This is a genomic window from Neisseria meningitidis, from assembly GCF_022869645.1.
Taxonomy (GTDB): domain Bacteria; phylum Pseudomonadota; class Gammaproteobacteria; order Burkholderiales; family Neisseriaceae; genus Neisseria; species Neisseria meningitidis.
Genome location: NZ_CP064367.1, coordinates 1485126 through 1542242 on the forward strand (window position 1 = coordinate 1485126; position 57117 = coordinate 1542242).

Below are 57117 nucleotides of genomic sequence, written 5' to 3' on the forward strand. Positions count from 1 at the left end.
TGCATCATGACTGGTCTCTGATGTTTGCCCTGCTTGCCGCCGCCTCGCTGCTGGTCGGCAACCTTGCCGCCATCATGCAGACCAATATCAAACGTATGCTCGCCTATTCCACCGTATCGCATATGGGTTTCATCCTGTTGGCGTTTATGGCGGGCGCGGTCGGCTTTGCGGCGGGCCTCTATTACGCCATTACCTACGCGCTGATGGCGGCGGCAGGGTTCGGCGTGTTGATGGTGTTGTCGGACGGGGACAACGAGTGCGAAAACATCAGCGATTTGGCAGGGTTGAACCAACACCGCGTATGGCTTGCCTTTTTGATGCTGCTGGTTATGTTCTCTATGGCGGGTATTCCGCCGCTGATGGGCTTTTACGCCAAATTCGGCGTGATTATGGCACTCTTAAAACAAGGCTATGTTTGGTTGTCCGTATTTGCCGTCGTGATGTCGCTGATTGGCGCGTTCTACTACCTGCGCGTGGTCAAAGTCATGTATTTTGACGAATCCGGCCGCGCCCGTCCCACCGTCGGCGGCAACAATGCCGCAAAATTCCTTTTGAGCGTCAACGCGCTGCTGTTGGTGCTGTGGGGCATTATGCCGCAAACCGTTATCGACTGGTGCGCCAAGGCGTTGGAAAACACGCTGTAAGCCGCCGCAACGGCAGCGGCGTCAGAGGCTGCCGTTTTTGTTAAGATATGCCGTTCCGCAATGCAGTTCAGACGGCATCGCCGCCGACAATGCCCAAACAGAAAGCCCGCCATGACCGCATCCATGTACATCCTTTTGCTGCTTGCCTTGATTTTTGCCAACGCCCCCTTCCTCACGACCAAGCTGTTCGGCATCGTACCGCTCAAGCGCAAACATTTCGGACACCACCTGATCGAGCTGGCGGCAGGTTTCGCGCTGACCGCCGTTCTTGCCTACATCCTCGAATCCCGTGCGGGAGCGGTACACGATCAGGGTTGGGAGTTTTACGCCACCGTCGTCTGCCTGTACCTGATTTTTGCGTTTCCCTGTTTCGTGTGGCGGTATTTTTGGCACACGCGCAACAGGGAATAGGCAGGCATAGGAATGCCGTCTGAAACCCTTTCAGACGGCATTTGTTTCATTCAAGTGCAGGCCGGCATCGCTGTGCCGGCACGTTTCAGCCGGCGATATACGCCGGTTTTAATATTTGCGGGCGACTGCAAATTCTGCCAACTGCCGCAGGCGCAGGGCTTTGTCGCCGAAGGGTTCGAGCAGCGCGACCGCTTCGGCAACCAGTTTGTGTGCGTATGAGCGCGCCGCTTCCAAGCCCATCAGTTTCACATAAGTCGGCTTGTCGTTGTCGGCATCTTTGCCCGCCGTCTTGCCCAAAGTCGCCGTGTCCGCTTCACAATCCAACACATCGTCAATGACTTGGAACGCCAGCCCCAGTTTTGCCGCATAATCGTCCAATACCGCCAGACTGTCTTCAGACAGATTCGGGCAAGACATTGCCCCCAATAAAACCGCGGCACGGATTAGCGCACCCGTTTTCAGGCTGTGCATCTGTTCCAAATCGGTTTGGGCCATCTGCTTGCCGACATTCGCCAAATCGATTGCCTGACCGCCCGCCATACCCATGCTTCCGCCCGCTTTTGCCAACACCGACAACATTGCCAACTGGCGTGCGGCGGGCAGTTCTGTCGGACGGCTCAATACGTCAAACGCCTGCGTCTGCAAAGCATCGCCGGTCAGTAGCGCGGTGGCTTCGCCATATTTCACATGGCAGGTCGGTTTGCCCCGGCGCAGGCTGTCGTTGTCCATCGCCGGCATATCGTCGTGAACCAGCGAATAGGCGTGAATCATCTCGATTGCCGCCATTGCCTGTCCTACTGCTTCATGCACGGCTTCGCCCAATTCCGAAGCCGCCAGAACCAGCATCGGCCGCAGGCGTTTGCCGCCGTCCAAAGCCGCATAACGCATCGCTTCGTGCAGCGTGTGCGGGATTTCGTTTTCAGACGGCAAAAAGCGTTCCAGCAGCAGCTCTGTCTGTGCCTGCGCCCTCTGTTGCCACGCTTTCAAATCATTCGTCGGATTCAAGGTTCAACTCCTTCAGCCCGTCCGCATCCAAAACCTGTAATTTCTGTTCGACTTGCGCCAGCTTGGTTTGGCAGTATCTGACCAGCTCGTTGCCTTCCTGATAGGCGGCAAGCGCGTCTTCCAAGGGCATTTCGCCCTGCATAGCTTGTGTCAGCGATTCAAGGCGCGACAAGGCTTCTTCAAACGATTTCGGGGCGTTTTTCTTCATCGTGTTTCCTTTTCGGTTGAAACCCCGCCACTTGGACATCTGTCCTTCGGGGCGGTAGAATCAGACTTTATTTGGGAGGGGTGTAAGCCCTTCCAAATCAGGACGACACATAGGGCGGTGCTTTAAGTGTCGTCCTGCGTGTTGGAACATAGTTTCGGATGTTCCGGTAAAAAGCGGATTGTAGCATTTTTGAAAAACGGATGCCGTCTGAAACCCGAATCCGGTTTCAGACGGCATTGTTTTGTCCTGCAAACGGCAAGGCGTTACCCGGGCAGTTCGTCGGTGATGCCCTGCAAAAAGGCGAGGCGTTCGGGGCTTGCCGCCCTGGTTTCGGCGGCGGCTTTGAAGGCGCAGCCGGGTTCGGCGCGGTGGGTGCAGTTGTGGAAGCGGCATTGCCCGACAAGGTGGCGGAAATCGGGGAAATAGCGCGGCAAATCGGCGGCTTGGAGGTGGTGTAAACCAAATTCTTGCAAACCCGGGGAGTCGATGAGTTGGGTTTCGCCGTTCAAATCATAAAGCCGGGCGTGGGTGGTGGTGTGTTTTCCCGAGTCGAGTGCGGCGGAAATGTCGCCGGTGCGGGCGGTTTGGCTGCCCAAAAGGGCGTTGGTCAGGGTGGATTTGCCCATACCGCTCTGCCCGAGCAGGATGTTGCTGTGCCCTTGCAGGGCGGGGCGCAGGCTGCCGGCGTTTTCCAGTGCGCGGGTTTCGATGACGGGATAACCCAGCGTTTCGTAGAATTTGAGTTTTTCGCGCCAAAGGGCGGTTTCGGGCAGGTCGGCTTTGTTCAGGACGATGACGGCGCGGATGCCGGCGGCTTCGGCGGCAAGCAGGGCGCGCTGTAGCAGCCGCACGCTCGGACTCGGGACGGCGGCGGTTACGATGAGGAGTTGGGTAACGTTGGCGGCAATGAGTTTGGTTTTCCACGCGTCTTGGCGGTAGAGCAGGCTTTGGCGCGGTAAAAAATCTTCAATCACAACTTGTTCGGCGTTGACGGGGCTGATGCGGACGCGGTCACCGCAGGCGAAATCGACGCGTTTTTTGCGGGTGCTGGCTTCGTAGGTTGTGCCGTCGGGCGTGCGGACGATGTAGCGGCGGCCGTAGCTGGCGGTAATTTGGGCGGTGTCGTTCATGGTTTCTTTGGGGTTGGGTGTGGAAATGCCGTCTGAAAACGGGTGTTCGGACGGCATCGGTTCAGTCGTGCTGCCACTCGACATGCTCACTTAAGAAGCCGCCGCTCTGGTGCGCCCAGAGTTTGGCGTAAAGCCCGCGTTTTTCGAGAAGTTCGGCGTGCGTGCCTTCTTCGATGATGCGGCCTTTGTCGAGGACGACGAGCCTGTCCATTGCGGCGATGGTGGAGAGGCGGTGGGCGATGGCGATGACGGTTTTGCCGTCCATCATTTTGTCGAGGCTTTCTTGGATGGCGGCTTCGACTTCGGAATCGAGCGCGCTGGTGGCTTCGTCCAAAAGAAGAATCGGTGCGTCTTTGAGCATCACGCGGGCGATGGCGATGCGCTGGCGTTGCCCGCCGGAGAGTTTCACGCCGCGTTCGCCGACGTGCGCGTCGTAGCCGCGCCGCCCTTTGGCATCGGAAAGGTCGGGGATGAAGCCGGCGGCTTCGGCGCGTTCGGCGGCAGAAACCATTTCGGCATCGGTCGCGTCGGGGCGGCCGTAAATAATGTTGTCGCGCACGGAACGGTGCAGCAGCGAGGTATCTTGCGTGACCAAACCGATTTGGGCGCGTAAAGATTCTTGGGTGACGCTGCTTATGTCCTGCCCGTCAATCAAAACCGTGCCGCTTTGCGGTTCGTAGAAGCGCAAAAGCAGGTTGACGATGGTGGATTTGCCCGCGCCGCTGCGTCCGATCAAGCCGACTTTTTCGCCGGGTTTGATATTCAGGTTAAAGCCGTTGAGCAGCGGTTTGCCGGCTTCGTAGGAGAAATCGACGTGTTCGAATTTGATTGCGCCTTGCGGCACATTCAGCGGCAGGGCTTGGGGCTTGTCGAGGATGGTGTGCGGTTTGGACAGGGTTGCCATGCCGTCGCCGACGGTGCCGATGTTTTCAAACAGCCGCGCGGATTCCCACATAATGTATTGCGACAGCCCGTTGACGCGCAACGCCATGGCGGTGGCTGTAGCAACCGCGCCCACGCCGACCTGCCCGTTGTGCCAGAGCCAGATGCCCAGTGCGGCGGTGGAGAGGGTCAGGGAGGTGTTGACGATGAAGCTGCACGAATGCAGCAGCGTCGCCAGCCGCATTTGGGCGCGCACCGTAACCATAAATTCTTCCATCGACTGCTTGGCATAGGCGGCTTCACGCGCGCCGTGGGAGAAGAGTTTGACGGTGGCGATATTGGAATAGGCATCGGTAATGCGGCCGGTCATCAGCGAGCGGGCATCCGCCTGCCATGCGGCGGTTTGCCCCAATTTGGGAATCAGCAGGCGCATCACCGAAGCGAAACCGACAATCCAGCCGATAAAGGGCAGCAGCAGCCATGAGTCGAGCGAGGCGAGAATCACGCCGGAGGTAATGAAATACACCGACACATAAACGACCATATCGGCAACCGTCATCACCGCGTCGCGCAACGCCAGCGCGGTCTGCATGACTTTGGCGGACACGCGTCCGGCAAATTCGTCCTGATAAAAACCGAGGCTTTGGTTCAGCATCAGGCGGTGGAAGTTCCAGCGCAGGCGCATGGGGAACACGCCCTGAAGGGTTTGCAGGCGCACGTTGGACGCGGCAAACGCCCACGCAACCGAAAATACCATCATCGCCGCCATTGCCGCCAGTTCCCAACCTTTTTCGGCAAACAGTTCGGCGGGCGCGTATTTGCCGAGCCACTCCACGATTTTGCCCATAAATTGAAAAACCAGGGCTTCCATAATGCCGATGCCGGCGGTCAGCGCAGCCAGGGCGGCTATCCATTTCCGCACGCCGGCCATGCTGCTCCAGACAAACCGCCACAAGCCTTTTTCTGGCGTTTTCGGGGCGGCTTCGGGATAAGGGTCGATTCGGGACTCGAACCAGGAAAATATTTTGTTCAACATTGTTTTCGATTTCGGTAAAACAGTTTCAGACGGCATCAAACACAATGCCGTCTGAAAGGAAGGACAATAACGCCATTTTACGGGAAAAGCCGTCGGGAAGACAGCGCGAGGCGGAAACGCAGGGTTTCGTCAGGGCAAACGCCGCGCCGCCTTCAGGCGGCATTATTTCAGCAGGTTTTTCAAAGCAAGGCGCACGCCTTCGCCCACGTCCGTCCCCTCCGGAACGCCTTTGACCGCCGCTTTTGCTTCGCGTTCGCTGTAACCCAGCGCAAGCAGCGTGCCGACGATGTCTTCCGTTTCGTCGGCGGCGGGTGCGGCGGCAAACAGCCCGTCCGTTACCGCATGCGTGACCAGCTTGCCGCGCAGTTCCAAAACCATGCGTTCGGCGGTTTTTTTGCCGATTCCCGGGGCGGAGGAGAGGCGTTTGACATCTTCTTCTGCAACCGCCTGCGCCAGCTCGTCTGCCGTCATCGCCGACAAAATGCCCAAAGCCGTTTTCGCGCCGATGCCGCCGACCTTGATCAGTTGGCGGAATGTTTTGCGTTCTTCCGCAGTGGCAAAACCAAATAAAAGATGTGCGTCTTCCCGAATGATAAGCTGGGTAAACAGTTGTACGCTTTCACCCACGGGCGGCAGGTTGTAGAAGGTCTGCATCGATACGTCGGCCTCATAGCCGACACCGTTGACATCGATGACGATTTGCGGAGGGTTTTTTTCAACCAGTTTGCCGGTCAGTCTGCTGATCATGTATGCCGAATCCTGAAGTGTCGGGTGCAAAATGCCGTCTGAAACCGGTTCGGGCTTCAGACGGCACGGATTGTATCAAATTCAGTCGTCGCGGCGGGAGGAAATCACGCGGCCGGTACGGGCATCGACAACGACTTTGTATTCCTGTCCGTTTTTGACGATTTCGACATCATAGTGCGGACGGCCGTTGTCGTGTTCGAGATCGATGTCGGTGATTTTGCCGCCGACACGCGCCAACGCTGCTTTTTCGGCTTGGGCGCGGCTGATGATTTTGTCTTGTTTGCTGTGTTGGTGTGCGGCGTGTCCGTGGTCGTCATCGCCGTGTCCGTCGTGGTGGGCGAGTGCGGGGGCGGAAATGCCCATCAGTGCGGTTGCGGCGGCGGTCAAGAGAAGGCGTTTGAAGTTCATGTTTTGCTCCTGCGAAGTATCTGGTGGTGTTTGAAGGACGTAAAGGCGGGACATCAACCGGCGGTTAATACCGCCCGAACCATACCGCGCGCCTGAGCTTCGGCCTCGGCGGCGCGTTCCTGCGAGGCAAACGGTCCCATTTTGACGACGTATTCGTAACGGCGTTTTTCAACCGAGAGGTTCGGGTTTGATGCCGATGAAGCCAGGTTTTGGGCGGCTTGGTTCAGATAGGCTTGTGCTTCGTGTTCCGTACCGAAAGATTTCAAGTCGATGAAGATGTCTTTGTTTTCGGCAACCGGTGCGGATTGGCCCGGGACGATTTGTTCGATTTTGACGTGCGCCGTCCCTTGGTTGACAAAGCCCAATTTTTGCGCGGCGGCTTTGGATACGTCGATGATGCGGTTGCCGTGGAAGGGGCCGCGGTCGTTGACGCGGACGATGACGCTTTTGCCGTTTTTGGTATTGGTTACGCGCACATAGCTGGGGATGGGCAGGGTTTTGTGGGCGGCGGTAAAGGCGTTCATATCGTATCGTTCTCCGCCGGAAGTTTTGCGCCCGTGAAACCTGCCGCCGTACCACGAGGCGTTGCCGGTTTGCGTGAATTCGGCGACTTGGTTTTTCGGCGTGTAGCGTTTTCCGGCGACTTTGTAGCTGCGGTTGGCGGAGGCGTGCAGTTTTTCTGCCCTGACCACTGCGTCGGCGGATGCCGTCTGAAAGGAATGTATGCCGAATGCGGCGGTGAGGAGGAAAAGGGTTTTTCGGGTTAAAGTCAAAACGTGTTCCGTTCTTGAGTTGAAGACGAATGGGCATCATGCCCTACGGACACGTTCCGAACCGCTGCACGCTGCGGCAGCGGTTCGGAATGTATCCGAACGGTTTTCAGAAGGCATGAACTTGCGTTCAAACGCCGCCTGCGTAACCGTGTTGCCGCCACGCTTCAAAGAGAATCACGGCAACGGTATTGGAAAGGTTCATACTCCGGCTGCCGGGCTGCATGGGCAGGCGGATTTTTTGCGCGGCGGGCAGGCTGTCGAGGATGTCGGCAGGCAGTCCGCGCGTTTCCGGCCCGAACAGTAAAACGTCGCCTTTTTGAAACGCGGTTTCATCGGGGCGCGCCGTGCCTTTGGTGGTCAGGGCGAAAATGCGCCTGCCTGCGAGTGCCTTGAGGCAGTCGTCGAAGTTTTCGTACACCGTCAGGCTGGCGAATTCGTGGTAGTCGAGCCCGGCGCGTTTCATTTTGGCGGAATCCAATGGGAAGCCGAGCGGTTTGACAAGGTGCAAATCCGCGCCGGTATTGGCGCACAGGCGGATGATGTTGCCCGTGTTCGGCGGGATTTCCGGCTGGTATAAAACGATGGTAAACATAAATATCAATCACTTATAGGCGCGTAACCTTGCCACAAGGCGGATGGGGTGTCAAAAAATTTAGTTATTTTTTCATTGGCGTGCGTGCCAGCGTCCAGCAGCAGATTCGGTTTGCGCCCGATTTTTTCAGCGTCTTTGCCAATTCGTCCAGCGTCGCGCCGGTGGTAAAGACATCGTCGATTAACAGAATATTACAGTTTTCCGGTATCGGTGTGCGGATTTCAAAGGCGTTTTTGATGTTTCGCCGCCGTTCGCCGCCTTTGAGCGTGCTTTGCGGCGGACGGTGGTGTCGGAATACGGTGTGTCGGGGCAGTATCTGCCAGCCGTAGCGTTGTGCCAACAACCCGACGATGCTTTCACTTTGGTTGAAGCCGCGTTGCAGCAGCCGCTCCCTGCTTAGCGGTACGGGCAGGACGAAATCGAAACATTCGTCTGCAAGCCGGTCGGGCGGATTCTGCATCATCAGGTCTGCCAGCGGCTGCACCATGCTCAAATCAGCCAAGTGCTTCAGCGCGTGTATCATATTGCTGACGGGCGGTTCGTAATGCAGCGAAGCCCACATCCGGTCGAATGCGGGCGGTTTTTTCTGACAGCCGCCGCACACCGCGCCGCCTTGAACGTGCATGAAACACAGGGGGCAGCTGTTTGCCGCGTCGGTGCGGTATGCCGCCAAATCGTCGCGGCAGCCGGCGCAGATGCCGTCTGAAACGCCGGACGAACCGTGGCATAATACGCAACGCCTGATAGTGGGCGCGTCTGCGATGCGCCGCCAACAAGAGAGAAAATCCATGCCTGATGCCGTCAAAAAAGTTTACCTGATACACGGTTGGGGGGCGAACCGCCACGTGTTCGACGATTTGATGCCGCGCCTGCCTGCAACGTGGCCGGTGTCCGCCGTCGATTTGCCCGGACACGGCGACGCGCCCTTCGCGCAACCCTTCGATATTGAGGCAGCCGCCGACGCTGTTGCCGCACAAATCGATACGCCCGCCGACATTCTCGGCTGGTCGCTCGGCGGATTGGTCGCGCTGTATCTGGCGGCGCGCCATCCCGACAAAGTCCGTTCGCTCTGCCTGACGGCGAGTTTCGCACGGCTGACGGCTGACGAAGACTATCCCGAAGGGCTTGCCGCGCCTGCATTGGGCAAAATGGTCGGCGCGTTCCGAACGGATTATGCCAAACATATCAAACAGTTTCTACAACTCCAGCTTTTGCACACGCCTGATGCGGACGGAATCATAGGCAGAATCCTGCCCGATTTGGCGCGCTGCGGCACGCCCTCCGCCTTACAGGAAGCTTTGGACGCGGCGGAAAGGGCGGATGCGCGGCATTTGTTGGACAAGATAGATGTTCCGGTACTGCTGGTGTTCGGCGGCAAAGACGCGATTACGCCGCCGCGCATGGGCGAGTATCTGCACCGCCGTTTGAAGGGCAGCAGGCTGGTTGTGATGGAAAAGGCGGCACACGCGCCGTTTTTGAGCCACGCGGAAGCGTTTGCCGCGCTGTACCGCGACTTTGTTGAAGGGGTTTTAGATGAACCATCAGGACGCACGCTGGCAGGTTTACCGCCATCTTGCCGAACATGCCGACCAACGCCTGACACTCGTCCGCAACGCGCCCAAACATATCCTGCTTGCCGGGGCGGATGCGGACATCAGCCGCAGCCTGCTGGCGAAACGCTATCCGCAGGCGGTATTTGAAGAATACGATTCCCGTGCGGATTTTTTGGCGGCGGCGGCAGCCGCGCGCAAAGGCGGTTTTTGGCAAAGGTTTGCGGGTAAGGGCGTGGTGCAGCACTGCCAATCCCCGACCGCGCCGCTGCCCGAAGCGTGTGCCGATATGTTGTGGTCGAATCTCGGACTGTTGGCGGCGGAAAGCATCGTCCCCGTGCTGCAAAATTGGGCGCGCGCGCTGAAGACGGACGGGCTGCTGTTTTTCACCTGCTTCGGGCGCGATACCTTGGCGGAACTGAAATGCCGTCTGAAAGAAAACGGCATTGAAAGCCGCAGTGTGATGTTTCCCGATATGCACGACTTGGGCGATATGCTTGCTGAAAACGGGTTTTACGACCCCGTTACCGATACGGCGAAGCTGGTGTTGGATTACAAAAAGGCGGAAACGTTTTGGGCGGATATGGACACGCTGGGCATCTGGCGGGCGATGGCGTGGAACGATGAAAACGCCGCGCGTTCGTGTGTCGGGACAATATTTGAGCGGGAAGGCGGTTTGGGCATTACGCTGGAAACGGTGTACGGACACGCCGTGAAAAAACTGATGCTGCCGCAGGGGGAGAACGTGGTGCAGTTTTTTCCGAAGAGATGATGTGCAGATGCCGTCTGAAGCTGTTTCCAAGTTTCAGACGGCATCTGTCTGTGAAAACCGATAGAAATAAAGGAAATGCCGATGTATGCCGATGCCGGAGACGTATATTGCGTCTATAACTTCAGACTGAAGCAGTACACTGCCTGCCAGGTTACCCGAGTTGAAGAACACGGTGGGAAAAAAGCATATGCAACCCTGCTGGCTTTGGACTGGCAGGGCAACAAACCGCTTGGGGCGGCGGAGCTGGCGGATTTGAAACCGCTTTACAAAGACTTTATGTATTGGGAACGCGGTCTGCACATGTATAAGGCAAGTGCCGTCGTGCCGACGGGATATGTACGGGTTGGGAATACCGCGCCGCTGGTCGGCGAAGACACGCAACGGTATGCCTCTTTTTGGGGCGACGGCTACGACGTGTACCGTCAGTTGAGATGGCAGCAGATACCCGAAAAACAGAGAAAGGCATTCAAAAAAGCCGCCAAAAGCAAAAAGACCGTGATGTTTGCCGGACGGGAATACGGCATATCCAAACAGAATTTGAGCGATGTTTGGGATGATTTTGAAAACGCGATGGAACTGAAGGCGTTTCCCTGCCTGTCTTCGCTGTTTCTGACCAAATGGCATAAAAATCTATATGATAGTGGATTAACAAAAACCAGTACGGCGTTGCCTCGCCTTAGCTCAAAGAGAACGATTCTCTAAGGTGCTGAAGCACCAAGTGAATCGGTTCCGTACTATTTGTACTGTCTGCGGCTTCGCCGCCTTGTCCTGATTTTTGTTAATCCACTATAAAAACAGGAATTTTTAAATAGAGGCAATGCCGTCTGAAACTTGGTAACGGGCTTCAGACGGCATTTCGTTCCAATACCGCCAACACCGCCGCACCGTAACGTGCGGCTTTTTCTTCGCCTACGCCGTATACGGCGGCAAGCTCCGCCAAGCCTTCCGGCTGTTTGGCGGCAATGGCGCGCAGTGCGGCTTTGCTGAGAATGCGGTAGGGTTCGGACTGTTCGTGTTTTGCCGTTTCGCCGCACCATTGGATCAGGGCGCGCATCAGGCGGCGTTTGCGTTTGGCGGTTTCATCGATGCCGTCTGAAAACGGACGGCAGACGGCGAGGATGTCCCGTCCGTATTTGGCGGCGCGTACGCTGCCCAAGCCGTGTACGCCTTCGAGGTCGGTTTCGGTTTCGGGCGTATCGGCAAGCATATCGGCAAGGCTTTCGTCGGAGAGGACGGCATGCAGGGCGCAGTTTTCCGCCCTTGCCTGTTCATACCGCCAGGCCTCGAGTTTTTGACGCAGTTGTTGTTCGCGTTCGGTTTGCGGACGGATGACCGCGTCGCGGCTGAAGCCGGCGGCGTTGCGGCAGACTTCGAGTATGCCGTGTCCGAAACGTTCGGTTTTGGCTTCGCCCAAGCCGTAGATGTCGTGCAGCCCGTTGAGGTTTTGCGGCATTTTTTCGACAAGGTCGCGCAGGGTTTTGTCGCCGAAAATCATATAGGCGGGGATGCCTTCGGCTTCTGCCTGTTTCATACGCCAAACGCGCAATGCCTGCCACAGGCGTTCTTCGCGTTCGGTACGCAGCCAGTTGTCTTTGAGGGTGCGGGCGGCGGGCTTGTCGCGCTTGAGCGGACGCAGCATCACTTCGGTTTCGCCTTTGAGGACTTTTTTGGCGGCTTCGGTCAGTTGCAATGCCTGATATCGGGTAATGTTGACGGTGAGGTAGCCGAGGCTGATACACTGGCGGATGACGCTGCGCCATTCTTTGTCGGACAACTCCGTACCGATGCCGAATGTGGACAGTTGTTCGTGCCGGTTGCCGCGTATCCAATCGTCGCTTTTACCTCGCAAAAGGTTGGTGATGTAACCGGCGGCAAAACGTTGTCCGGCGCGGTACACGCAGCTGAGTAATTTTTGCACCAACACCGTGCCGTCAAACCGTACGGGCGGATGCAGGCAGTTGTCGCAATGGCCGCAGGGTTCGGATGCTTCGCCGAAATGTTTGAGCAGCAGTACGCGGCGGCAGGCGGCGGTTTCGCAGACGGCAAGCATGGCATCGAGTTTTTGCATTTCGATTTGCTTTTGCACCTCGTCGCTGTTGCCTTCGGCAATCCGTTCGCGCAGCAACACCCAATCGTTCAAACCGTAACACAGCCAGCTCGCGGCAGGCAGCCCGTCCCGGCCGGCACGCCCCGATTCCTGATAGAAATGTTCGACACTCTGGGGCATATCGAGATGGGCGACAAAGCGCACGTCGGGTTTGTCTATGCCCATGCCGAACGCCACGGTCGCCACCACGATAATATTGTCTTCATGCGTAAAGCGGCGTTGGTTTTCCTCGCGCACGTCCATACTCAGACCGGCATGATACGGAATCGCGTTTAATCCGTTTTCACGCAAAAACTGTGCCACATCTTCCACCTTTTTGCGGCTTAAACAATACACAATGCCGCTTTGCCCCGTCATTTCTTTGCGGATGAATTCAAGCAGTTGTTTTTTGCCGTTGTTTTTTTCGATAACCTGATAATAAATATTCGGGCGGTCAAAGCTGGAGACAAATTCGTGCGCGTCGTCCAAGTGCAGATAATGCTTGATGTCGGCGCGCGTGGCGGCATCGGCGGTGGCGGTCAGGGCGATGCGCGGGACGTTCGGATAGCGTTCGGCAAGCATGCCGAGCTGTTGGTATTCGGGGCGGAAATCGTGTCCCCACTGGCTGACGCAGTGCGCTTCGTCAATGGCGAACAGGCTGACGGTTTGTTGGTCGAGAAAACGCAAAAAGCGGTCGGTAACCAAGCGTTCCGGTGCGACATAAAGCAGTTTCAGACGGCATTGGGCAAGCTTGTCGGCAATCTCGCGCGCTTCATCTGCCGATGTGCCGCTGTTGACTGCCGCCGCTTCGATGCCGGCGGCGTGCAGGTTTGCCACTTGGTCGTTCATCAACGCAATCAGCGGCGATACGACAACCGCCACGCCTTCGCACATCAGCGCGGGAATCTGGTAACACAAAGACTTGCCGCCGCCCGTCGGCATCAGCACCGTCAAACTCCCGCCGCCTGCCAAAGTATTGATGACAGCCTCCTGCCTGCCGCGAAATTCGGGATAACCGAATACTTCGTGCAAAATCTGTTTGGCGGTCGGTCGGTGCATGATGGTTCCGTGCTCGGTAAGGATGTTGATCGGTCGGCGGCAATATGCCGTCTGAAATCGGGATTTAGAAGAGTTTGCCCACTTCCGCCTCAATATCGCCGGCACGCATGAACGTTTCGCCGATCAGGAAGGTGTGCACACCGCGCGATTGCATAAATTCCACATCCGCCTTGCCTGTAATGCCGCTTTCGGTTACGACGGTTTTGCCTTCCAGCGCGGGCAGCAGCGACAGGGTTTGGTCGAGGGAGACTTCAAAAGTCCTCAGGTTGCGGTTGTTTACGCCCCACAACGGCGTGGTCAGGTTGCGGCATTTTTCCAATTCGGTTTCATCGTGCAGCTCGAGCAGGACGGTCATGCCCAATTCGTGCGCCACCGCTTCAAAGCGTTCCAATTGTTCCTGTTCCAGTGCTGCGGCAATCAGCAGGACGGCATCCGCCCCCCATGCGCGCGCCTGATAAACCTGGTATTCGTCGATGATGAAGTCTTTGCGCAGCACGGGCAGCGATACGGCTTCGCGCGCCTGTTTGAGGTATTCGGGCGAACCTTGGAAATAGGGTTCGTCGGTCAGTACGGACAAACACGCCGCTCCGGCGTTTTCATAGGCGCGTGCAATCTCGGGCGGTCGGAAGTCTGGACGGATCAGGCCTTTGCTCGGGCTTGCCTTTTTGATTTCGGCAATGACAGCGGGCAGGTTTAGACGGTGTTTGCCGCGTATCGAATCGATGAAGCTGCGGACGGGCGGTGCGTTTTCGGCAAGTGCGCGGATGTGTTCGGCGTTGACGGCGGCTTTTTGGGCGGCAACTTCCTGTGCTTTGGTGGCAAGGATTTTATTGAGGATGTCGGTCATGTCGGGCTCCGTATTCGTCTGGGGAAAGGGGGAATATTAGCATCAAACCGTTAACGACTGTTTGTGCGGAAGCTGTCGAAATAGGACAGGACGGTCTGCGGCAGCCATTGCAGGTGCAGCCTGCCGCCGGTGCTGCTGACAAAGCCGACATGACCACCGTGTGCAGGTTGGAACAGGGTAACGGCTTCGGACACTTCGTCCGGTGTCGGCAGCGCTTCGGGCGGCAGGAAGGGGTCGTTGGCGGCATTGAGCAGGAGCAGCGGTTTGGCAACGTGTTTGAGCAGCGGTTTGCAGGAAGTTTGGCGGTAGTAGTCGTGCCGATCGGCAAAGCCGTGCAGCGGTGCGGTGAAGCGGTCGTCAAACTCGCCCAGTGTTTTGCACCCTGCGGCAAATGCCGTCTGAAAACCTTGGAGCGACCGTGCTTTGGGTATCAGTGTGCGGAGGAAGTAGCGCGTGTAGAGCAGCCGTGTGATGCCGCTGTCGAAGCGGTTGCCTGCCGCCTCTGCATCGACGGGTGCGGAGATGACGGCGGCGGCTTGCGGCAGCGCGTTTTCGCCCTGTTCGCCCAAATATTTTGCCAGCGCGTTGCCGCCCAGCGATACGCCGACGGCGTATATTTCACGGTAACGCGCGGCGAGCGTGTCCAAAGTGAAGGCGATTTCGGCGGTATCGCCCAAGTGGTAGAACACCGGGGCGGTGTTCGCTACGCCGCCGCAGCTGCGGAAATGGACGACTGCGCCGTGCCAACCGCGGCTGCGTACCGCGAGCATCAGTTCGACCGCGTAATGGCTGCGGCTGCTTCCTTCCAAACCGTGAAACAGCACGACCAGCGGCGCATCGGGCGAAATGCCGTCTGAAAAATCGTAGGCGACTTTGGTTTTACCCGTGCTGTCGGGAAGCAGCTCGCGGCGGTATGTGGGTGCGGGGCGTTGCAGGAATTTGGCGGCAATCGTGTCGGCATTGCCGTTGCGGAGGAAAAAGGGCGTGTCCGGCGGTGTTAAAATCATAAGGTATCGGTTTTCTTGTTTTCAGACGGCATTGATGATGCGGCAGCCCGTCCGGCTGGTGCGGACGTGGGGGATGCGCGCCCGAATATAGGCGTGGAAAAGCGTTTGCCGAAAAAGGATATCGGCATCGGTCAGTTTTCCACGCGTTTGAAATGGCGCGGACGGAAGCCCAAAGCCGCCAGTGATGCGAAATACAGTCCGCCGCCGACGGCAATCAGGATGAAGAGCCGGGCGGCCTTTTGCATTCCGCCGGCGTGTGCCCAGTCGAACGGCAGCCAGATTTGGGCGGCATACAGGCCGCCTCCCATCACGGCGAGCGAGAGCAGCATTTTTGCCAAGAACGCTGCCCAACCCTTGCCAGGTTGGTAAATACCGTGTCTGCGCAACAGGTAAAACAACAATCCGGCATTGATACACGCGCCCAGACCGATGGCAAGCGAAAGTCCGACGTGTTTCAGTGGGCCGATAAAGGCAAGGTTCATCAACTGCGTGCAAATGAGCGTGAAGATGGCGATTTTGACGGGCGTTTTGATGTTTTGCCGCGCATAAAAGCCGGGCGCCAACACTTTAATCATGATTAAACCGATTAAACCGAAAGAATAGGCAATCAGCGCGTGTTGCGTCATCTGCGCGTCAAACAGCGTGAATTCTCGGTACATAAACAAGGTTGCCACCAGCGGGAACGACAACACCGCCAGTCCGACCGCCGCCGGCAGCGTCAGCAGCATGCACAGGCGCAAACCCCAGTCGAGCAGGGCGGAAAACTGTTCCGTATCTTGGTTTGCCGAGTGTTTGGACAAAGTCGGCAGCAAAATCGTACCGAGTGCCGCCCCCAGCACGCCGCCGGGCAGCTCCATCATGCGGTCGGCGTAATACATCCATGAAACGCTGCCCGATTGCAGATAAGACGCGAAAATCGTGTTGATAACCAAAGAAATCTGCGCCACGCTCACGCCCAAAATCGCAGGTGCCATTTGTTTCATGACGCGGTTGACCGCCGCATCTTTGAAATTCAGTTTGGGCAGTTTCAAAAAACCCAGTTTCGCCAACCAAGGGAGCTGAAAGCCGAGCTGCAAAATACCGCCGACAAAAACCGCCCAAGCCAGCGCGGTAACGGGAGGATCGAAATACGGCACGAAAAACAGCGCGAATACGATAAACGACACGTTCAGAAACGTGGGCGTAAACGCCGGAATGCCGAACTTATGATAAGAATTGAGTACCGAGCCGACAAAAGAGGAAAGTGAAATCAATAAGATATAGGGGAACGTAATCCGCAGCAAATCGATGGAGAGCTGAAATTTGTCGGCATCTTTGGCAAAACCGGGTGCGGAAACATAAATCACCCAAGGCGCAGCAAGTATGCCCAGCGCGGTAACGATGACCAGCACAAACGACAGCATCCCCGCCACATGGCGGATAAAAGCCTCCGTCGCCTCTTTAGAACGCGTTTCCTTATATTCCGCCAAAATCGGCACAAACGCTTGGGCAAACGCCCCCTCCGCAAACACGCGGCGAAGCAGGTTGGGCAGTTTGAACGCGACAAAAAACGCATCCGTCGCCATGCCCGCGCCGAATGCGCGCGCAATGACCGTATCGCGCACAAATCCCAAAACGCGCGACACCATCGTCAGGCTGCCGACTTTTGCCAAAGCTCCCAGCATATTCATCATTGTTCCTCAACAGTCGTACCCGTTTGGGGCAACGGCGCGTATTGTACGACAGAAACCGCTTCAGACGGCATCGGGTTTGATGCCGTCTGAAGCGGTTTCCCGAAACGAAAGCTTCCTTTTCCGGCGGCAAACTGTATCAACACGCGGAAATGCAATAAAATAGCCGGATTCCGATTGATTTCCAACATCTGTTTCCAACATCACGGAGAGCCGTATGAAATCCAGACACCTCGCCCTCGGCGTTGCCGCCCTGTTTGCCCTTGCCGCGTGCGACAGCAAAGTCCAAACCAGCGTCCCCGCCGACAGCGCGCCTGCCGCTTCGGCAGCCGCCGCCCCGGCAGGGCTGGTCGAAGGGCAAAACTATACCGTCCTTGCCAACCCGATTCCCCAACAGCAGGCAGGCAAAGTCGAAGTCCTTGAGTTTTTCGGCTATTTCTGTCCGCACTGCGCCCACCTCGAACCTGTTTTAAGCAAACACGCCAAGTCTTTTAAAGACGATATGTACCTGCGTACCGAACACGTCGTCTGGCAGAAAGAAATGCTGACGCTGGCACGCCTCGCCGCCGCCGTCGATATGGCTGCCGCCGACAGCAAAGATGTGGCGAACAGCCATATTTTCGATGCGATGGTCAACCAAAAAATCAAGCTGCAAAATCCGGAAGTCCTCAAAAAATGGCTGGGCGAACAAACCGCCTTTGACGGCAAAAAAGTCCTTGCCGCCTACGAGTCCCCCGAAAGCCAGGCGCGCGCCGACAAAATGCAGGAGCTGACCGAAACCTTCCAAATCGACGGTACGCCCACGGTTATCGTCGGCGGTAAATATAAAGTTGAATTTGCCGACTGGGAGTCCGGTATGAACACCATCGACCTTTTGGCGGACAAAGTACGCGAAGAACAAAAAGCCGCGCAGTAAGCCCGTTTGAAAAATGCCGTCTGAAACTTGGTTTTCAGACGGCATTTTGATTGGGTTTAAAACGTAAAGCCCGTTTCCAGTTCTTCATCGCCGACCAGTTCGACCAAGAGCGCGTAGAGCGGGGCGAGTTCGGCATAACGGCGCGATACGCGGCGCAGATAGTTTAAGAAACGCGGGATTTCGGGACGGTATTTGTCTTTGCCGTCACGGTAGTACAGGCGTGCGAAGATGCCTGCAACCTTCAAGTGCCGCTGCACGCCCATCCATTCGAACCAGCGGTAAAACTCGTCAAACGCTTCGGGGACGGGCAAGCCGGCAGCCCGCGCCTTTTCCCAGTAGCGGATAACCAAGTCCAAGACAAATTCTTCTTCCCATTCGATAAAGGCATCGCGCAACAGCGACACCAAATCGTAGGAAATCGGGCCGTAAAGCGCGTCTTGGAAGTCTAAAACGCCCGGTCTGCCGCGCGTCAGCATCAGGTTGCGGACGATAAAGTCGCGGTGCACATAGACTTTGGGCTGCGCCAACAGGGGCGGCAGCAGCGTATCGACGGTTTGCTGCCAAAGTTGGCGTTGTTTGAATGTTAATTCGCGCCCCAATTCTTTTGCGACAAACCATTCCGGGAACAGGTTGATTTCGCGCAGCATCGTTTCACGGTCATATTCGGGCAAAACCCCTTCACGGCTTGCCTTCTGCAATTCGACCAGCTCGCCGATTGCCTCCAAAAGCAGGGCTTTGTGCGCCGCTTCGCCCTGCTCCTGAAGCATCGCGGTCAAAAACGTCGTATTGCCCAAGTCGTTCAATACCACAAACCCCAAATCCGTGTCCGCGTGCAATACCTGCGGTACATTGACCATGTCAAACAGTTTCTGCACTTTCAAATAAGGTGCGACACTCATCTTGTCGGGCGGTGCATCCATGCAGACGACACTGCTGCCGTCTGAAAACGTTGCACGGAAATAGCGGCGGAAATCAGCATCCGCCGCCGCGAAGGACAGATCGAAGTCCCGTTCGGGATAGATGGTCTGAAGCCAATTTTTCAGTTCGGTTTGCCGTTGCATAACAGTACTAAAGCATTTCAGGTTACAATAAACGCTATTCTAACTGGCAAACCGACTTGAGGGGCGATTTTGGCTCGTTTATTTTCACTCAAACCACTGGTGCTGGCATTGGGCTTCTGTTTCGGCACGCATTGCGCCGCCGCCGATGCCGTTGCGGCGGAGGAAACGGACAATCCGACCGCCGGAGGAAGCGTTCGGAGCGTGTCCGAACCCATACAGCCTACCAGCCTGAGCCTCGGTTCGACCTGCCTGTTTTGCAGTAACGAAAGCGGCAGCCCCGAGAGAACCGAAGCCGCCGTCCAAGGCAGCGGCGAAGCATCCATCCCCGAAGACTATACGCGCATTGTTGCCGACAGGATGGAAGGACAGTCGCAGGTGCAGGTGCGTGCCGAAGGCAACGTCGTCGTCGAACGCAATCGGACGACCCTCAATGCCGATTGGGCGGATTACGACCAGTCGGGCGACACCGTTACCGCAGGCGACCGGTTCGCCCTCCAACAGGACGGTACGCTGATTCGGGGCGAAACCCTGACCTACAATCTCGAGCAGCAGACCGGGGAAGCGCACAACGTCCGTATGGAAACCGAACACGGCGGACGGCGGCTGCAAAGCGTCAGCCGCACCGCCGAAATGTTGGGCGAAGGGCATTACAAACTGACGGAAACCCAATTCAACACCTGTTCCGCCGGCGATGCCGGCTGGTATGTCAAGGCCGCTTCCGTCGAAGCCGATCGGGAAAAAGGCATAGGCGTTGCCAAACACGCCGCCTTCGTGTTCGGCGGCGTTCCCCTTTTCTATACGCCTTGGGCGGACTTCCCGCTTGACGGCAACCGCAAAAGCGGCCTGCTTGTTCCCTCACTGTCCGCCGGTTCGGACGGCGTTTCCCTTTCCGTTCCCTATTATTTCAACCTTGCCCCCAATCTCGATGCCACGTTCGCGCCCGGCGTGATCGGCGAACGCGGCGCGGTCTTTGACGGGCAGGTACGCTACCTGCGGCCGGATTATGCCGGCCAGTCCGACCTGACCTGGCTGCCGCACGACAAGAAAAGCGGCAGGAATAACCGCTATCAGGCGAAATGGCAGCATCGGCACGACATTTCCGACACGCTTCAGGCGGGTGTCGATTTCAACCAAGTCTCCGACAGCGGCTACTACCGCGACTTTTACGGCAACAAAGAAATCGCCGGCAACGTCAACCTCAACCGCCGTGTATGGCTGGATTATGGCGGCAGGGCGGCGGGCGGCAGCCTGAATGCCGGCCTTTCGGTTCTGAAATACCAGACGCTGGCAAACCAAAGCGGCTACAAAGACAAACCGTATGCCCTGATGCCGCGCCTTTCCGCCGATTGGCGCAAAAACACCGGCAGGGCGCAAATCGGCGTGTCCGCACAATTTACCCGCTTCAGCCACGACAGCCGCCAAGACGGCAGCCGCCTCGTCGTCTATCCCGACATCAAATGGGATTTCAGCAACAGCTGGGGTTACGTCCGTCCCAAGCTCGGACTGCACGCCACCTATTACAGCCTCAACCGCTTCGGCAGCCAAGAAGCCCGACGCGTCAGCCGCACTCTGCCCATCGTCAACATCGACAGCGGCATGACCTTCGAACGCAATACGCGGATGTTTGGCGGAGAAGTCCTGCAAACCCTCGAGCCGCGCCTGTTCTACAACTATATTCCTGCCAAATCCCAAAACGACCTGCCCAATTTCGATTCGTCGGAAAGCAGCTTCGGCTACGGGCAGCTCTTTCGCGAAAACCTCTATTACGGCAACGACAGGATTAACACCGCAAACAGCCTTTCCGCCGCCGTGCAAAGCCGTATTTTGGACGGCGCGACGGGGGAAGAGCGTTTCCGCGCCGGCATCGGTCAGAAATTCTACTTCAAAAACGACGCAGTCATGCTTGACGGCAGTGTCGGCAAAAAACCGCGCAGCCGTTCCGACTGGGTGGCATTCGCCTCCAGCGGCATCGGCAGCCGCTTCATCCTCGACAGCAGCATCCACTACAACCAAAACGACAAACGCGCCGAGAACTACGCCGTCGGTGCAAGCTACCGTCCCGCACAGGGCAAAGTGCTGAACGCCCGCTACAAATACGGGCGCAACGAAAAAATCTACCTGAAGTCCGACGGTTCCTATTTTTACGACAAACTCAGCCAGCTCGACCTGTCCGCACAATGGCCGCTGACGCGCAACCTGTCGGCCGTCGTCCGTTACAACTACGGTTTTGAAGCCAAAAAACCGATAGAGGTGCTGGCGGGTGCGGAATACAAAAGCAGTTGCGGCTGCTGGGGCGCGGGCGTGTACGCCCAACGCTACGTTACCGGCGAAAACACCTACAAAAACGCTGTCTTTTTCTCACTTCAGTTGAAAGACCTCAGCAGTGTCGGCAGAAACCCCGCAGACAGGATGGATGTCGCCGTTCCCGGCTATATCCCCGCCCACTCTCTTTCCGCCGGACGCAACAAACGGCCCTGACCGTCGGAAACCCGGCAGGAGCACCGTTCCCGCACAAGACGGCATTCCACCGACAACCCCAAACCCGCCATCAAAGGCAGGATTCAAACGATAAGGAAAGAATGATGAAAATCAAAGCCCTGATGATTGCCGCCGCATTGCTGGCAGCAGCCGATGTCCACGCCGCACCGCAAAAGGCAAAAACCGCATCCGCCAAAGCTGCCAAAGCTGCCAAAGCTGCCAAAGTTGCCAAAGTTGCCAAAGTTGCCAAAGTTGCCAAAGTTGCCAAAGTTGCCGCCACGGCGCAAAAAGAAGCCGCACCCGCACAACAGCAGGGCGGTATCCGCTTTTCAGACGGCATTGCCGCCGTTGCCGACAACGAAGTCATCACGCGCCGCCGGCTTGCCGAAGCCGTTGCCGAAGCCAAAGCCAACCTGCCCAAAGACGCGCAGATAAGCGAATCCGAGCTGTCCCGACAGGTGCTGATGCAGCTTGTCAACCAATCCCTGATTGTACAGGCGGGCAAACGCCGCAACATTCAAGCAAGCGAAGCGGAAATCGATGCCGTCGTCGCAAAAAATTCCGCCCTCAAAAACCTCAGCCCCGCCCAACGCCGCGATTTTGCCGACAACATCATTGCCGAAAAAGTCCGCCAGCAGGCAGTGATGCAGAACAGCCGCGTGAGCGAAGCTGAAATCGATGCCTTCCTCGAGCAGGCGCAAAAACAAGGCATCACCCTGCCCGAAGGCGCACCGTTGCGCCAATACCGCGCCCAACACATCCTGATTAAAGCCGACAGCGAAAACGCCGCCGTCGGCGCGGAAAGCACCATCCGCAAAATCTACGGAGAGGCCCGCAGCGGCACAGACTTTTCCAGCCTAGCGCGCCAATATTCGCAAGACGCGAGCGCGGGCAACGGCGGAGATTTGGGCTGGTTTGCCGACGGCGTGATGGTTCCCGCCTTTGAAGAAGCCGTCCACGCGCTCAAACCCGGACAGGTCGGCGCGCCCGTCCGCACCCAATTCGGCTGGCATATCATCAAATTGAACGAAGTGCGCGATGCCGGCACACCTCAGGAACGTATCCGCAATTCCGTGCGGCAATACATCTTCCAACAAAAAGCCGAACAGGCAACCGTCAACCTGTTGCGTGACCTGCATTCCGGCGCGTATGTCGACATCCGCTAAGGCGGTTTGAAGCAAAAAGCCATACCGATCGGCAAAAATCCGGGCGGTATGGCTTTTTGGATTTCGAGTTACTTTTACACCGTCATTCATCATTCCCGCGAAAGCGGGAATCTAGAAACGAAAAGTAACAGGAATTTATCGGGAATGGCTGGAGTTTAAAGGACTGGATTCCCGCCGTCGCGGGAATGACGGGATTTTGGGTTGTGGTAATTTATCGGAAAAACAAAAAAACCTATGCCGTCATTCCCGAGCAGGCGGGAATCCGGTTATTTAAAACTGCAGAAATTTATCCGAAGCAACAACAATCTTTCCATCGTCATTCCCGCGTAGGCGGGAATCTAGCAACGAAAAGTAACAGGAATTTATCGGGAAAACAGAAACCTCTATGCCGTCATTCCCGCGAAAGCGGGAATCTAGGACGTAGAATCTAAAGCAACCGTTTTATCCGATAAGTTTCTGTGCCGAAGGGTCTGGATTCCCGCTTTCGCGGGAATGACGGCGCATAAGTTCCCGTGCGGACAGACCTAGATTCCCACCTGTGTGGGAATGACGATTCAGAAGTTGCCCGAAACTCAAAAAAAACGAAACCGAACGAACCGGATTCCCGCTTTCGCGGGAATGACGGCGCATAAGTTCCCGTGCGGACAGACCTAGATTCCCACCTGTGTGGGAATGACGATGCAGAAGTTGCCCGAAACCAAAAAACTGAAGCCGAACGGTCTGGATTCCCGCTTTCGCGGGAATGACGGCGCATAAGTTCCCGTGCGGACAGACCTAGATTCCCACCTGCGTGGGAATGACGATTCAGAAGTTGCCCGAAACTCAAAAAAAACGAAACCGAACGAACCGGATTCCCGCTTTTACGGGAATGACGGGATTTTGGGTTGTGGTAATTTATCGGGAAAACGGAAACCCCTATGCCGTCATTCCCGCGCAGGCGGGAATCTAGGACGTAGAATCTAAAGAAACCGTTTTATCCGATAAGTTTCTGTACCGAAGAATCTGGATTTCCGCTTTCGCGGGAATGACGGCATATCAGTTTCTGTGCGGATAAACCTAGATTCCCATCTGCGTGGGAATGACGGGATTTTAGATTGCGGGTATTTATCGGGAACGGCGGCTTGGAAGTTCATTGAAACGGAAAAACAACGGAAACCCAAAAAACCGGATTCCCGACTGTGGGAATGATGAGATTCAGGTTTCTGTTTTTGCCGGAGTTTGCCGTATCGGGCTTCAGACGGCATTGCCTGCCGTTGTACCCGCGGGTGCGACTGCCTTGATGTAGTTGAGCGAGACAAACTGCTTCTCGGCATCTAATTCGGTGATTTTGAACAATGCCTGCGATTTGGGCAGCGCGTCAAACGGAATACCGGTCGCGCGTGTTACTAGCGGCAGACCTTCGATGCGGACGAGGTCTTCTTTCAGAATCGTCGCCGTCAGCTCGCTCGTGCCTTGCTGTTGCAGGTAAACCAGGCTCCAGTAGGCTTCCATTTGGCGTTGGAAGTCGGCGTAGGCGGTATAGGCGGCATCAAAGTCGCGCAGTGCGGCGAAAAGCTCGGCATCGCTGTTTTGATACAGCGGCTCGGCAGTGTCGTCTATCAGGCTGATCAGCTGCTTTTGGTTGATGTAGTCGGCGGCGCGGCGCAGCGGCGAGGTAAACCAGCCGTAATGCCGCACGCCCATGCCGATATGCGGCTCGGATTTGGTGCTCATGCGTACTTTTCCGGTGGGTTGGACGCGGAAGAGGCCGGGCAGGTCGTTGTCATGGAGCATTTGCGCCCAAGTGCTGTTGGCAAGAATCATCATCTCGCTGACCAGCGTATCGATGGGCGAACCGCGTTCGCGGCGGACGACGGATACGTTGTCTTCTTTATCCAATTCGATGCTGTAATCGTATTGCGGCGCGCGGTCGGGTTCGTATTTGCCGCGCGCTTTTTGCAGGGCGGTGGCGAATTGATAAAACCAAATCAGGTCTTGATGGTGGGCGAACATCATTTCGCCCGCTTCGTCCAAGCCCGCTTCGGCGTTGAAATGCGGTTCGATGGCTTGGATACGCAGGTTTTCAGCGATGTTGACCGCTTCGATTTTGCAGGTCGGCGCGCCGACGTTGAACTCGTTGTCCACATCGAAATAAATGCTGATGGAAGGGCGGTATGTACCTGCATCAAGGCTGAACGCGGCAATCCAGTTTTCGGGCAACATCGTGATTTTGCCGCCGGGAAAATAAACCGTGCTTAAGCGTTCCATGATGTTTTTTTCCATTTTGTCGCCTTGCTTAATGGCAAGCGACGGCGCGGCAATGTGGATGCCGACGCGTTTTATGCCATTGCCCAAATCGGTCAGGCTTAAAGCGTCGTCCACTTCGGTAGTCGATTCGTCGTCAATGGAAAAGGCGGTAACGTCGGCTTTGGGTAAGTCAGGCATTTCAGGAAGCGGAAGGTCGGGGAAGCCTGTTCCTTTGGGGAAATATTTGATTTCAAACCCGTCTTGCAGGTATTGGGGAATGGACGTAATGCCGCCCGTTTTTTTCGCCAATTCGTAGGCAGAGGTTTTCAGCGCGTCGGCGGCTTTGGTAAAGGCTTTGTAGGTCAGCGACTGCTTGTCGGGCGCGTGCAGGATGGTTTTCAAATCCGCCGCGATTTCAGACGGCATCTCGCCGCGTTTCAAGGCTTCCGCCCAAGCGTCGATTTGCGCGTCTTGCTGTTTTTTGCGTTCGATGGCGGCAAGTGCTTGTTTTAAAGTTTCTTCGGGCGCGGCTTTGAACACGCCTTTGGCTTTTTTGTAGAAATACATCGGCGCGGCGTAAAGCGCAATCAAAGTTGCCGCCAGCTCGGTTTTGGTCGGCGCATGGCCGTAATATTCTTCGGCGATGGCTTCGGCGGTAAATTCCTCTTCGCCGCATACTTCCCACAATAAATCGGTGTCGATGTCCGCCGCCTGTGCCTGCGCGTTTTCCAAAAACGCCGCCATATCGCCGTCAAACTCGGCAAAGACGTTGTTCGCCTTCACTTTGGTGCGTTTGCCGTGTGGGGTATCGACTTGGTAGGTGGCATCGTTTTTTTGGATGATGGCGGCGATTTTGAATTGGCCGGACTCTTCGTAAAAAATATTCATTTTTCGGATTTTTCTGTGGAAACTCAAGCGGGCGATTTTAGCAGATTACCGAAAATGCCGTCTGAAAAAAGGTTGGGAGAGGGTTGGCGCGTCTTTGCGGTGCTTGCGTTATAGTGGATTAACAAAAACCAGTACAGCGTTACCTCGCCTTAGCTCAAAGAGAACGATTCTCTAAGGTGCTGAAGCACCAAGTGAATCGGTTCCGTACTATTTGTACTGTCTGCGGCTTCGTCGCCTTGTCCTGATTTTTGTTAATCCACTATACGTTTTTGACGGTGTACAATCGCTGTTTTTGAACGGAGGATGGAATGGAGAATACAAACCGTGTGCCGGAGCAGGCACGTTATGATGCCGAACGCAGGCAGGCAGACGAAGCATTGGCGGGCGTGTTTCCGGCAGTCAGTATCTTCGGCAGCGCGCGCACGCCGCAGAATCATGCGGATTATGCGTTCTCCTGCCGTCTGGCGCGGCGGCTGTCGGATTCGGGCATTGCCGTCATTTCGGGCGGCGGGCCGGGGATTATGGAGGCGGCAAACAAGGGCGCGTTTGCCGGGAAGTCGGTTTCGGTGGGGCTGAACATCGTTTTGCCGCACGAGCAGAAACCGAATCCGTATCAGGACATCGCCTTGCGGTTTTCCCGTTTTGCCGAACGCAAGGCGGTGTTTTTCCGCTATTCCCAAGCATATGTCGTGATGCCGGGCGGCTTCGGGACGCTGGACGAATTGTTTGAAATCCTGACCTTGGTGCAGACGGGCAAAGTGCCGCCGCGTCCGATTGTTTTGGTCGGAAAGGCGTTTTGGTCGGGCTTGGCGGAGTGGATAAACGCGCAGCTTTTGGCGCGCGGTCTGATTTCCGAAGGGGCAGCCTCTTTGTTCGCCATATCGGACGATGAAGACGAAATCGTTGCGTATCTGTCGGAACACGGGCTTCAGACGGCATAGCGTCCTGAGAGTGATGTATAATTGCAAACAATTTAACAATTTTTGATGTCTTTCCCGAACAGGATGCCGAAATGATCAACCCCATCGCCTCGCTTTCCCCTTTAGACGGCCGTTATGCCCAATCCGTTGAAGCATTGCGCCCGATTTTCTCAGAGTACGGCCTGATGAAAGCGCGCGTCAAAGTCGAATTAAACTGGCTCAAAGCCCTCGCCGCCGAGCCGAAGATTGCCGAAGTGCCGCCCTTCAGTGCCGAAACGCTTGCCGAAATCGACACGGTGATTGAAAACTTTTCATTGGAAGACGCGGCCGCCGTCAAAGCCATCGAAGCCACGACCAATCATGATGTCAAAGCCATTGAATATTGGCTGAAAAAACGTTTTGCCGAAGTGCCGGAAGTCGCCGCCGTGAGTGAGTTCATCCACTTCGCCTGCACCAGCGAAGACATCAACAACCTGTCCCACGCTTTAATGCTGCAAGAAGCGCGTGAGGCTGTTTTGCTGCCCAAACTGGCAGAAATCATCGAAAAACTGACCGCTATGGCGCACGACCTTGCCGCCGTCCCGATGATGAGCCGCACCCACGGCCAGCCCGCCACGCCGACCACTTTGGGCAAAGAAACCGCCAATGTCGTGTACCGCCTGCAACGCCAGTTTAAAAGCCTTCAGGCGCAAGAGTTCCTCGGCAAAATCAACGGCGCGGTCGGCAACTACAACGCCCACATGGTCGCCTATCCCGACGTCGATTGGGAAACCCACTGCCGCAACTTCGTCGAAATCAGCCTTGGCCTGACCTTCAACCCCTACACCATCCAAATCGAGCCGCACGACTACATGGCTGAATTCTTCCAAACCCTCAGCCGCATCAACACCATCCTGATCGACTTTAACCGCGACGTTTGGGGCTACATTTCTTTGGGGTACTTCAAACAAAAAGTCAAAGCGGGCGAAGTTGGTTCTTCCACCATGCCGCACAAAGTCAACCCCATCGACTTTGAAAACTCCGAGGGCAACCTTGGTATGGCAAACGCCGTATTGGGTTTTTTGGCGGAAAAACTGCCGATTTCCCGTTGGCAGCGCGACCTGACCGACAGCACCGTCTTACGCAATATGGGCGTGGGCGTGGGCTATGCCGTGTTGGGTTTCGCCGCCCACCTGCGCGGTCTGAACAAGCTCGAACCTAACCCCGCCGCGCTTGCCGCCGATTTGGATGCCACTTGGGAGCTGCTCGCCGAGCCGATTCAAACCGTAATGCGCCGTTACGGCGTGGCCAATCCTTACGAGAAGCTGAAAGACCTGACGCGCGGCAAAGGCGGCATCACGCCCGAAGTGCTGAAAGGCTTTATCGGATTGCTGGAAATCCCCGCCGAAGCCAAAGCCAAATTGCTTGAGCTGACCCCCGCGCTGTATGTGGGCAAGGCTGAAGCGTTGGCGAAACGGATTTGAGCGTTTACTGAAACCGATGCCGTCTGAACGCGCGTTCAGACGGCATTTTTAAGATAACGGGACATACAGGGGCGATATTTATGCAAGCTGTCCGATACAGACCGGAAATTGACGGATTGCGGGCCGTCGCCGTGCTATCCGTCATGATTTTCCACCTGAATAACCGCTGGCTGCCCGGAGGATTCCTGGGGGTGGACATTTTCTTTGTCATCTCAGGATTCCTCATTACCGGCATCATTCTTTCTGAAATACAGAACGGTTCTTTTTCTTTCCGGGATTTTTATACCCGCAGGATTAAGCGGATTTATCCTGCTTTTATTGCGGCCGTGTCGCTGGCTTCGGTGATTGCCTCTCAAATCTTCCTTTACGAAGATTTCAACCAAATGCGGAAAACCGTGGAGCTTTCTGCGGTTTTCTTGTCCAATATTTATCTGGGGTTTCAGCAGGGGTATTTCGATTTGAGTGCCGACGAGAACCCCGTACTGCATATCTGGTCTTTGGCAGTAGAGGAACAGTATTACCTCCTGTATCCTCTTTTGCTGATATTTTGCTGCAAAAAAACAAAATCGCTACGGGTGCTGCGTAACATCAGCATCATCCTATTTCTGATTTTGACTGCCACATCGTTTTTGCCAAGCGGGTTTTATACCGATATTCTCAACCAACCCAATACTTATTACCTTTCGACACTGAGGTTTCCCGAGCTGTTGGCAGGTTCGCTGCTGGCGGTTTACGGGCAAACGCAAAACGGCAGACGGCAAACAGCAAATGGAAAACGGCAGTTGCTTTCATCACTCTGCTTCGGCGCATTGCTTGCCTGCCTGTTCGTGATTGACAAACACAATCCGTTTATCCCGGGAATGACCCTGCTCCTTCCCTGCCTGCTGACGGCACTGCTTATCCGGAGTATGCAATACGGGACACTTCCGACCCGCATCCTGTCGGCAAGCCCCATCGTATTTGTCGGCAAAATCTCTTATTCCCTATACCTGTACCATTGGATTTTTATTGCTTTCGCCCATTACATTACAGGCGACAAACAGCTCGGACTGCCTGCCGTATCGGCGGTTGCCGCGTTGACGGCCGGATTTTCCCTGTTGAGTTATTATTTGATTGAACAGCCGCTTAGAAAACGGAAGATGACCTTCAAAAAGGCATTTTTCTGCCTCTATCTCGCCCCGTCCCTGATACTTGTCGGTTACAACCTGTACGCAAGGGGGATATTGAAACAGGAACACCTCCGCCCGTTGCCCGGCGCGCCCCTTGCTGCGGAAAATCATTTTCCGGAAACCGTCCTGACCCTCGGCGACTCGCACGCCGGACACCTGCGGGGGTTTCTGGATTATGTCGGCAGCCGGGAAGGGTGGAAAGCCAAAATCCTGTCCCTCGATTCGGAGTGTTTGGTTTGGGTAGATGAGAAGCTGGCAGACAACCCGTTATGTCGAAAATACCGGGATGAAGTTGAAAAAGCCGAAGCCGTTTTCATTGCCCAATTCTATGATTTGAGGATGGGCGGCCAGCCCGTGCCGAGATTTGAAGCGCAATCCTTCCTAATACCCGGGTTCCCAGCCCGATTCAGGGAAACCGTCAAAAGGATAGCCGCCGTCAAACCCGTCTATGTTTTTGCAAACAACACATCAATCAGCCGTTCGCCCCTGAGGGAGGAAAAATTGAAAAGATTTGCCGCAAACCAATATCTCCGCCCCATTCAGGCTATGGGCGACATCGGCAAGAGCAATCAGGCGGTCTTTGATTTGATTAAAGATATTCCCAATGTGCATTGGGTGGACGCACAAAAATACCTGCCCAAAAACACGGTCGAAATATACGGCCGCTATCTTTACGGCGACCAAGACCACCTGACCTATTTCGGTTCTTATTATATGGGGCGGGAATTTCACAAACACGAACGCCTGCTTAAATCTTCTCGCGACGGCGCATTGCAGTAGCCTGCCTTGCCGTCCGATATCGTTTGTGCCGCCGTTTGCCTTTCGGGGCGGCGGCGGTTTTTATTTTCCTTCCCCTGCGGGAGGGAATTTTGAATCAAAACCCCAATTGCCTTTCCAAGTTTTCCACCAGATTGTCATCCAGTTCCAAAGCCTGCGACAGGCGGGCGAGGAAGACGGTTTCTTTCCGCGACAAATCGGCACATACCAGTCTTGCCGCCAGATAGGCCTCCGCCGCCAACGCCTCATCGTTGCCGACGGCGGCGGCGATGTCTTCGATGCTTGCGGGCAGGCGGTATTCGGCGGCGAGCCATGCAGCAGTTTCGGGGTCTGTGCCGCTTTCCTGTTCGATAGTCCGGCGTTCGGCTTCGTCTATCATGCCGTCTGAAGCGGCGGCGGCTATCATGGTGCGCAATACGGTGCGGCTGTATGTTTCTTCGGTTTCTCCGGCAGGTTGGAAATCGCTTTGTGTTACGGTTGCCCGCCCTTTGTTTTGCTGCCACATCTGATAGCCCCGGTAGGCGAGGTAGCCCAAAGCGGCGGTCGAACCGATTTTGGTGATGGTTTTGCGGTTTTTACCGTTCAGCAGCATGGAGGCGACACCGGCAACCAGCGCGCCTCCGCCGAATGAATTGAGCGGGCTGTCGGAGAAGGTGTTGCCTTTTTTTGAACCGTGCTTAAGACTTGGTTGAGCAGTCGGGTGAAGTTCATGATTTTTCCTTTCTGTTGCGGGCAGGGCGGTAGGTTTACCCTATCCTTTTAAACGGTGGCAGGCCGGCTAATAATTGTTGGCCGTACCGCTGTGTTTTGACGCGGTTGTCGAGGATGGTTACGCGGCCGTAGTCTTGTTCGGTGCGGATGAGGCGGCCGACGGCCTGGATGAGTTTGATGCCGGCTTCGGGGACGGTGATTTCGATGAAAGGGTTGCCGCCGCGCTGTTCTATCCAGCGGTTTTGGGTTTTTTCGATGGGGTTGTCGGGCATGGCGAAGGGAAGTTTGGCGATGATGACTTGCACGCAGGCGGTGCCGGGCAGGTCGAGTCCTTCGGCAAAGCTGTCGAGTCCGAAGATGATGCTGGCTTTGCCTTCTTCTATGGCCCGGTGGTGTTTTTGCAGGAGAACGGCTTTGGGCAATTCGCCTTGTACGAGCAAGAGCGGCAGATAGTCGTCAGGCAGTTGTAAGGCGACATCCTGCATTTGTTTGCGCGAGGAAAACAGGACGAGCGTGCCGATGGCTTCGCCGGGCGAAATGAGCTTGGGCAGCCACTCGATGATGGCGGCGGTGTGGGCTTCGGGGTCTTTGGGGCTGGCGTATATGGGAGGGATGTAGAGTTCACCCTGTTTTTCAAAGTCAAAGGGGCTTTTGAGGGCGAGGGTGGTGGTTTCAGGCAGCCATTGCAGCCCGGTTTGGCGCAGCATCAGGTTAAAGTTGCCCAAGGATTGCAGGGTGGCGGAGGTCAACACTGCGCCTGCCGCCCGCCGCCACAGGCTGTTGGCAAGGTGGGACGCGCTGCTGATGGGGCTGGCGTTGAAAATATAGTCGTTTTTATCGTCGGCACGGCGGGTTATCCATTTCGCCAACGGCTCTTCGCCTTCAATGGGAACGGTGGAGAGCAAATCCCAAACCGCACTAATTTGTTCGATACGGGAGATAAAAAGGCCGAACTCGCCGGTCAGGCGGTCGATGAGCGCGCTGTCTTGTTCTTTTTCGCGGCGCGCGGCGGAAAGCGCATCGTTCAGCCCGATAACGTGTTTGAGCAGGCTGCGTGCGGCAATGGCGGTGTTGGAAACGGTGGTTTCGAGGCCTTCGGGGATTTTGCCGTCTTCCCACAGCCAAGTCGGTTCGCTGTTGGTACGCCTGTCGTTTTCAGACGGCCCCAAGCTCAAAGACGGCTCTTCCGCCAAATGGAACTGCCATTCGTGCAGGCTGTCGAGTAAGGATGAGGCGGCTTCGTCGGCAAGGTTGGCAAGTTCGGCTTTATCGGTCAGCGCGGCAATCTTGCCGGTCAGTTGCGGCAGTTTTTCCAGCGTCCAAACGGCAATATTCCATGAATGTTCGGCGGCAAAACGGCTGAGGGCTTTTTTGGGCAGGTGGTGCGCTTCGTCTATGCAATAGAAACTGTTTTCGGGCGCAGGCAGAATCACGCCGCCGCCCATACTGATGTCGGCAAGCAGAAGATCGTGGTTGGCAACGACGACATCGACGGTTTCCAACATATCGCGTGCCAGGTAAAACGGGCATTCGGCGCGGTTGGGACAGGCGGCTTTCAGGCAGCCGTGGCGGTCGTTGGTAACTTTGAGCCAAATCGCGTCATCGATTTTTTCCGGCCAGGTGTCGCGGTCGCCGTTGAACCGTCGGGCGGAAAATTCGTCGGCGATGTCGCGCAGCAGGTTCAATTCTTCGGGCTTGGGTTTGCTGTCCCACAACACTTCCGGCGCTTCAAAACCAAGCAGGTTTTGCTGGGCGTTGTTTTGCGTCAGTTGATAGAGTTTGTACGGACAAAGATAACGGCCGCGCCCTTTGGCAAGCGCAAAGGTCAGCTCCAAACCGCTTTTTTCGACCAGAAACGGCAAATCTCGGTCAACCAACTGCTCCTGCAAAGCCACCGTCGCGCTGCTGACAATCAGCCGTTTGCCGCGCGTTTGCGCCATGATGCCGCCGGCCAAAAGGTAGGCCAACGATTTGCCCACGCCGGTCGGGCCTTCGATCACGGCAATGCTCTCGCCCTCACGTTTGGGTGCTTCTTCGCCTTCTTCACGCGTCAACGTCCGCGAAAAAGCGTTGGCAACCGCCGCAATCATTTCCCGCTGCGAAGCACGCGGACGGAAACCGGGCAGGTTTTTGCCGATGTTTTGGTAATGGTCGCGGATGGCGTTTTTTTCTAAATCGGTGAGCATGGCGTTTTGTACGGCGGTAGAAGTGGGGTTATTTTAACATTGCACGGAAGCGGTACAATATCGTTGTCGGAATGGGGGGAGGTAAATCGTGCGGACGTGGTTGGTTTTTTGGTTGCAGCGTTTGAAATACCCGTTGTTGCTTTGTATTGCGGATATGCTGCTGTACCGGTTGTTGGGCGGCGCGGAAATCGAATGCGGCCGTTGCCCTGTACCGCCGATGACGGATTGGCAGCATTTTTTGCCGACGATGGGAACGGTGGCGGCTTGGGTGGCGGTGATTTGGGCATACCTGATGATTGAAAGTGAAAAAAACGGAAGATATTGAGTCATTCGGACGCAATGCCGTCTGAAACGGAAGTTCAGACGGCATTTGTTTTAGGTTGCCGTACCGCTTAGGGAATACCGGCGACAGGATGGGCGGGATAGCCGTGGGTATCGACCGAACAGGCAAACCGCCAAGGCGTGTGGACGGTGTCGGCGGACAGGTGGGCAAGCTCGGGAATGTGCCGTCTGACAAAGGTGCCGTCGGGGTCGGTCTTGTGTGCGGCGGCGGCAATGTCGGGGCAGGTGTGCCGTGAGGCGGCAAGCCGCCAGTTGCCTTGGTTGATTGCTGCATCGAAATCGGTCAGCTGTCGGGCAAACCATATCTCGCCTTCGCGGCGGGGGAGGTTTAAAACGTGGCAGAAAAAATCCGCGCTCAAGCGTCTCAGGGCGGGGTGGAGGCTGCCGGTTTTGTGCAAACAGCGCATCGCGGCATCGATAATCGGAATGCCGGTCCGGCCCTGCTGCCAAAGCGTCAGGCGCAGGGTGTGTTCAGGATTGCCGTCTGAAGGGTCGTCATCCGTGTGCTGCAAGGCAAGTTGAAGGAAAAAATCGCGGCGGATGATGTTGTCCGCCCACGCGTTCAGACGGCGTTCGAGGCTTTCCCGCGCGAGCAGGCGCGGCGAGATGCAGCCGGCACTCAAATACGCGCCCATCAGCGAAGTGTGTTTGCGCGAGGGGAAATCCTTTAAAACGGAGTAGGAATCCGCCTGTTCGAGAAACCGCCGCCACTGCCGCCAAGCCGCCGTTTCGCCGCTGTTTTGCGGCAGGAAGATGCCGTCTGAAAGGGCGGCAGGCGGCGGGGCGGAAAGGTTTTCGGGGAAGGGTTGGCGGTATGCCGCGAATAGGTCCGGACCGGCGGGGGGCTGCTTGGAAAAGCGGTCGAGCCATACTTCGCGGTAGCGGTCGAAATCGGTGTGTGCCGTGCCGCCGTCGGGTATCAGGTCGGTTTTGCCGAAAACGGCGCGGTCATTGACGAAGGTTAACGCGATGCCGTGTTTGTTCAATTCATGCCAAAGGGCGTTGTCGGCGAGTTTGTCGGCAAAAGTATGGGATTCGTCGGCGATGACGGCGCGGATATTGAGGCGGACGGCGAGCCGGACGAGCTCGGCAGGCGATGCCGCCGTGTAGAGCGGGATGCCGCGCCCTGCAAGCCCTTGGGCGAGTTCGGCGGCGGATTGGCGGTAGAACGCGGCGCGGCGAGGGTTGTCTGTTTCGGCATCGTCAATCCAAATACCGATAACGGGCAAACCTTCGGCAACGGCGGCGCATAAGGCGGCGTTGTCGCGGATGCGGAGGTTTTGGCGGAACCAGACGAGCGTGTGTGCGGCGCACGTGTCCGCATAAAGGGGGCGGGCGGTTTCAGACGGCATTTCGGCAGCCTTTCCTGCTGGCGATTTTTTCGTTCAGAAAATCGATGAAGCTGCGGACTTTCGCGCTTAAGAACGCCCTGTCCGCATAAACGGCATTCAGGCGGTCGGTCGGGACGGTATATTCGGGCAGCAGCCTCACCAGCGAGCCGCAGCGCAAATCGTGTTCCGCCGCCCAAAGCGGCTGATAACCGATGCACGCGCCCGCCTTAATCATTTCGCGCATCATCAGCGTGTTGTCGGTACGGATGACGGGGGTCAGTTCAAGCCGGTATTTTTTGCCGTCCGATTTGCGGGTGAGGTCGAGTTTCTGCTGGTTGGTGTAGGTCGGCAGGACGGCGGGCAGCCCCGCCACTTCTTCCGGCGTTTCCGGCACGCCGTTGCGCCTCAGGAAATCGGGCGAGGCGAGCAGGGCAAATTCGATTTCCGCCAGTGGGCGCGCAATCAGCGACGGGGACAGGGTTTGGGAAACGCGCAACGCCAAATCCACGCCTTCGGCAATCAAATCGACGTGGCGGTTGTCCAAAATCAGTTCTAATGCCACTTCGGGATAACGTTCGCGGTATTCCGCCAGCCAGTTGCATATCTGGCTGCCGGCAAACCACAGCGGCATCGTTACGCGCAGCAGCCCCTGCGGTTTTTCCGTCCCTCCGGCGGCTTTTTGCGCGGCATCGTCGAGCGTGTCGAGCGCGTAACTGCATTGCCGGTAGTATTCTTCCCCGGCTCCGGTCAGGCTGAGGTTGCGGCTGTTGCGGTGCAGGAGTTTGGCTTGGACGGTGTTTTCCAAGTGGCTGACGTGTTTGCTTGCCATTGCGGTGGAGATGCCGAGCGCGTCGGCGGCGCGGGTGAAGCCGCCGCTTTGGACGACTTGGCGGAAAACCTTGAGGCTGAACAGGGTGTCCATATTTTCTTGTGTGGAAAAGTTGTATCAATAAAAGCAGTATATATTTGAAAAGGGGAAACATCTATACTCTACCGCCTGAAATGAAGACAAATATCAAAGGAGCTTTTATGTCCGATTGCTGCAACCGTATCCAACCGGTTTTGCTTTCTGTTTTGCGTATCGTAACCGCCTACCTGTTTTTGTTGCACGGTACGTCGAAAATCTTCGCCTTCCCCATTGAAATGGGCAGCGGTTCGCCCGGCGGGCTGTTGCTGCTTGCCGGTATTTTAGAAATTGTCGGCGGCATTTTGCTGGTGTTGGGCCTGTTTGCGCGCCCTGCCGCGTTTGTTTTGTCCGGCCAGATGGCGGTTGCCTATTTTATGGCGCACGCTTCCGGAAATGCTTTGTTCCCGATTGCCAACGGCGGCGAGTCCGCAGTGCTGTTCTGCTTCGTATTCCTCTATATCGCGGCGGCGGGCGGCGGAGCATGGTCGCTGGACAGGCTGTTTTTCAAGCGTAAAGCCTGAATCAGACTGCCTAAAGTGTATTTTGTTGAATGTTTTTGAGGAAAAGAAATGACCCGTCAATCTCTGCAACAGGCTGCCGAAAGCCGCCGTTCCATTTATTCGTTAAATAAAAATCTGCCCGTCGGCAAAGATGAAATCGTCCAAATCGTCGAACACGCCGTTTTGCACACACCTTCTTCGTTCAATTCCCAATCTGCCCGTGTGGTCGTGCTGTTTGGCGAAGAGCATGATAAGGTGTGGCAATTTGTCGAAGACGCGCTGCGTGCCGTCGTGCCTGCCGACAGTTTTGAACCGACCGCGCAAAAATTGAACCTGTTTAAGGCGGGTGCGGCAACTATTTTGTTTTATGAAGATCAAAATGTCGTCAAAGGTTTGCAGGAGCAGTTCCCTGCTTATGCCGCCAACTTTCCCGTTTGGGCGGACCAGGCGAACGCGATGGTGCAGTATGCCGTTTGGACGACACTTGCCGCGGTCGGCGTAGGTGCAAACCTGCAACATTACAATCCCTTGCCCGATGCGGCGATTGCCAAAGCGTGGAATATCCCCGAAAACTGGTTGTTGCGCGCACAAATGGTTATCGGCGGTATTGAAGGGGCGGCAGGTGAAAAGACCTTTGAACCAGTTGCAGAACGTTTGAAAGTGTTCGGCGCATAATTTCGCGGTCAAAAAAATGCCGTCTGAACCCTGTTCAGACGGCATTTTTCAGTATCAGGCGGCGAGTTTTCCGCATTCTGAGACCTTTGTTTACAAATATCATGTTCAATATAGTTAAAAGAAATTATTCTCATTTCCTCCGTGAGGCAATATAATTCGGTTGTTTTGTTAAATTGAGTATAAAAATGAAAATATCATTTCATTTAGCTTTATTACCCACGCTGATTATTGCTTCCTTCCCTGTTGCTGCCGCCGATACGCAGGACAATGGTGAACATTACACCGCCACTCTGCCCACCGTTTCCGTGGTCGGACAGTCCGACACCAGCGTACTCAAAGGCTACATCAACTACGACGAAGCCGCCGTTACCCGCAACGGACAGCTCATCAAAGAAACGCCGCAAACCATCGATACGCTCAATATCCAGAAAAACAAAAATTACGGCACGAACGATTTGAGTTCCATCCTCGAAGGCAATGCCGGCATCGACGCCGCCTACGATATGCGCGGCGAAAGCATTTTCCTGCGCGGCTTTCAAGCCGACGCATCTGATATTTACCGCGACGGCGTACGCGAAAGCGGGCAGGTGCGCCGTAGCACCGCCAACATCGAGCGCGTGGAAATCCTGAAAGGTCCGTCCTCCGTGCTTTATGGGCGTACCAACGGCGGCGGTGTCATCAACATGGTCAGCAAATACGCCAACTTCAAACAAAGCCGTAATATCGGTACGGTTTATGGTTCGTGGGCAAACCGCAGCCTGAATATGGACATCAACGAAGTGCTGAACAAAAACGTCGCCATCCGTCTCACCGGCGAAGTCGGGCGCGCCAATTCGTTCCGCAGCGGCATAGACAGCAAAAATGTCATGGTTTCGCCCAGCATTACCGTCAAACTCGACAACGGCTTGAAGTGGACGGGGCAATACACCTACGACAATGTGGAGCGCACGCCCGACCGCAGTCCGACCAAGTCCGTGTACGACCGCTTCGGACTGCCTTACCGCATGGGGTTCGCCCACCGGAACGATTTTGTCAAAGACAAGCTGCAAGTTTGGCGTTCCGACCTTGAATACGCCTTCAACGACAAATGGCGTGCCCAATGGCAGCTCGCCCACCGCACGGCGGCGCAGGATTTTGATCATTTCTATGCAGGCAGCGAAAATGGCAACTTAATCAAACGTAACTACGCCTGGCAGCAGACCGACAACAAAACCCTGTCGTCCAACTTAACGCTCAACGGCGACTACACCATCGGCCGTTTTGAAAACCACCTGACCGTAGGCATGGATTACAGCCGCGAACACCGCAACCCGACATTGGGTTTCAGCAGCGCCTTTTCCGCCTCCATCAACCCCTACGACCGCGCAAGCTGGCCGGCTTCGGGCAGATTGCAGCCTATTCTGACCCAAAACCGCCACAAAGCCGACTCCTACGGCATCTTTGTGCAAAACATCTTCTCCGCCACGCCCGATTTGAAATTCGTCCTCGGCGGCCGTTACGACAAATACACCTTTAATTCCGAAAACAAACTCACCGGCAGCAGCCGCCAATACAGCGGACACTCGTTCAGCCCCAACATCGGCGCAGTGTGGAACATCAATCCCGTCCACACACTTTACGCCTCGTATAACAAAGGCTTCGCGCCTTATGGCGGACGCGGCGGCTATTTGAGCATCGATACGTTGTCTTCCGCCGTGTTCAACGCCGACCCCGAGTACACCCGCCAATACGAAACCGGCGTGAAAAGCAGTTGGCTGGACGACCGCCTCAGCACTACGTTGTCTGCCTACCAAATCGAACGCTTCAATATCCGCTACCGCCCCGATCCAAAAAACAACCCTTATATTTATGCGGTTAGCGGCAAACACCGTTCGCGCGGCGTGGAATTGTCCGCCATCGGGCAAATCATCCCCAAAAAAACTCTATCTGCGCGGTTCGTTGGGCGTGATGCAGGCGAAAGTCGTTGAAGACAAAGAAAATCCCGACCGAGTGGGCATCCATTTGAATAACACCAGCAACGTTACCGGCAACCTGTTTTTCCGTTATACCCCGACCGAAAACCTCTACGGCGAAATCGGCGTAACCGGTACAGGCAAACGCTACGGTTACGACTCAAGAAATAAAGAAGTGACTACGCTTCCAGGCTTTGCCCGAGTTGATGCCATGCTTGGCTGGAACCATAAAAATGTTAACGTTACCTTTGCCGCAGCCAATCTGTTCAATCAAAAATATTGGCGTTCGGACTCTATGCCGGGTAATCCGCGCGGCTATACTGCCCGGGTAAATTACCGTTTCTGATGAAATCAGGCAAAGGCCGTCTGAAAATCCTGATAATCCGTAAATTCAGCATACGAACTTTTTGACAGGCTTTATCTACATCAGTATAATCCAAAAAGAAATAGTGCCCTTGGCAGTACGCATTACCCATTAAATCATAGCGGGTATGCCGATCCCAAGGGCTTTTTTATATCTTTGACAAATATAGGGGAAGCAATATGAAAACCGCCATTTTGATTGACGGTGCATTTTTTATTAAGCGGGTACGGTCATTAGGCCTGTCTCAAAATCCACACGATGCAAAAAGAATTGCTGATTTGGCTTTCCGATATTCGATGCTGCATCTGAAAGATAAAATCAACGGCACAGATCAAATGGATGATTTATATAGAATTTTCTTTTACGACTGCGTGCCGTTTGAAAAGAAAATGCACAATCCCGTATCTCATCGTGCCATAGATTTTTCAAAGACTCCGGAAGCCATATTTCGTTGCAATCTGCATACCGAATTGAAGAAGAAGCGTAAATTAGCGTTACGTTTAGGCAAGCTGTCGGACAATACAGCATGGATATTAAAACCCCAAGTCATGAAAAATCTTCTGAAAAACCCGTCAACTCAAATTACGGAAAACGATGTCGTGCTCGATGTTAAACAAAAAGGTGTAGATATGCGTATAGGCTTGGATATTTCATCTATTACCTTAAAAAAACAAGCCGATAAAATCATCTTGTTTTCTGGTGATTCCGATTTTGTCCCAGCAGCCAAATTAGCCAGACGGGAAGGTATCGATTTTATTCTTGATCCTATGTGGAATCATGTCCCACCTGACTTAATGGAACACATCGACGGATTGAAGACAAAATGTCCGAAACCGTAAATTACTAGAACAAAGGCCGTCTGAAAATAAGGCTAATTATCTAAGCCATATTTCAGACGGCCTTTATAAAGGCTGAAATAAAACTAAACACATTTTTTCACTCAAATCGAACACGCCTTCAATAAAATGCCATAAAATCCGCACATTAATCTGACACACAAGAGATACCTATGAAACTGAAAACCTTAGCTTTGACTTCATTGACCCTGTTGGCATTGGCCGCTTGTAGCAAACAGGCTGAAACCAGTGTTCCGGCAGACAGCGCCCAAAGCAGCTCATCTGCTCCGGCAGCCCCTGCTGAGTTGAACGAAGGTGTGAACTACACTGTATTGTCTACGCCTATTCCGCAACAGCAGGCCGGTAAAATCGAAGTATTGGAATTTTTCGGCTACTTCTGCCCGCATTGCGCCCATCTTGAGCCGGTCTTGAGCGAGCACATCAAAACGTTTAAAGACGATACCTATATGCGCCGGGAGCATGTCGTGTGGGGTGATGAAATGAAACCTTTGGCACGTTTGGCGGCCGCAGTGGAAATGGCCGGTGAATCAGATAAAGCCAACAGCCATATTTTCGATGCGATGGTTAATCAAAAAATCAATCTGGCCGATACCGATACCCTGAAAAAATGGCTGTCCGAGCAAACAGCGTTTGACGGCAAAAAAGTATTGGCTGCATTTGAGGCTCCTGAAAGCCAAGCGCGTGCGGCTCAAATGGAAGAGTTGACCAATAAATTCCAAATCAGCGGCACACCGACTGTGATTGTCGGCGGCAAATACCAAGTTGAATTTAAAGACTGGCAGTCCGGTATGACCACGATTGACCAGTTGGTGGATAAAGTACGCGAAGAGCAGAAAAAGCCGCAATAAGTTGAGGATTGAATGAGTAAAGGCCATCTGAAAATAGGATTTCAGACGGCCTTTTGTATTTAGGCTTTATAGAAGAGATGATTGCTTAAAGCCTTATGGTTTTAAATCAGAATATATAGCGGATTAACAAAAACCAGTACGGCGTTGGCTCGCCTTAGCTCAAAGAGAACGATTCTCTAAGGTGCTGAAGCACCAAGTGAATCGGTTCCGTACTATCTGTACTGTCTGCGGCTCGCCGCCTTGTCCTGATTTTTGTTAATCCACTATAAATCAGAATATAAAACAAAAACGCCGTCTGAAATTTCAGACGGCGTTTTCTGTCAAATCGGCTTACAAACCTGGGAACATGCCTTTCATTCCCTTCATGCCTTTGGCCAAGCGCATCAGTTTGCCCAAGCCGTTGCCGCTGAACATCTTCATCATTTGTTGCATTTGTTCAAACTGTTTGAGCAATTTATTCACTTCCTGCACGGTCGTACCCGCACCCATCGCAATACGGCGTTTGCGGCTAGCTTTGAGCAGGGCAGGGTTGGCGCGTTCTTTAGGGGTCATCGAGTTGATGATGGCTTCCACTTTGCCCATCGCTTTTTCAGCCGTACCTTCGGGGATTTGTTTCGATATTTGACCCAGTTCGCCCGGCATTTTTGACATCAGGTTTTCCAAGCCGCCCATATTGCGCATCTGCTGGATTTGTTCTTTAAAGTCATTGAGATCGAAGCCTTTGCCTTTTTGCAGCTTTTTCGCCATTTTGGCGGCGGCGGCTTCATCAATACCTTTTTGAACGTCTTCAATCAGGGTCAATACGTCGCCCATGCCGAGGATACGGCTGGCAAGACGGTCGGGGTGGAAAGGTTCGAGGCCGTTGATTTTCTCGCCGACACCGATAAATTTAATCGGTTTGCCGGTTACATGGCGTACGGACAATGCCGCACCGCCGCGCGAGTCGCCGTCCATCTTGGTCAATACGACACCGGTCAGCGGCAGGGCTTCATTAAATGCCTGAGCAGTGTTCACCGCATCCTGACCCAACATGGCATCGATAACAAACAAGGTTTCAACCGGGTTGACCGCAGCATGAAGGGCTTTGATTTCATTCATCATCTCTTCATCGATTGCCAAACGGCCGGCGGTATCGACCATTAAGACATCGTAAAAATGTTTTTTGGCGTAATCGACGGCGGCAGTGGCAATTTCAACCGGTTTTTGGTTGGTATCGGATGGGAAAAAGTCCACGCCGACCTGTTCAGCCAACAGGCGCAGCTGTTCAATCGCGGCAGGGCGGTAAACGTCGGCAGATACCACCAAAACTTTTTTCTTCTGATCGTTTTTCAGCAGGCGGGCGAGTTTGCCGACGGTTGTTGTCTTACCGGCACCCTGCAAACCCGCCATCAACACGACGGCGGGTGGCGCAACCGACAAATCCAGCGTTTTGTTTTCCCTGCCCATCAGTTCGGTCAGGGCTTTGTTGACCACGCCGATAAATGCCTGATCCGGCGTCAGGCTGCCCGCTACTTCCTGACCGAGGGCCTTTTCTTTGACGTTGTTGATGAACTCTTTGACGACAGGCAGGGCGACATCCGCCTCAAGCAGGGCGAGGCGGACTTCGCGCAAGGCTTCTTTAATATTGTCTTCGGTCAGTTTGGCCTGCCCGCGGATGTTTTTGAGAACATTGCTGAAGCGGCCGGTTAAATTGTCTAACATACTGGTCCTTGGTCTGAATAAGAATAGCTTGCCCCATCAGGGGCATTCTTTGTTAAAATAAAATCAAAATAATTTGATGCGGCTTGTGTGCCGGACAGCATATCGGCAAATCCGTCAAGGCTTGCCCGAAACGGGGATTTTACAATTCCAACGTTAAAAGTTCCAATATTTCATAAGCGGCCGCATACAGCGCAACAGTATAGATTAGAGAAAGTCCACCATGCCGACAGTTTTCATCTTTTTGACGGCGGTTTACGCAGGATTGGGTGCATTTGCATGGCACTGCCAACAGCAGGGGCTCGGCCGGGATTACCCGTGGAAGACGGAATTGCCGGTTTTGGGCGCGGCATTGACCGTCCATGGCGCGGCACTGCTTATGCCGGTCATTCAAGACAAAATCATCATTATGGGCTTTGGGTATTCCGGCAGCCTGATTGTTTGGATGATGCTGTTTATTTATTTTGCCGGCAGCTTCTTTTATTCGCTGCGCGGAGTGCAGTTGCTGCTGTATCCTTGCGCCGCACTGATGCTGCTGTCAGGTTTGGTTTTTCCTGGAAAATTCTCGGGATATGAAATTACCGACCTTCCCTTTATGCTGCATATCGGAACTTCGCTGCTTGCATACGGGCTGTTCGGCATCGCAACATTATTGTCCGTTTTGACCCTGCTGCTGAATCGGAGCCTGCACCGCAGGAACTTCTCCAAGCTCGCAGGATTCCTGCCGTCGCTGCTCAGTTTGGAAAAACTCATGTTCCAGGCCATGTGGGCAGGTTTCATCCTGCTGACCTATTCCGTCGTCAGCGGAACATTTTTTGCCGAAGCCGTATTCGGCAAACCCATGACCTTTACCCATAAAACCGTATTCGGCATATTGTCATGGCTGATTTACGGCGGACTGCTGCTCAAGCACAGCATGACCGCATGGCGCGGCAAAAAAGCCGCCGTGTGGACCATCATCGGATTTGTCAGCCTGATGATTGCCTATATGGGCAGCAAGTTCGTATTGGAAATCATTCTGAACAGATAAGAAGAGCCAACAGATGCCGTCCGAAGCCCCGAGTTTCAGACAGCATATTCACAAAGGCGCACCAGCCGGAGGAGAAGAGGAAGGGATTGTTGGAGGCGGCGCAGCATTTAGCAGAAATAAAAAACCTTATCCGACAGCGACATGACGAATTTCCCCAAAAAAATCCCACTGAAAGCATTGACCGTTTTTCCCTGTGGGCGTATAGTTCGGTTCTTCGCTGCTGCAGAAGTGGCGGACGAACTGAAAAGTATAGCACAGAATGTTGGGGATATCGAGAGATATCTTGACAAGCGGAAGAAATACTTTATAATTCAAACGCTCTTTAACAAAACAGATTACCGATAAGTGTGAGTGCCTTGAGCCTCACACTGTTTGAAAGACAGACAAGATAATGTTTTGAACATTGTCCTGTCGGTTTCTTTGAAGCAGACCAGAAGTTAAAAAGTTAGAGATTGAACATAAGAGTTTGATCCTGGCTCAGATTGAACGCTGGCGGCATGCTTTACACATGCAAGTCGGACGGCAGCACAGAGAAGCTTGCTTCTCGGGTGGCGAGTGGCGAACGGGTGAGTAACATATCGGAACGTACCGAGTAGTGGGGGATAACTGATCGAAAGATCAGCTAATACCGCATACGTCTTGAGAGAGAAAGCAGGGGACCTTCGGGCCTTGCGCTATTCGAGCGGCCGATATCTGATTAGCTAGTTGGTGGGGTAAAGGCCTACCAAGGCGACGATCAGTAGCGGGTCTGAGAGGATGATCCGCCACACTGGGACTGAGACACGGCCCAGACTCCTACGGGAGGCAGCAGTGGGGAATTTTGGACAATGGGCGCAAGCCTGATCCAGCCATGCCGCGTGTCTGAAGAAGGCCTTCGGGTTGTAAAGGACTTTTGTCAGGGAAGAAAAGGCTGTTGCTAATATCAGCGGCTGATGACGGTACCTGAAGAATAAGCACCGGCTAACTACGTGCCAGCAGCCGCGGTAATACGTAGGGTGCGAGCGTTAATCGGAATTACTGGGCGTAAAGCGGGCGCAGACGGTTACTTAAGCAGGATGTGAAATCCCCGGGCTCAACCCGGGAACTGCGTTCTGAACTGGGTGACTCGAGTGTGTCAGAGGGAGGTAGAATTCCACGTGTAGCAGTGAAATGCGTAGAGATGTGGAGGAATACCGATGGCGAAGGCAGCCTCCTGGGACAACACTGACGTTCATGCCCGAAAGCGTGGGTAGCAAACAGGATTAGATACCCTGGTAGTCCACGCCCTAAACGATGTCAATTAGCTGTTGGGCAACCTGATTGCTTGGTAGCGTAGCTAACGCGTGAAATTGACCGCCTGGGGAGTACGGTCGCAAGATTAAAACTCAAAGGAATTGACGGGGACCCGCACAAGCGGTGGATGATGTGGATTAATTCGATGCAACGCGAAGAACCTTACCTGGTCTTGACATGTACGGAATCCTCCGGAGACGGAGGAGTGCCTTCGGGAGCCGTAACACAGGTGCTGCATGGCTGTCGTCAGCTCGTGTCGTGAGATGTTGGGTTAAGTCCCGCAACGAGCGCAACCCTTGTCATTAGTTGCCATCATTCAGTTGGGCACTCTAATGAGACTGCCGGTGACAAGCCGGAGGAAGGTGGGGATGACGTCAAGTCCTCATGGCCCTTATGACTAGGGCTTCACACGTCATACAATGGTCGGTACAGAGGGTAGCCAAGCCGCGAGGCGGAGCCAATCTCACAAAACCGATCGTAGTCCGGATTGCACTCTGCAACTCGAGTGCATGAAGTCGGAATCGCTAGTAATCGCAGGTCAGCATACTGCGGTGAATACGTTCCCGGGTCTTGTACACACCGCCCGTCACACCATGGGAGTGGGGGATACCAGAAGTAGGTAGGGTAACCGCAAGGAGCCCGCTTACCACGGTATGCTTCATGACTGGGGTGAAGTCGTAACAAGGTAGCCGTAGGGGAACCTGCGGCTGGATCACCTCCTTTCTAGAGAAAGAAGAGGCTTTAGGCATTCACACTTATCGGTAAACTGAAAAAGATGCGGAAGAAGCTTGAGTGAAGGCAAGATTCGCTTAAGAAGAGAATCCGGGTTTGTAGCTCAGCTGGTTAGAGCACACGCTTGATAAGCGTGGGGTCGGAGGTTCAAGTCCTCCCAGACCCACCAAGAACGGGGGGCATAGCTCAGTTGGTAGAGCACCTGCTTTGCAAGCAGGGGGTCATCGGTTCGATCCCGTTTGCCTCCACCAATACTGTACAAATCAAAACGGAAGAATGGAACAGAATCCATTCAGGGCGACGTCACACTTGACCAAGAACAAAATGCTGATATAATAATCAGCTCGTTTTGATTTGCACAGTAGATAGCAATATCGAACGCATTGATCTTTAACAAATTGGAAAGCCGAAATCAACAAACAAAGACAAAGCGTTTGTTTTGATTTTTTATTCTTTGCAAAGGATAAAAAATCGCTCACAAGAGAAAAGAAAACAAACACAGTATTTGGGTGATGATTGTATCGACTTAATCCTGAAACACAAAAGGCAGGATTAAGACACAACAAAGCAGTAAGCTTTATCAAAGTAGGAAATTCAAGTCTGATGTTCTAGTCAACGGAATGTTAGGCAAAGTCAAAGAAGTTCTTGAAATGATAGAGTCAAGTGAATAAGTGCATCAGGTGGATGCCTTGGCGATGATAGGCGACGAAGGACGTGTAAGCCTGCGAAAAGCGCGGGGGAGCTGGCAATAAAGCAATGATCCCGCGATGTCCGAATGGGGAAACCCACTGCATTCTGTGCAGTATCCTAAGTTGAATACATAGACTTAGAGAAGCGAACCCGGAGAACTGAACCATCTAAGTACCCGGAGGAAAAGAAATCAACCGAGATTCCGCAAGTAGTGGCGAGCGAACGCGGAGGAGCCTGTACGTAATAACTGTCGAGATAGAAGAACAAGCTGGGAAGCTTGACCATAGTGGGTGACAGTCCCGTATTCGAAATCTCAACAGCGGTACTAAACGTACGAAAAGTAGGGCGGGACACGTGAAATCCTGTCTGAATATGGGGGGACCATCCTCCAAGGCTAAATACTCATCATCGACCGATAGTGAACCAGTACCGTGAGGGAAAGGCGAAAAGAACCCCGGGAGGGGAGTGAAACAGAACCTGAAACCTGATGCATACAAACAGTGGGAGCGCCCTAGAGGTGTGACTGCGTACCTTTTGTATAATGGGTCAACGACTTACATTCAGTAGCGAGCTTAACCGAATAGGGGAGGCGTAGGGAAACCGAGTCTTAATAGGGCGATGAGTTGCTGGGTGTAGACCCGAAACCGAGTGATCTATCCATGGCCAGGTTGAAGGTGCCGTAACAGGTACTGGAGGACCGAACCCACGCATGTTGCAAAATGCGGGGATGAGCTGTGGATAGGGGTGAAAGGCTAAACAAACTCGGAGATAGCTGGTTCTCCCCGAAAACTATTTAGGTAGTGCCTCGAGCAAGACACTGATGGGGGTAAAGCACTGTTATGGCTAGGGGGTTATTGCAACTTACCAACCCATGGCAAACTAAGAATACCATCAAGTGGTTCCTCGGGAGACAGACAGCGGGTGCTAACGTCCGTTGTCAAGAGGGAAACAACCCAGACCGCCAGCTAAGGTCCCAAATGATAGATTAAGTGGTAAACGAAGTGGGAAGGCCCAGACAGCCAGGATGTTGGCTTAGAAGCAGCCATCATTTAAAGAAAGCGTAATAGCTCACTGGTCGAGTCGTCCTGCGCGGAAGATGTAACGGGGCTCAAATCTATAACCGAAGCTGCGGATGCCAGTTTACTGGCATGGTAGGGGAGCGTTCTGTAGGCCGATGAAGGTGCATTGTAAAGTGTGCTGGAGGTATCAGAAGTGCGAATGTTGACATGAGTAGCGATAAAGCGGGTGAAAAGCCCGCTCGCCGAAAGCCCAAGGTTTCCTACGCAACGTTCATCGGCGTAGGGTGAGTCGGCCCCTAAGGCGAGGCAGAAATGCGTAGTCGATGGGAAACAGGTTAATATTCCTGTACTTGATTCAAATGCGATGTGGGGACGGAGAAGGTTAGGTTGGCAAGCTGTTGGAATAGCTTGTTTAAGCCGGTAGGTGGAAGACTTAGGCAAATCCGGGTCTTCTTAACACCGAGAAGTGATGACGAGTGTCTACGGACATGAAGTAACCGATACCACGCTTCCAGGAAAAGCCACTAAGCTTCAGTTTGAATCGAACCGTACCGCAAACCGACACAGGTGGGCAGGATGAGAATTCTAAGGCGCTTGAGAGAACTCAGGAGAAGGAACTCGGCAAATTGATACCGTAACTTCGGGAGAAGGTATGCCCTCTAAGGTTAAGGACTTGCTCCGTAAGCCCTGGAGGGTCGCAGAGAATAGGTGGCTGCGACTGTTTATTAAAAACACAGCACTCTGCTAACACGAAAGTGGACGTATAGGGTGTGACGCCTGCCCGGTGCTGGAAGGTTAATTGAAGATGTGCAAGCATCGGATCGAAGCCCCAGTAAACGGCGGCCGTAACTATAACGGTCCTAAGGTAGCGAAATTCCTTGTCGGGTAAGTTCCGACCCGCACGAATGGCGTAACGATGGCCACACTGTCTCCTCCTGAGACTCAGCGAAGTTGAAGTGGTTGTGAAGATGCAATCTACCCGCTGCTAGACGGAAAGACCCCGTGAACCTTTACTGTAGCTTTGCATTGGACTTTGAAGTCACTTGTGTAGGATAGGTGGGAGGCTTTGAAGCAGAGACGCCAGTCTCTGCGGAGCCGTCCTTGAAATACCACCCTGGTGTCTTTGAGGTTCTAACCCAGACCCGTCATCCGGGTCGGGGACCGTGCATGGTAGGCAGTTTGACTGGGGCGGTCTCCTCCCAAAGCGTAACGGAGGAGTTCGAAGGTTACCTAGGTCCGGTCGGAAATCGGACTGATAGTGCAATGGCAAAAGGTAGCTTAACTGCGAGACCGACAAGTCGAGCAGGTGCGAAAGCAGGACATAGTGATCCGGTGGTTCTGTATGGAAGGGCCATCGCTCAACGGATAAAAGGTACTCCGGGGATAACAGGCTGATTCCGCCCAAGAGTTCATATCGACGGCGGAGTTTGGCACCTCGATGTCGGCTCATCACATCCTGGGGCTGTAGTCGGTCCCAAGGGTATGGCTGTTCGCCATTTAAAGTGGTACGTGAGCTGGGTTTAAAACGTCGTGAGACAGTTTGGTCCCTATCTGCAGTGGGCGTTGGAAGTTTGACGGGGGCTGCTCCTAGTACGAGAGGACCGGAGTGGACGAACCTCTGGTGTACCGGTTGTAACGCCAGTTGCATAGCCGGGTAGCTAAGTTCGGAAGAGATAAGCGCTGAAAGCATCTAAGCGCGAAACTCGCCTGAAGATGAGACTTCCCTTGCGGTTTAACCGCACTAAAGAGTCGTTCGAGACCAGGACGTTGATAGGTGGGGTGTGGAAGCGCGGTAACGCGTGAAGCTAACCCATACTAATTGCTCGTGAGGCTTGACTCTATCATTTGAAGAACTTCAAGAGATAAAAGCTTACTGACTGATTCAGTTATTACCGAATATATTGATTAAGGCTTTACCGATTTGTAACAGTTTAAGTTTGGCGGCCATAGCGAGTTGGTCCCACGCCTTCCCATCCCGAACAGGACCGTGAAACGACTCAGCGCCGATGATAGTGTGGTTCTTCCATGCGAAAGTAGGTCACTGCCAAACACCCTTTCAGAAAACCCCCGATTATTCGGGGGTTTTTGCTTTGCCCGGAAAAAATGTCGGGGATGGCGGGACAGTATCCGTACGGCGTCCGGTCGGGTTTGCGGAGGAACGGCTTGAAACTTTGGGATATTCATTTTAGAATGACCCGTTTTATCGTCGCAAGATGCGGTTTATTGTTTGCAACCCTTAAAGGAAAAACCATGAAGAAAATGTTCGTGCTGTTCTGTATGCTGTTCTCCTGCGCCTTCTCCCTTGCGGCGGTAAACATCAATGCGGCTTCGCAGCAGGAGCTGGAGGCGCTGCCGGGCATAGGCCCTGCGAAGGCGAAGGCCATTGCGGAATACCGTGCGCAAAACGGTGCGTTCAAGTCTGTAGACGATTTGACCAAGGTAAAGGGCATCGGCCCTGCGGTGCTGGCGAAGCTGAAGGATCAGGCTTCTGTCGGTGCGCCCGCACCAAAAGGCCCGGCAAAACCGGCTCTGCCCGCAGCTAAAAAATAGGGGAACCTGTAAAGGAAGGGGCATCGGCCGCCGTCGGTGCTTTTTTGTTTGGAAGGGAAATGGCTGGAAAAAGACCTGCGCTATATCGGGGAATGAATCGACGCAAAGAAAATGTCGTCTGAACATGTGTTCGGGCGGCGTTTTGTTGGGGGGTATCGGAGCGGAACGTCTGAAAAAGGGTTTCAGGCGGTCTTTGGGCGTGTGGTAACAGTCGAAAACGTGATAAGGCTACCTGAAAAGTTTGGGAGATTTTCAGGTAGTCTTTGGTATTGGGCGCAACAGACGCAGGTACAGATTAGGCGGTGTGCCGTAATCGTACGAATGCCGATTCAACCTAAGCAGACATCAGTATTTAGGAAGTGGATGTTTGATGGAGCAAAGGTTGTACGAAGGGTGGAAGGCAACCTGTGGGTGTTTGGTATGGTCGCGCTTGAAAAAACGTGTTTTAAGGGACAAATGCCGTCTGAAAATCGGTTTCAGACGGCATTTTCTGTTTATTTAAAGCAAACAGGAAAAGGCAGCAATATTCTGCAGTCTTCCTATTCACACAAGCGTTTTATAGTTAATTAAAAACAAAATAGTACAATACTCAACTTTGAAGGTCTAACCATGGCATACTCTGCGGACTTAAGAAACAAAGCTTTAAACTAGGGGCTGTACTAGATTAGCAGATATGTTACCCTCGAAATATGAAGATAACACACTGCAAATTAAAGAAAAAAGTACAGAAAGAACTGCTCCGTTTTTTTGTACTGGAAGTTACCGCCCGTTCTGCCGCCGATATTTTGGGTATCCATCCCAATTCGGCAGCACTGTTCTACCGTAAAATCCGCACGGTTATCAACCATCATTTGGCCTTGGCTGCCGATGAGGTTTTTGAGGGCCCTGTCGAGCCGGACGAAAGCGATTTCGGCGGACGGCGTAAAGGCAGACGTGGTCGGGGTGCGGCAGGAAAAGTGGTTGTCTTCGGCATTCTGAAACACAACGGACGGGTCTATACCGTTATCGTAGATAATGCCAAATCTGAAACGTTACTCCCTGTCATCAAAAAGAAAATCATGCCGGACAGTATTGTTTATACCGATAGTCTGAGCAGCTGCGACAAGTTGGACGTGAGCGGTTTCATTTATTACCGCATCAACCATTCCAAGGAATTTGCAGACCGTGAGAACCACATTAACGGCATTGAGAATTTTTGGAATCAGGCAAAACGTGTCTTGCGAAAATACAATGGAATCGATCGCAAATCTTTCCCGCTGTTCTTGAAAGAATGCGAATTTCGATTTAACTTCGGCACACCGTCTCAACAGCTTAAAATCCTGCGGGATTGGTGTGGGATTTAGGGCTAATCTAGTACAGCCCCAAATTTAAACCGGTACGGCGTTGGCTCGCCTTAGCTCAAAGAGAACGATTCTCTAAGGTGCTCAAGCACCAAGTGAATCGGTTCCGTACTATTTGTACTGTCTGCGGCTTCGTCGCCTTGTCCTGATTTTTGTTAATCCACTATATTTTAGATAATGCGTGATTTCACCGTATGGGTGTCTTACGGGAAATGGCGGAAAAATTGGGACATAAGGTATTGCCTCTTGCACCTTATTCACCTGAGCTCAACCCGATTGAGAAAGTGTGGGCGAATATTAAGCGGTATCTGCGAACCGTTTTGTCTGATTACGCCCGATTTGACGATGCACTACTGTCCTATTTTGATTTTAATTGACTATAGAACGTTGCGGCTACGCGGAAGCCGTACTCGTTGGATTTGGAGCGGCCCATTTTGGTTCTGTCGCCGTCCAAGACAATCTCACGGGGTTTGCAGATTGTTTTGTGACGGTAGTATGGATCAAACTCGAGACCGACGCTGTCGGTCAACTGTTTGCCTACATTCAGACCGATACCGACACTCCAACCTTTGGCGCTTTTGCTGACATCGCGGGAAGCACACATCTGGGTCGTCATCACTTTGGTTTTGCCGCGCAAATCTGCATATGCATCCGCCAAGGGGGTCAGGGATCATCCGTCCCCCAAATCTTGGCGGATTTCGCCATAGACTTTCAAAACAAGGTTTTCATGCTTGGTAACGGTGTTTTTCCTTATCGCCGATGATGGCTTTGCCTTTGCCGTTAGACTCGGGAATATCGGCTACCGTAACGGCGGACACGGCTGCAAGTGAGAGTGCAAGCAGGGTTTTTTCATGTTTTTCTTCCTATAATGAGGATAAATAAATGGAAAAAGTGTGGGAAATACCCGCATTCCCATTAAATCTTTTTTCAAGCAATGAGTTCTTTTTGTTTTCAACATTTTCCTTGTGTATGAAATTTTGCCGGATGTGCAGGCGGAATCGGCAGCGGGGTGTTCTGTACCGGATTGTCGTGGAAATGGGAAAACGGATGTTCCGTGCGGTTTTGTCCGAATGAATGGCGGGTATTGTTTTTATCAATCTGTTTCTTTTTCTTTGGAATAAAATTCCTAAAATATTAAAAATATGAAATTTAAAATCTATGAAAAAAGATATATCAGTTATTTTGAAATAAAATAGCTTTGTAGTAATATGTTGCACTTGTTTGTGCAAGGTAAACGATGTAACCTAAGCCGCGTATAAAAACCCATCAGGAAAGATGCAAGATGACACACCATTACCCCACAGACGATATTAAGATTAAAGAAGTTAAAGAGTTGTTGCCGCCGATTGCCCATCTTTACGAGCTGCCGATTTCCAAAGAGGCTTCGGGCTTGGTTCACCGCACCCGTCAGGAAATTTCCGATTTGGTTCACGGCAGGGACAAGCGGCTGTTGGTCATTATCGGGCCGTGTTCGATTCACGATCCGAAAGCGGCGTTGGAATATGCGGAGCGTTTGTTGAAACTCCGCAAGCAGTATGAAAACGAGCTTTTGATTGTGATGCGCGTTTATTTCGAGAAGCCGAGGACGACGGTGGGTTGGAAAGGTTTGATTAACGACCCGCATTTGGACGGTACGTTCGATATCAATTTCGGTTTGCGTCAGGCGCGCAGCCTGTTGTTGTCGCTGAACAATATGGGTATGCCTGCCTCTACCGAGTTTTTGGATATGATTACGCCGCAATATTATGCGGACTTGATTTCTTGGGGGGCAATCGGTGCGCGGACGACCGAAAGCCAAGTTCACCGCGAATTGGCAAGCGGGCTGTCCTGCCCCGTCGGCTTTAAAAACGGTACGGACGGCAATTTGAAGATTGCCATCGACGCAATCGGTGCGGCGAGCCATTCGCATCATTTCTTGTCTGTAACCAAGGCCGGACATTCCGCCATTGTCCATACCGGCGGCAATCCCGACTGTCATGTCATTTTGCGCGGCGGAAAAGAGCCGAATTATGATGCGGGACACGTCAGCGAGGCGGCGGAACAACTGCGTGCGGCAGGGGTAACCGATAAGCTGATGATAGATTGCAGCCACGCCAACAGCCGCAAGGATTACACCCGGCAGATGGAAGTGGCACAAGATATTGCTGCCCAATTGGAACAGGACGGGAGCAATATTATGGGCGTGATGGTGGAAAGCCATTTGGTCGAAGGCAGACAGGATAAGCCGGAAGTGTACGGCAAAAGCATTACCGATGCGTGTATCGGTTGGGGCGCGACTGAAGAACTGTTGGCATTGTTGGCGGGTGCCAACAAAATACGTATTGCTCGGGCAAGTTGAGATTTTTGATACGGAATATCATAAAATGCCGTCTGAAGCTTTCAGACGGCATTTTTATGGAGACGACATGACTAAAATAACCCTAATTGCGGCGTGTGCGGAAAACCTGTGCATCGGGGCGGGCAATGCTATGCCTTGGCACATCCCCGAAGATTTCGCATTTTTCAAAGCCTATACCTTGGGCAAACCCGTCATTATGGGGCGGAAAACGTGGGAATCCCTGCCCGTCAAACCCCTGCCCGGACGGAGGAACATCGTCATCAGCCGGCAGGCGGATTATTGCGCGGCAGGCGCGGAAACGGCGGCAAGTTTGGAGGCGGCATTGGCATTGTGCGCAGGCGCGGAAGAAGCCGTCATTATGGGCGGCGCGCAGATATACGGACAAGCGATGCCATTGGCGACCGATTTGCGGATAACCGAAGTGGATTTGTCTGTGGAAGGAGATGCATTTTTCCCCGCAATAGACCGGACGCATTGGAAAGAAGCAGAGCGGACGGAACGCCGTGTCAGCAGCAAAGGCACGCGCTATGCTTTTGTGCATTATTTGAGATATTGAAATATAAACTCTCTATAAAATCCCCCGCAAATGATGGGCTGAAATAGAAAATATTGTTATTCCCCCGAAGATGGGAATCCGGGATTTTAAAGTTAGGGTAATTTATCCGAAATAACAACAATCTTCCATCGTCATTCCCGCAAAAGCGGGAATCCGGAAACGAAAAGCTAAAGCAATTTATCGGAAAAAACCGAAGTTTAAAGAACCGGATTCCCGCCTGCGCGGGAATGACGAGATTTTAGGTTATGGGGATTTATTGGGAATAATGGAACAAAGAAAGCAGAAATAAGGATATAGAGGCTGTCTTTGGATTTGCGATGGTTGTCGGAGAATGCCGTCTGAAGCCGTTTCAGACGGCATTTTTCCAGCTTGAGAACGGATGCCTGCTCAAATAAGCATTGGTAAACATACCGTCGGCAGTGATTTCCCGTCCCAGCCAGTCCGGACGGTCAAAATCGGCATTCTCGTCGGGCAACTCGATTTCCGCGACGACCAAAGGCGCATTATCGCCAAGAAAAACATCGATTTCAAACAGGCTGCCGCCCCATCTGACCGGATAACGCCATTTTTCCATTTTAAACGGGCACATCGTTTCCATCATCTTTTCCGCATCGGCAAGCGGGATTTCGTATTCAAACTCACTGCGGCTGATTTCCGAAATATAGCCTTTCAGCGTCAGCCACGCCTGTTTTCCGGCAATGCGGACACGGACGGTGCGTTCTTTTTCAACAGACAGATAACCCTGCCTCAACAGCAGCGGCTCATCGGCGTATTGCCGCCAGTTGTCGTTTCCAATCAAAAAACGGCGTTCGATTTCTATCGGCATAAGATGCTCCGTCAAAACGGTTTGAACACGACCAGATACAGCGCGGCAACCATCAGCAGCACGGGGATTTCGTTGAACACGCGGTACCAGCGGTGTGAAAAAGCATTGCTGTAATCCTGAAAACGGCGCAGCAGCACGCCGCAATACAACTGGTAAGCCAAGAGCATCAAGCCCAAACACAGTTTGACGTGTACCCAGCCGCTGCCCCACCAGCCGGCGGCAAACGGTATCGCCGCGCCGAACACGACCGCGCCGAAGCCCAACGGCGACATAAAACGGTACAGCCGCACCGCCATGCCCGACAGACGCACATACTCGGGATTGCCGCGCGGCACATCAATCATCGCCATATTGACGAAAATCCTCGGCAGGTAAAACAGCCCTGCAAACCACGAAATGACAAAAAACAAGTGAAACAGCTTGAACCAAGAAAACATCATCGCCCACACCCTGCCGAAAAGCGGTATTGTACAGGCAAACCGCTTGGGAAACGTGATAAAATCAGGCGGATAAACAAATCGAATAAATCCTTACCGCAAAACGGAGGCAAAATGCTCAAATCCATCGAACTCAATTCCCACATCCGCAACCGCCTTGCAGAATATCTGAAAGGCAGGGGTATGGATTTTCAGACGGCAATGCAGGAAGAAAAAGGCAACAAAGAAATCGCCGCCATCGTCCACAGCGGTTTGCCCACTCTGGTCCGCAAACTGTATTCCGAACAAAAAATGCAGAAGTTTTTTTGGGAAAAGCGGGATTTGATTGCCGACTACATCAGCCGCCGGATGCAGGGATAGGTGGCTGAAATCTGTTTTCAGGCAAGTGAAAAGACAATATGGCAGATTGAAATTACGCTTATCGTCATTCCCGCCCGCGCGGGAATCCGACTTGTTTGGTTTCGGTTATTTTTCGTTTCGTAACTTTTGAGCCGTCATTCCCGCGCAGGCGGTAATCCGGCTTGTTCGGTTTCGGTTCTTTTTCTCGTTTCGGGTGATTTCTAAACCGTCATTCCCGCGCAGGCGGGAATCTAGGTCTTTAAACTTCGGTTTTTTCCGATAAATTTTTGCCGCATTAAAATTCTAGATTCCCGCTTTCGCGGGAATGACGGCGGAGGGTTTTTAGTTTTCCCGAAAATGCACATCATCCAAAATCCCGTTATTCCCACAAAACAGAAAATCAAAAACAGTAACCTGAAATCCCGTCCTTCCCTCCCGTGCGGGAATCCGACTTATCTGGTTTCGGTTCTTTTTCTCGTTTCAGGTGATTTCTAAACCGTCATTCCCGTGCAGGCGGGAATCCAGACCTTTAAACCCCGGACATCCCCGATAAATTCTTGCGGCATTGAAATTCTAGATTCCCGCTTTCACGGGAATGACGGCGGAGGGTTTTTAGTTTTCCCGATAAATGCACATCATCCAAAATCCCGTTATTCCCACAAAACAGAAAATCAAAAACAACAATCTGAAATTCCGTCCTTCCCGCCCGCGCGGGAATCCGACTTGTCCGGTTTCGGTTCTTTTTCTCGTTTCGGGTGATTTCTAAACCGTCATTCCCGCGCAGGCGGGAATCTAGGTCTTTAAACTTCAGTTTTTTCCGATAAATTCTTGCCGCATTAAAATTCTAGATTCCCACTTTCGCGGGAATGACGGCGGAGGGTTTTTAGTTTTCCCGAAAATGCACATCATCCAAAATCCCGTTATTCCCACAAAAACAGAAAATCAAAAACAACAATCTGAAATTCCGTCCTTCCCGCCTGTGCGGGAATCCGGCTTGTTCGGTTTCGGTTCTTTTTCTCGTTTCGGGTGATTTCTAAACCGTCATTCCCGCGCAGGCGGGAATCTAGGTCTTTAAGCTTCGGTTTTTCTTGATAAATTCTTGCCGCATTAAAATTCTAGATTCCCGCTTTCGCGGGAATGACGGCGGAGAGGTTTTTTGTTTTTCCTGATTTTTCATTGTGGTGTAGTGTGATGTAGTATATAATCATTATAATTTTAACACTTGACAAAGGAAAATTTCTCATGACACTGAAAGCAAGCAAGCAAGCAAGCAAGCAAGCAAGCAAGCAAGCAAGCAAGCAAGCGGTCGGTCGGGTTAATCTATTAACATTATCTGTTTTATCGCTGTTTTGCACGCCATATGCTTGGGGTGCGGATGAATATGATCCTGAAGTTCTTCCGCGATTCATTTTAGAAGCGGCGGAAAACAGAGATTCCCACGTTTGGCGCGGTCCGTGCAGCATATCTTTTGATTGCTTCGGTATGTTCAGAGCTCAGCTTGGTTCAAATACTCGTTCTACCAAAATCGGCGACGATGCCGATTTTTCATTTTCAGACAAGCCGAAACCCGGCACTTCCCATTATTTTTCCAGCGGTAAAACCGATCAAAATTCATCCGAATATGGGTATGACGAAATCAATATCCAAGGTAAAAACTACAATAGCGGCATACTCGCCGTCGATAATATGCCCGTTGTTAAGAAATATATTACAGATACTTACGGGG

Annotated in this window: 49 protein-coding genes, 2 tRNA genes, 3 rRNA genes and 4 pseudogenes (2 of these 58 running past the window's edge); 30 read left to right on the plus strand and 28 right to left on the minus strand. The window is 53.6% G+C overall.

Annotated elements, in window-relative coordinates; all coding sequences use genetic code 11:
- Positions 1-644, plus strand: partial view of an NADH-quinone oxidoreductase subunit NuoN gene (nuoN, locus tag IUJ45_RS07590; RefSeq protein WP_082308672.1) — the end only. Its footprint begins 802 nt before the window's first position; the window shows 644 of its 1446 coding nt (coding positions 803-1446); its start codon lies beyond the left edge, outside the window; the stop codon is at positions 642-644.
- A 111-nt stretch (positions 645-755) separates the two neighbouring features.
- Entirely contained in the window at positions 756-1055 is a 300-nt protein-coding gene (locus IUJ45_RS07595; protein WP_002226942.1) for a DUF2818 family protein, read from the plus strand.
- Positions 1056-1163: 108 nt separating this feature from the next.
- Here the strand turns inward: IUJ45_RS07595 and IUJ45_RS07600 are convergent, their stop codons facing one another.
- The 11 genes from IUJ45_RS07600 to IUJ45_RS07650 all read right to left on the minus strand — a co-directional run bounded on the left by IUJ45_RS07600 (position 1164) and on the right by IUJ45_RS07650 (position 8626).
- The gene (locus IUJ45_RS07600) at positions 1164-2060 is read right to left on the minus strand and encodes a polyprenyl synthetase family protein (RefSeq protein WP_002245834.1); all 897 of its coding nucleotides are present in this window, start codon (positions 2058-2060) and stop codon (positions 1164-1166) included.
- Entirely contained in the window at positions 2044-2268 is a 225-nt protein-coding gene (locus tag IUJ45_RS07605; RefSeq protein WP_002236646.1) for an exodeoxyribonuclease VII small subunit, read from the minus strand. The genes IUJ45_RS07600 and IUJ45_RS07605 overlap by 17 nt, the downstream gene beginning before the upstream one ends.
- A gap of 60 nt (positions 2269-2328) precedes the next feature.
- On the minus strand, positions 2329-2505 hold the full coding sequence (locus tag IUJ45_RS11235; protein ID WP_079267043.1) for an exodeoxyribonuclease VII: 177 nt from the start codon (positions 2503-2505) through the stop codon (positions 2329-2331).
- Between the two features lie 26 nt (positions 2506-2531).
- Positions 2532-3455 carry a ribosome small subunit-dependent GTPase A gene (gene rsgA, locus IUJ45_RS07615; RefSeq protein ID WP_002226945.1) on the minus strand — a complete coding sequence of 308 codons (924 nt, stop codon included), beginning with the start codon at positions 3453-3455 and terminating at the stop codon, positions 2532-2534.
- Positions 3456-3459: 4 nt separating this feature from the next.
- Positions 3460-5316 (minus strand): ABC transporter ATP-binding protein, encoded by a 1857-nt coding sequence (locus IUJ45_RS07620; RefSeq protein WP_002245835.1) that lies wholly within the window; start codon positions 5314-5316, stop codon positions 3460-3462.
- A gap of 25 nt (positions 5317-5341) precedes the next feature.
- Entirely contained in the window at positions 5342-5479 is a 138-nt protein-coding gene (locus IUJ45_RS07625; protein ID WP_002240237.1) for a hypothetical protein, read from the minus strand.
- On the minus strand, positions 5479-6063 hold the full coding sequence (ruvA, locus tag IUJ45_RS07630) for a Holliday junction branch migration protein RuvA (protein ID WP_082308673.1): 585 nt from the start codon (positions 6061-6063) through the stop codon (positions 5479-5481). Before ruvA ends, IUJ45_RS07625 begins: the two co-directional genes overlap by 1 nt.
- 81 nt (positions 6064-6144) lie before the next feature.
- Positions 6145-6471: a PepSY domain-containing protein gene (locus IUJ45_RS07635; protein WP_002218661.1), complete on the minus strand. Its 327-nt coding sequence runs from the start codon at positions 6469-6471 to the stop codon at positions 6145-6147.
- A 53-nt stretch (positions 6472-6524) separates the two neighbouring features.
- Positions 6525-7244, minus strand: coding sequence for a septal ring lytic transglycosylase RlpA family protein (locus tag IUJ45_RS07640; RefSeq protein ID WP_002245836.1), 720 nt, complete (start codon positions 7242-7244; stop codon positions 6525-6527).
- 127 nt (positions 7245-7371) lie between these two features.
- Positions 7372-7836: a tRNA (uridine(34)/cytosine(34)/5-carboxymethylaminomethyluridine(34)-2'-O)-methyltransferase TrmL gene (gene trmL, locus IUJ45_RS07645; protein WP_002215661.1), complete on the minus strand. Its 465-nt coding sequence runs from the start codon at positions 7834-7836 to the stop codon at positions 7372-7374.
- 64 nt (positions 7837-7900) lie between these two features.
- Entirely contained in the window at positions 7901-8626 is a 726-nt protein-coding gene (locus tag IUJ45_RS07650; RefSeq protein ID WP_002228923.1) for a ComFC family protein, read from the minus strand.
- On the opposite strand from IUJ45_RS07650, the pseudogene bioH reads away from it, so the two are divergent.
- From bioH to IUJ45_RS07665, 3 genes and pseudogenes are all read left to right on the plus strand, one after another.
- A pseudogene (gene bioH, locus IUJ45_RS07655) lies at positions 8625-9365 on the plus strand (pimeloyl-ACP methyl ester esterase BioH); the annotation flags it as partial. The gene IUJ45_RS07650 and the pseudogene bioH overlap by 2 nt on opposite strands.
- Positions 9366-9369: 4 nt before the next feature.
- Positions 9370-10158, plus strand: coding sequence for a class I SAM-dependent methyltransferase (locus IUJ45_RS07660; RefSeq protein ID WP_002245837.1), 789 nt, complete (start codon positions 9370-9372; stop codon positions 10156-10158).
- A 75-nt stretch (positions 10159-10233) separates the two neighbouring features.
- Positions 10234-10860, plus strand: a complete 627-nt coding sequence (locus IUJ45_RS07665; RefSeq protein WP_232012969.1) for a hypothetical protein — start codon at positions 10234-10236, stop codon at positions 10858-10860.
- 142 nt (positions 10861-11002) lie between these two features.
- On the opposite strand, the gene recQ is transcribed toward IUJ45_RS07665, so the two are convergent.
- The 6 genes from recQ to IUJ45_RS07690 all read right to left on the minus strand — a co-directional run bounded on the left by recQ (position 11003) and on the right by IUJ45_RS07690 (position 17018).
- Positions 11003-13303 (minus strand): DNA helicase RecQ, encoded by a 2301-nt coding sequence (recQ, locus tag IUJ45_RS07670; RefSeq protein WP_082308674.1) that lies wholly within the window; start codon positions 13301-13303, stop codon positions 11003-11005.
- 64 nt (positions 13304-13367) lie between these two features.
- Positions 13368-14150, minus strand: coding sequence for an indole-3-glycerol phosphate synthase TrpC (trpC, locus tag IUJ45_RS07675; RefSeq protein ID WP_082308675.1), 783 nt, complete (start codon positions 14148-14150; stop codon positions 13368-13370).
- A gap of 50 nt (positions 14151-14200) precedes the next feature.
- Positions 14201-15157, minus strand: a complete 957-nt coding sequence (locus IUJ45_RS07680) for a YheT family hydrolase (RefSeq protein ID WP_082308676.1) — start codon at positions 15155-15157, stop codon at positions 14201-14203.
- Positions 15154-15285: a hypothetical protein gene (locus IUJ45_RS10995; RefSeq protein ID WP_255304562.1), complete on the minus strand. Its 132-nt coding sequence runs from the start codon at positions 15283-15285 to the stop codon at positions 15154-15156. Before IUJ45_RS10995 ends, IUJ45_RS07680 begins: the two co-directional genes overlap by 4 nt.
- Before the next feature lie 3 nt (positions 15286-15288).
- Positions 15289-16827, minus strand: a complete 1539-nt coding sequence (murJ, locus tag IUJ45_RS07685) for a murein biosynthesis integral membrane protein MurJ (protein ID WP_105182954.1) — start codon at positions 16825-16827, stop codon at positions 15289-15291.
- The gene (locus IUJ45_RS07690; protein WP_002260368.1) at positions 16827-17018 is read right to left on the minus strand and encodes a hypothetical protein; all 192 of its coding nucleotides are present in this window, start codon (positions 17016-17018) and stop codon (positions 16827-16829) included. Before IUJ45_RS07690 ends, murJ begins: the two co-directional genes overlap by 1 nt.
- 26 nt (positions 17019-17044) lie before the next feature.
- Between IUJ45_RS07690 and IUJ45_RS07695 the strand changes: the two genes are divergently transcribed.
- Positions 17045-17743 carry a thiol:disulfide interchange protein DsbA/DsbL gene (locus tag IUJ45_RS07695; RefSeq protein WP_002224844.1) on the plus strand — a complete coding sequence of 233 codons (699 nt, stop codon included), beginning with the start codon at positions 17045-17047 and terminating at the stop codon, positions 17741-17743.
- Between the two features lie 56 nt (positions 17744-17799).
- On the opposite strand, the gene amgK is transcribed toward IUJ45_RS07695, so the two are convergent.
- A complete protein-coding gene (gene amgK / locus IUJ45_RS07700) occupies positions 17800-18804 on the minus strand; it encodes an N-acetylmuramate/N-acetylglucosamine kinase AmgK (protein ID WP_002221582.1) in 1005 nt (334 codons plus the stop codon).
- Positions 18805-18873: 69 nt separating this feature from the next.
- Between amgK and IUJ45_RS07705 the strand changes: the two genes are divergently transcribed.
- Entirely contained in the window at positions 18874-21282 is a 2409-nt protein-coding gene (locus IUJ45_RS07705; RefSeq protein WP_167459873.1) for an LPS-assembly protein LptD, read from the plus strand.
- 104 nt (positions 21283-21386) lie between these two features.
- Positions 21387-22448 (plus strand): peptidylprolyl isomerase, encoded by a 1062-nt coding sequence (locus IUJ45_RS07710; protein WP_002249236.1) that lies wholly within the window; start codon positions 21387-21389, stop codon positions 22446-22448.
- Between the two features lie 1233 nt (positions 22449-23681).
- Here IUJ45_RS07710 and IUJ45_RS07715 read toward each other — a convergent pair.
- A complete protein-coding gene (locus tag IUJ45_RS07715) occupies positions 23682-25562 on the minus strand; it encodes a ribonuclease catalytic domain-containing protein (protein WP_002236654.1) in 1881 nt (626 codons plus the stop codon).
- 308 nt (positions 25563-25870) lie between these two features.
- Between IUJ45_RS07715 and IUJ45_RS07720 the strand changes: the two genes are divergently transcribed.
- The 3 genes from IUJ45_RS07720 to IUJ45_RS07730 all read left to right on the plus strand — a co-directional run bounded on the left by IUJ45_RS07720 (position 25871) and on the right by IUJ45_RS07730 (position 29894).
- Positions 25871-26503 carry an LOG family protein gene (locus tag IUJ45_RS07720; protein WP_002236655.1) on the plus strand — a complete coding sequence of 211 codons (633 nt, stop codon included), beginning with the start codon at positions 25871-25873 and terminating at the stop codon, positions 26501-26503.
- A 71-nt stretch (positions 26504-26574) separates the two neighbouring features.
- Positions 26575-27945: an adenylosuccinate lyase gene (gene purB, locus IUJ45_RS07725; RefSeq protein WP_002236656.1), complete on the plus strand. Its 1371-nt coding sequence runs from the start codon at positions 26575-26577 to the stop codon at positions 27943-27945.
- A gap of 80 nt (positions 27946-28025) precedes the next feature.
- Entirely contained in the window at positions 28026-29894 is a 1869-nt protein-coding gene (locus IUJ45_RS07730; RefSeq protein WP_002245844.1) for an acyltransferase family protein, read from the plus strand.
- Between the two features lie 94 nt (positions 29895-29988).
- Here IUJ45_RS07730 and IUJ45_RS07735 read toward each other — a convergent pair.
- The 5 genes and pseudogenes from IUJ45_RS07735 to IUJ45_RS07755 all read right to left on the minus strand — a co-directional run bounded on the left by IUJ45_RS07735 (position 29989) and on the right by IUJ45_RS07755 (position 35383).
- Positions 29989-30602, minus strand: a pseudogene (locus IUJ45_RS07735) (tellurite resistance TerB family protein).
- A 35-nt stretch (positions 30603-30637) separates the two neighbouring features.
- Positions 30638-32788, minus strand: a complete 2151-nt coding sequence (gene dinG, locus IUJ45_RS07740) for an ATP-dependent DNA helicase DinG (protein WP_002236660.1) — start codon at positions 32786-32788, stop codon at positions 30638-30640.
- Between the two features lie 33 nt (positions 32789-32821).
- On the minus strand, positions 32822-33118 hold the full coding sequence (locus IUJ45_RS07745; RefSeq protein WP_173024111.1) for a hypothetical protein: 297 nt from the start codon (positions 33116-33118) through the stop codon (positions 32822-32824).
- A 62-nt stretch (positions 33119-33180) separates the two neighbouring features.
- Positions 33181-34482 (minus strand): FAD-binding domain-containing protein, encoded by a 1302-nt coding sequence (locus IUJ45_RS07750; protein ID WP_002236662.1) that lies wholly within the window; start codon positions 34480-34482, stop codon positions 33181-33183.
- Positions 34472-35383, minus strand: coding sequence for a LysR family transcriptional regulator (locus IUJ45_RS07755; protein WP_002236663.1), 912 nt, complete (start codon positions 35381-35383; stop codon positions 34472-34474). Before IUJ45_RS07755 ends, IUJ45_RS07750 begins: the two co-directional genes overlap by 11 nt.
- Positions 35384-35490: 107 nt before the next feature.
- Between IUJ45_RS07755 and IUJ45_RS07760 the strand changes: the two genes are divergently transcribed.
- The 5 genes and pseudogenes from IUJ45_RS07760 to IUJ45_RS07780 all read left to right on the plus strand — a co-directional run bounded on the left by IUJ45_RS07760 (position 35491) and on the right by IUJ45_RS07780 (position 40564).
- Complete coding sequence (locus tag IUJ45_RS07760; protein ID WP_002216361.1) at positions 35491-35889, plus strand: DoxX family protein; 399 nt, start codon at positions 35491-35493, stop codon at positions 35887-35889.
- Between the two features lie 48 nt (positions 35890-35937).
- A complete protein-coding gene (locus tag IUJ45_RS07765; protein ID WP_002245846.1) occupies positions 35938-36543 on the plus strand; it encodes a nitroreductase family protein in 606 nt (201 codons plus the stop codon).
- Positions 36544-36728: 185 nt separating this feature from the next.
- Positions 36729-38841, plus strand: a pseudogene (locus IUJ45_RS07770) (TonB-dependent receptor).
- A gap of 197 nt (positions 38842-39038) precedes the next feature.
- On the plus strand, positions 39039-39698 hold the full coding sequence (locus tag IUJ45_RS07775) for an NYN domain-containing protein (protein ID WP_002218694.1): 660 nt from the start codon (positions 39039-39041) through the stop codon (positions 39696-39698).
- A 170-nt stretch (positions 39699-39868) separates the two neighbouring features.
- Positions 39869-40564, plus strand: a complete 696-nt coding sequence (locus tag IUJ45_RS07780) for a thiol:disulfide interchange protein DsbA/DsbL (protein ID WP_002215704.1) — start codon at positions 39869-39871, stop codon at positions 40562-40564.
- 330 nt (positions 40565-40894) lie between these two features.
- Here IUJ45_RS07780 and ffh read toward each other — a convergent pair whose 3' ends face one another.
- Positions 40895-42265, minus strand: coding sequence for a signal recognition particle protein (gene ffh, locus IUJ45_RS07785; protein ID WP_002245848.1), 1371 nt, complete (start codon positions 42263-42265; stop codon positions 40895-40897).
- Positions 42266-42485: 220 nt separating this feature from the next.
- Between ffh and IUJ45_RS07790 the strand changes: the two genes are divergently transcribed.
- From IUJ45_RS07790 to IUJ45_RS07835, 10 genes and pseudogenes are all read left to right on the plus strand, one after another.
- The gene (locus IUJ45_RS07790; protein ID WP_002245849.1) at positions 42486-43292 is read left to right on the plus strand and encodes a cytochrome C assembly family protein; all 807 of its coding nucleotides are present in this window, start codon (positions 42486-42488) and stop codon (positions 43290-43292) included.
- A 454-nt stretch (positions 43293-43746) separates the two neighbouring features.
- A 16S ribosomal RNA gene (locus IUJ45_RS07795) occupies positions 43747-45287 on the plus strand.
- Between the two features lie 101 nt (positions 45288-45388).
- A tRNA-Ile gene (locus IUJ45_RS07800) sits at positions 45389-45465 on the plus strand.
- Positions 45466-45471: 6 nt separating this feature from the next.
- A tRNA-Ala gene (locus IUJ45_RS07805) sits at positions 45472-45547 on the plus strand.
- Between the two features lie 406 nt (positions 45548-45953).
- Positions 45954-48845: ribosomal RNA gene (locus IUJ45_RS07810) — 23S ribosomal RNA — on the plus strand.
- Positions 48846-48941: 96 nt separating this feature from the next.
- Positions 48942-49055, plus strand: a 5S ribosomal RNA gene (gene rrf, locus IUJ45_RS07815).
- Together the 16S, 23S and 5S rRNA genes with 2 tRNA genes alongside form the textbook arrangement of a ribosomal RNA operon.
- 35 nt (positions 49056-49090) lie before the next feature.
- Entirely contained in the window at positions 49091-49555 is a 465-nt protein-coding gene (locus tag IUJ45_RS07820) for a helix-hairpin-helix domain-containing protein (protein WP_010981251.1), read from the plus strand.
- Positions 49556-49666: 111 nt separating this feature from the next.
- The gene (locus IUJ45_RS07825) at positions 49667-50125 is read left to right on the plus strand and encodes a hypothetical protein (RefSeq protein ID WP_002233491.1); all 459 of its coding nucleotides are present in this window, start codon (positions 49667-49669) and stop codon (positions 50123-50125) included.
- A gap of 119 nt (positions 50126-50244) precedes the next feature.
- Positions 50245-50898, plus strand: coding sequence for an IS1595 family transposase (locus tag IUJ45_RS07830; RefSeq protein ID WP_002249241.1), 654 nt, complete (start codon positions 50245-50247; stop codon positions 50896-50898).
- Positions 50899-51062: 164 nt separating this feature from the next.
- Positions 51063-51272, plus strand: a pseudogene (locus IUJ45_RS07835) (transposase); the annotation flags it as partial.
- Here the strand turns inward: IUJ45_RS07835 and IUJ45_RS07840 are convergent.
- The gene (locus IUJ45_RS07840; protein WP_002233493.1) at positions 51254-51511 is read right to left on the minus strand and encodes a membrane protein; all 258 of its coding nucleotides are present in this window, start codon (positions 51509-51511) and stop codon (positions 51254-51256) included. The pseudogene IUJ45_RS07835 and the gene IUJ45_RS07840 overlap by 19 nt on opposite strands.
- 666 nt (positions 51512-52177) lie before the next feature.
- Here IUJ45_RS07840 and aroG point away from each other — a divergent pair.
- Complete coding sequence (gene aroG / locus IUJ45_RS07845) at positions 52178-53233, plus strand: 3-deoxy-7-phosphoheptulonate synthase AroG (RefSeq protein WP_002249242.1); 1056 nt, start codon at positions 52178-52180, stop codon at positions 53231-53233.
- A gap of 67 nt (positions 53234-53300) precedes the next feature.
- Entirely contained in the window at positions 53301-53789 is a 489-nt protein-coding gene (locus tag IUJ45_RS07850; protein ID WP_002249243.1) for a dihydrofolate reductase, read from the plus strand.
- Between the two features lie 349 nt (positions 53790-54138).
- Here IUJ45_RS07850 and IUJ45_RS07855 read toward each other — a convergent pair whose 3' ends face one another.
- Together IUJ45_RS07855 and IUJ45_RS07860 are read right to left on the minus strand one after the other, a co-directional pair.
- Positions 54139-54615, minus strand: a complete 477-nt coding sequence (locus IUJ45_RS07855; protein WP_002218702.1) for a CYTH domain-containing protein — start codon at positions 54613-54615, stop codon at positions 54139-54141.
- Between the two features lie 11 nt (positions 54616-54626).
- The gene (locus IUJ45_RS07860; protein WP_002212270.1) at positions 54627-55055 is read right to left on the minus strand and encodes a CopD family protein; all 429 of its coding nucleotides are present in this window, start codon (positions 55053-55055) and stop codon (positions 54627-54629) included.
- 111 nt (positions 55056-55166) lie between these two features.
- Between IUJ45_RS07860 and IUJ45_RS07865 the strand changes: the two genes are divergently transcribed.
- On the plus strand, positions 55167-55412 hold the full coding sequence (locus IUJ45_RS07865; RefSeq protein ID WP_002212272.1) for a hypothetical protein: 246 nt from the start codon (positions 55167-55169) through the stop codon (positions 55410-55412).
- A 1221-nt stretch (positions 55413-56633) separates the two neighbouring features.
- Positions 56634-57117: the start of an autotransporter outer membrane beta-barrel domain-containing protein gene (locus IUJ45_RS07870; protein WP_197901986.1), read on the plus strand. Its footprint extends 1616 nt past the window's final position; the window shows 484 of its 2100 coding nt (coding positions 1-484); its start codon is at positions 56634-56636; the stop codon falls past the right edge of the window.

Excerpts from the sequence above, each read along its gene's own strand:
- IUJ45_RS07595 (WP_002226942.1), top strand. The coding sequence starts at position 756 with ATGACCGCATCCATGTACATCCTTTTGCTGCTTGCCTTGATTTTTGCC.
- IUJ45_RS07605 (WP_002236646.1), bottom strand. The coding sequence starts at position 2,268 with ATGAAGAAAAACGCCCCGAAATCGTTTGAAGAAGCCTTGTCGCGCCTT.
- IUJ45_RS11235 (WP_079267043.1), bottom strand. The coding sequence starts at position 2,505 with ATGCCGTCTGAAACCGGATTCGGGTTTCAGACGGCATCCGTTTTTCAA.
- rsgA (WP_002226945.1), bottom strand. The coding sequence starts at position 3,455 with ATGCCGTCCGAACACCCGTTTTCAGACGGCATTTCCACACCCAACCCC.
- IUJ45_RS07620 (WP_002245835.1), bottom strand. The coding sequence starts at position 5,316 with ATGTTGAACAAAATATTTTCCTGGTTCGAGTCCCGAATCGACCCTTAT.
- IUJ45_RS07625 (WP_002240237.1), bottom strand. The coding sequence starts at position 5,479 with ATGCCGCCTGAAGGCGGCGCGGCGTTTGCCCTGACGAAACCCTGCGTT.
- ruvA (WP_082308673.1), bottom strand. The coding sequence starts at position 6,063 with ATGATCAGCAGACTGACCGGCAAACTGGTTGAAAAAAACCCTCCGCAA.
- IUJ45_RS07635 (WP_002218661.1), bottom strand. The coding sequence starts at position 6,471 with ATGAACTTCAAACGCCTTCTCTTGACCGCCGCCGCAACCGCACTGATG.
- trmL (WP_002215661.1), bottom strand. The coding sequence starts at position 7,836 with ATGTTTACCATCGTTTTATACCAGCCGGAAATCCCGCCGAACACGGGC.
- IUJ45_RS07650 (WP_002228923.1), bottom strand. The coding sequence starts at position 8,626 with ATGGATTTTCTCTCTTGTTGGCGGCGCATCGCAGACGCGCCCACTATC.
- IUJ45_RS07660 (WP_002245837.1), top strand. The coding sequence starts at position 9,370 with ATGAACCATCAGGACGCACGCTGGCAGGTTTACCGCCATCTTGCCGAA.
- IUJ45_RS07665 (WP_232012969.1), top strand. The coding sequence starts at position 10,234 with ATGCCGATGTATGCCGATGCCGGAGACGTATATTGCGTCTATAACTTC.
- recQ (WP_082308674.1), bottom strand. The coding sequence starts at position 13,303 with ATGCACCGACCGACCGCCAAACAGATTTTGCACGAAGTATTCGGTTAT.
- trpC (WP_082308675.1), bottom strand. The coding sequence starts at position 14,150 with ATGACCGACATCCTCAATAAAATCCTTGCCACCAAAGCACAGGAAGTT.
- IUJ45_RS07680 (WP_082308676.1), bottom strand. The coding sequence starts at position 15,157 with ATGATTTTAACACCGCCGGACACGCCCTTTTTCCTCCGCAACGGCAAT.
- IUJ45_RS10995 (WP_255304562.1), bottom strand. The coding sequence starts at position 15,285 with ATGCCGATATCCTTTTTCGGCAAACGCTTTTCCACGCCTATATTCGGG.
- murJ (WP_105182954.1), bottom strand. The coding sequence starts at position 16,827 with ATGAATATGCTGGGAGCTTTGGCAAAAGTCGGCAGCCTGACGATGGTG.
- IUJ45_RS07690 (WP_002260368.1), bottom strand. The coding sequence starts at position 17,018 with ATGTTGGAAATCAATCGGAATCCGGCTATTTTATTGCATTTCCGCGTG.
- IUJ45_RS07695 (WP_002224844.1), top strand. The coding sequence starts at position 17,045 with ATGAAATCCAGACACCTCGCCCTCGGCGTTGCCGCCCTGTTTGCCCTT.
- amgK (WP_002221582.1), bottom strand. The coding sequence starts at position 18,804 with ATGCAACGGCAAACCGAACTGAAAAATTGGCTTCAGACCATCTATCCC.
- IUJ45_RS07710 (WP_002249236.1), top strand. The coding sequence starts at position 21,387 with ATGAAAATCAAAGCCCTGATGATTGCCGCCGCATTGCTGGCAGCAGCC.
- IUJ45_RS07715 (WP_002236654.1), bottom strand. The coding sequence starts at position 25,562 with ATGAATATTTTTTACGAAGAGTCCGGCCAATTCAAAATCGCCGCCATC.
- IUJ45_RS07720 (WP_002236655.1), top strand. The coding sequence starts at position 25,871 with ATGGAGAATACAAACCGTGTGCCGGAGCAGGCACGTTATGATGCCGAA.
- purB (WP_002236656.1), top strand. The coding sequence starts at position 26,575 with ATGATCAACCCCATCGCCTCGCTTTCCCCTTTAGACGGCCGTTATGCC.
- IUJ45_RS07730 (WP_002245844.1), top strand. The coding sequence starts at position 28,026 with ATGCAAGCTGTCCGATACAGACCGGAAATTGACGGATTGCGGGCCGTC.
- dinG (WP_002236660.1), bottom strand. The coding sequence starts at position 32,788 with ATGCTCACCGATTTAGAAAAAAACGCCATCCGCGACCATTACCAAAAC.
- IUJ45_RS07745 (WP_173024111.1), bottom strand. The coding sequence starts at position 33,118 with ATGACTCAATATCTTCCGTTTTTTTCACTTTCAATCATCAGGTATGCC.
- IUJ45_RS07750 (WP_002236662.1), bottom strand. The coding sequence starts at position 34,482 with ATGCCGTCTGAAACCGCCCGCCCCCTTTATGCGGACACGTGCGCCGCA.
- IUJ45_RS07755 (WP_002236663.1), bottom strand. The coding sequence starts at position 35,383 with ATGGACACCCTGTTCAGCCTCAAGGTTTTCCGCCAAGTCGTCCAAAGC.
- IUJ45_RS07760 (WP_002216361.1), top strand. The coding sequence starts at position 35,491 with ATGTCCGATTGCTGCAACCGTATCCAACCGGTTTTGCTTTCTGTTTTG.
- IUJ45_RS07765 (WP_002245846.1), top strand. The coding sequence starts at position 35,938 with ATGACCCGTCAATCTCTGCAACAGGCTGCCGAAAGCCGCCGTTCCATT.
- IUJ45_RS07775 (WP_002218694.1), top strand. The coding sequence starts at position 39,039 with ATGAAAACCGCCATTTTGATTGACGGTGCATTTTTTATTAAGCGGGTA.
- IUJ45_RS07780 (WP_002215704.1), top strand. The coding sequence starts at position 39,869 with ATGAAACTGAAAACCTTAGCTTTGACTTCATTGACCCTGTTGGCATTG.
- ffh (WP_002245848.1), bottom strand. The coding sequence starts at position 42,265 with ATGTTAGACAATTTAACCGGCCGCTTCAGCAATGTTCTCAAAAACATC.
- IUJ45_RS07790 (WP_002245849.1), top strand. The coding sequence starts at position 42,486 with ATGCCGACAGTTTTCATCTTTTTGACGGCGGTTTACGCAGGATTGGGT.
- IUJ45_RS07825 (WP_002233491.1), top strand. The coding sequence starts at position 49,667 with ATGTCGTCTGAACATGTGTTCGGGCGGCGTTTTGTTGGGGGGTATCGG.
- IUJ45_RS07830 (WP_002249241.1), top strand. The coding sequence starts at position 50,245 with ATGAAGATAACACACTGCAAATTAAAGAAAAAAGTACAGAAAGAACTG.
- IUJ45_RS07840 (WP_002233493.1), bottom strand. The coding sequence starts at position 51,511 with ATGACGACCCAGATGTGTGCTTCCCGCGATGTCAGCAAAAGCGCCAAA.
- aroG (WP_002249242.1), top strand. The coding sequence starts at position 52,178 with ATGACACACCATTACCCCACAGACGATATTAAGATTAAAGAAGTTAAA.
- IUJ45_RS07850 (WP_002249243.1), top strand. The coding sequence starts at position 53,301 with ATGACTAAAATAACCCTAATTGCGGCGTGTGCGGAAAACCTGTGCATC.
- IUJ45_RS07855 (WP_002218702.1), bottom strand. The coding sequence starts at position 54,615 with ATGCCGATAGAAATCGAACGCCGTTTTTTGATTGGAAACGACAACTGG.
- IUJ45_RS07860 (WP_002212270.1), bottom strand. The coding sequence starts at position 55,055 with ATGATGTTTTCTTGGTTCAAGCTGTTTCACTTGTTTTTTGTCATTTCG.
- IUJ45_RS07865 (WP_002212272.1), top strand. The coding sequence starts at position 55,167 with ATGCTCAAATCCATCGAACTCAATTCCCACATCCGCAACCGCCTTGCA.